Consider the following 57,671-nt stretch of genomic DNA (forward strand, 5'->3'; position numbering starts at 1 on the left):
CGACGGCACCCGCATGTACGCCAGCGCCAACGGCGAGGGCACCTTCGACGGCCGCCTGGCCTTCAACCCCGACAACGGCTCGCGGATCTGGATCAACAACTGCCTCGGCGCGACCCAGGCGATCTCGGTGATGGGCGGCGTCCTCTACAGCGGCAGCCACGCCCACCGCTGCAGCATGCAGTCCTACTACGGCGGCGACGGCTTCCCCGAGACCAAGCCCCACCGCCGTTACCTCGCCGAGCCGGCCGGCACGGCCCAGGGCGCCAAGCAGACGATCCTCCACTGGTTCCCCAACTCGGCCCCCGGCACCACCTACCCCTGGGTGCAGGGCCCGTGGGCGATGGCCAACGACGGCGTCTACCTGTGGGCCGGCGGTGACTTCACCGAGGTCAACGACGTCGCGCAGCAGGGTCTGACCCGCTGGACCTTCCACGAGACCAGCCCCGACGTCGGCGGCCCGATCCAGGCCGGGTTCGCCGCGCCGACCGCCCAGGCCGTCGGCGGCGGCAAGGTGACCGTGCGCTGGGGCGCCACGTGGGACCTCGACAACCGCAAGGTCCGCTACGAGGTGCTGCGCAACGACGGCCAGGTCGCCTGCACCGCCGAGGCCTTCTCGGTGTTCTGGAACCTGCCGAACCTGTCGTGCCAGGACACCGGCCGGACCCCGGGCGCCTCGCACACCTACCGGGTGCGCGCGATCGACCCGTACAACAACCGCGTCTCCAGCCCGACCGGCGCGGCGGTGATCGTTTCGTGAGACGGGGGCTCGCCGCCGCGGGGGCCGTCGCCCTCGCGGTGGCGGGCGTCCTGATCTGGGCCGCGCTGATACGGCCCGACACCGGCGGGCCGGCCCAGCCGTCGTGGCAGACGGCCGGGCCGGCCCCGCTGGGCACGGCCGACTATCCCGTCCCCGAGGGCGCCTTCTTCGTCGCCCCCGACGGCGACGACGACGCGCCCGGCGACGGAGCGAAACCCTGGCGGACCCTCGCCCACGCGGTGGAGACCGCCCCCGAGGGCTCGACGATCGTCCTGCGCGAAGGCGTCTACCACGAGAAGGTGGAGATCTTCCGCAAGCGCCTGGCCATCCAGAACCACCCCGGCGAGGTCGTGTGGTTCGACGGCAGCGAACCGGTCGGCGGCTGGGTCCGCGACGGTTCCCGATGGCGTCGCGACGGCTGGGACGTGCGGTTCGACAACACCGACTTCACCGCGGGCGGCGGCGAAGACTGGCACATGGTCGACCCCGGCCATCCGATGGCCAACTGGCCCGACCAGGTCTTCGTCGACGACCGGCCGCTCGCCCAGGTTCAGACCGCCGAGCAGGTCGGCCCCGGCGCCTTCTTCGTCGACTACCAGGCCGGCCGCCTGTTCATCGGCGACGACCCCACCGGCCGCGACGTGCGCGCCACCACCCTCGACGAGGCCCTCTACTTCGAGGGCGCCGACGGGTCGTCCCTCAGGGGCGTGGGGGTACGGCGCTACGCCACCTCCCTGGCCAGGATCGCCGCCGTCAAGGCCTTCGCCGACGACATGACGATCGAGAACAGCGTCTTCGCCCAGACCTCGGTCACCGGCCTGTCCCTCAAGGGCGCCCGGATCACCGTCAGGAACAACCTGTTCGAGGGCAACGGCCAGGTGGGCCTCGGCGGGCACAAGTCCGACGACGCCACGATCGTCGGCAACATCAGCCGGGGCAACAACGTGGAGCGTTTCATGATGACCCCGGTCTCCGGGGGCCTGAAGATCACCGAGTCGAGGCGCATGACGGTCGTCGGCAACCTCATGGAGGACAACCGGGGCCCCGGCATCTGGCTCGACGAATCGGTCGTCGGCGCCGTGGTCGCCCGCAACATGGTGCGGAACAACGCCCACCACGGCATCCATTTCGAGATCTCCGCCGACGCGCTCATCGCCGGAAACGTGGTGACCGGCAACGGCACTCACGGCATCTATGTGAACGAGTCGAGCGACGTACGGATCTGGAACAACACCGTGACCGACAACAAAGGCCGGCAGATCTATGCGATCGACGGGGCGCGGCAGCAACTCACGCCGGGGGTGACCTGGAATGTGAGTGGCGTCGAGGTGCGAAACAACGTGCTTTCCTCGGCCGGGCCCGAACCCCTCGTGGCGGTGCGCGACCTGACCCGCCGCAAGGGCGCCGCCGACATGGCCGACCTCGACCACAACGTCTATCACCGCCGCGGACCAGGGCCGCTCGCCGACTGGGCCGACTGGACGCGGGCGGACGCCGAGGTGGCCACCCTCGCCGATCTGCGCCGGATGACCGGTCAGGAAATCCACGGCAGTGAGCCGAAAAATGGTGATTTGCCCGATGGTGCGCCGTGGCCTTCCGACGTCGCGAAGGTGTTCGGCCGGGAAGCCGGGGCGGTGCTTAAATCCGGCGCTCCAGAAGGTGAACTTTAATCGTTACTTCACGCCCCAGGCGTTACTCCTTGCTTGATTAAACCGTTCCATTACGCTTGCAGCGATGTGAGAACGATCTCCTGAGATGTAGGTAACCGTGGTAATTCGATCATCGCGAGTGGCCGCCTTCCTGGCCGCGTCATTACTGGGGGCGTCGCTCGCGGCGATCCCCCTCCCCGCCCGGGCCGACATCGACCCGCCGCCGGGAGTCCCCGAGACCGTCACGGCCGACGCCCTGCCCACGTGGCAGATCAACGGCGTGGTCTGGAAGATGGCCACGGTCGGCAACACCGTCTACGCGGTCGGCAGCTTCACTCGCGCCCGCCCGCCGGGCACCGCCCCCGGGAACGCGGCCGAGGTGGTGCGGTCGAACATCCTGGCCTTCAACATCACCACGGGTAACGTCACCTCCTTCGCGCCGACGCTCAACGCCCAGGCCCGCACCATCGCCGTGTCGCCCGACCAGACGAAGATCTACATCGGCGGCGACTTCACGCAGGTCAACGGCCAGACCCGCAACCGGGTCGCGGCCTTCGACGTCGCCACGGGCAACCTTGAGTCGTGGGCGCCCTCGGTCGGCAACGTGGTCCGCGCGATCACGGTCTCCAACTCGACCGTCTTCCTCGGCGGCAACTTCTTCAACGTCAACGGCCAGAGCCGTAACCGCCTGGCCGCGGTCAACCGGAGCAACGGCGCCAACCAGCCGTGGGCCCCCGACACCGACGACGAGGTCTTCGCCCTGATCATGTCGCCCGACCAGAGCCGGGTCATCGTGGGCGGCAAGTTCCAGCAGCTCAACAACGCCACCCGGGTGGGCATCGGCGCCCTCGACCCGGTCACAGGGGACTCGCTGCCGTGGAGCAGCAACCCGATCCCGGCCCGGATCGGCAACGACTACTCGATGACCTACGACCTCACCACCGACGGCACCAACATCTACGCCGCGGCCGACGGCGAGGGCTGGCACTGGTTCGACGGCCGGTTCGCGGTCGAGCCCAACACGGGCGACCTGATCTGGCTCGACAACTGCTACGGCGCCAGCTACAGCGTCTTCCCGATCAACCAGGTGCTCTACAGCGTCGGCCACGCCCACGACTGCGAGTCGCTGCGCGGCTTCCCCGAGGTCTCGCCGACCCGCTGGCAACGCGCGCTGGCCACCACGACCGTCCCGACCGGCACCGACCCGATGCCGCCGTCGAACAACAGCCAGTACAGCGGTCAGCCGACGCCGACCCTGCTCCACTGGTTCCCGCAGGTCAACGCCGGTTCCTACACCGGCATGAACCAGGGTGGCTGGGCCCTGTCGGGCAACAGCAACTACCTGGTCATGGGTGGCGAGTTCACCACCGTCAACGGCAGCGCGCAGCAGGGCCTCACCCGGTTCGCGCTCAAGGCGAACGCACCGAAGACCTCCGGGCCGATCCCGACGGCCGACCTCACCCCGACCGCGGTCTCGCTCAACGCGGGCACCGCCCGGCTGAGCTGGAAGACCACCTGGGACCGCGACCACGCGAAGCTGAAATACCAGATCCTCCGCGACGGGGGCACGACCCCGATCGGCGAGGTCGAGGTCGACTCCAACTTCTGGACCCTCCCGTCGGCCGGCTTCATCGACGAGGGCCTCGCGCCCGGCTCCGTGCACACCTACCGGGTCCGCGCCGTCGACCCCCAGGGCAACGCCGTCGGCAGCGGCACCTCAGCCCCGGTGACGATCTCCTCGGCGGGTGCGCTCAGCGACTACGCCGAAGCCGTCATCGACGACGGCGCGAGCGCCTACTGGCGTCTCGGCGAGGCCTCCGGCACCACCGCCTTCGACTACGCCGCCTTCACCGACGCCACCCGTGACGCGGGCACCTCCCAGGCGAGCCCCGGCGCGATCAACGGCGACGCCGACGCCGCGGCGGCCTTCAACGGCACCGGCACCGGCCTGGTGAAGACCAACAGCACCGTCGCGACCACCCCGGCCTTCTCGATCGAGGCCTGGGTCAAGACCACGTCGAACCAGGGCGGCAAGATCGTCGGCTACGGCAACGCCGCGACCGGCGAGTCGGGCAGCTACGACCGCCACGTCTACATGGACAACGCCGGCCGCGTCTACTTCGGCGTCTACCCCAACGCGGTCCGCACGGTGAACAGCGCCCCCGGCTTCAACGACGGCCAGTGGCACCACATCGTGGCCACCCAGGGCAGCGGCGGCATCGCCCTGTACGTCGACGGCCGCCGCGTCGGCCAGGACCCGTCGGTCACCACCGCCCAGTCCTACTCCGGCTACTGGCGGATCGGCGGCGACAACCTCAACGGGTGGCCGAACCGCCCGACCAGCCTCTACCTGAACGGCCAGATCGACGACGTCGCGATCTACCCGACGGCCCTGCCGCTGTCGAAGGTCGACGCCCACTTCGTCGCCTCGGGCCGCACCAGCCCGATCCCGCCGCGCCCGGCCGACGACTACGGCCGCGTCGTCTACGACGACGAGCCGGTGACCTACTTCCGCTTCAACGAGGCCAACGGCCCGACGGCGATCGACGCCAGCACCAGCGGCGTCAACGGCACGTTCAGCAACACCGGCGTGACCTACGACCAGACGGGCGCGATCGTCGGCTCGACCAACCGGGCGGTCCGGGTGCAGAGCGGCGGCCGGGCCATCTCCGGCAACCTGACGAGCAACCCGACGACCTACTCGGCCGAGGCCTGGTTCCGCAGCTCGTCCAACCAGGGCGGCAAGATCGTCGGTTTCGGCAACACCGCGACCGGCACCAGCGGCAACTACGACCGCCACGTCTACATGCGCAACGACGGCCGCCTGGTCTTCGGCACCTACACCGGCGCCTTCAACCTGATCACCACCACGGCCGCGTACAACAACAACCAGTGGCACCACCTCGTGGCGACGCAGGGCGCCGACGGCATGAAGCTCTACGTCGACGGCGCGCTCGTCGGCACCCACGCGCAGACCGGCGCCGAGAGCTACTCGGGCTACTGGCGCTTCGGCGGCGACAACCTGAACTCCTGGCCCAACCGCCCGAGCTCCGACAACTTCAACGGGTTCATCGACGAGGGCGCGATCTACGCCAAGGTGCTCACCCCGGCCGAGGTCGCCCAGCACTACCAGGAGGGCAGCGGCACCGGCCCGGCCAACCAGCCGCCGACCGCGTCGTTCACCTCGACCTGCACCGATCTTTCGTGCTCGTTCGACGCTTCGGCGTCCGCCGACGCCGACGGCTCGATCGACGGCTACGCCTGGGACTTCGGCGACGGCCAGACCGGCACCGGCGCCACGCCGAGCCACATCTACCCGGCCGCCGGCGACTACCCGGTCACCCTGACGGTCACCGACAACGACGACGCCACCGCCAACAGCGGCGACGTGGTCGTGCCCCGTCCGGCCGCCAACCCCCCGTCGATCATCGCGGACGACACGTTCGGCCGGACCCTCAACGGTTCGCTGGGCACCGCCCAGACCGGCGGCCCGTGGACGCTCGTCGGCGGCGCCGGCAACTTCTCCGTCGACGGCAACGCGGCCAAGCTCGTCCTCCCGGCGACGACGGCCAACCCGCGCGCCTACCTCGACGGGGTGTCCAGCACCACCGCCGACCTGTCGTTCTCGATCGCGTCCGACAAGGTGGGCACCGGCAACGGCACCTACCTGTTCGCCACCGGCCGTCGCGTCGCGGGCGTCGGCGAGTACAAGGTCCGGGCGCGGCTGCTCCCGTCGGGCGTCGGCCTGTCGCTGATCCGCACCGCCGGGGCCAGCACCGACACCCTCATCACCGCCGAGACCACCATCCCCGGCCTGACCTACACGCCGGGCCTGGTGCTCAACATGCGGGTGCTGGTCACCGGCACCAACCCGACGACGATCTCCGGCAAGGTCTGGAACGCCGCCGGGACCGAACCCGCCGCCTGGCAGGCGACGACCACCGACGCCACCGCGAACATGCAGGTCGCGGGCGGCGTGGGCATCGGCGCCTACCTGTCGGGCACCGCGACGAACGCCCCGATCGTCCTGACGGTCGACGACCTCGCCGCGAGCAACCTGGCCGCCGCGCCGACGGCCGCGTTCACCCCGACCTGCACCAGCCTGACCTGCGACGTCGACGCCTCGGCCTCGACCGCCGGGTCGGCGGCGATCGCGAGCTACACGTGGAGCTACGGTGACGGCGGCGCCCCCAGCACCGGCCAGACCGCCTCGCACACGTTCACGACGCCGGGCACCTACCGGATCACCCTGACGGTGACGGGCACCGACGGACGGACCTCGGTCGCCGTCCAGACCGTGAACGTCGCCTGATGAACCACTGATGCCCCGCCGGTGCTGACCGGCGGGGCATCTGTCATGTAAGGAGTCCATATGGAAGAACTGTCGATCAAGGGCGCCTACCTCCACACCCCGAGGTTGTTCCACGACGACCGGGGCACGTTCATGGAGTCGTTCCGGGCCGCCGACCTCGCCGAGGCGACCGGCCACGGCCTGCGCCTGTCCCAGGCCAACACCTCGGTCTCCGCCCGGGGCGTGATCAGGGGCATCCACTACGCCGACGTGCCGCCGAGCCAGGCCAAGTATGTGACCTGCCTGTCCGGCCGCATCCTGGACGTGATCGTCGACCTCCGCGTGGGCTCACCCACGTTCGGCCGGCATGACTCGATCGTCCTCGACGCGGAGAGTTTCCAGAGCGTCTACATCTCCGAAGGCCTCGGCCACGGCTTCGCCGCGCTGACCGACAACGCCACCGTCTTCTACCTGTGCTCCGAGCCCTACGCCCCGACACGGGAGCGCGGCATCAACCCGCTCGACCCGGAGCTGGGGATCGACTGGCAGGTGGAGAACCCGGTGCTCTCGGAGAAGGACGTACAGGCGCCGTCAATGAAACAGGCCCTCGACGAGGGCCTGTTTCCTGACTTCGAGACGTGTACGGCCTTCTACGGAACCCTTAGTTGATCTTCCAGGTATCGCCGCCCTGGAGCAGCTCGTCGAGGTCGCCGGGGCCACGCTGGGCCACGGCCATCTCGAGCTGCTCGCTCATCAGGTGGTCGTAGGAGGGCCGGTCGACCGACCGGAAGATGCCGATCGGCACGTGCTGGAAGGCCGGCTCGTCGAGCCGGCTCAGCGCGAACGCGAGCGACGGGTCGGGGTTGTGCACGTCGTGGACGAGGATCTCCTCCGGGGAGATCGAGTCGCGCGCCACGACCTCGAGACCACCGGTCGGGGCGAGCCTGACCGCCTGGGTCGCGTTGGCGATCGGCTGGCCGTGCTCCAGGCGCAGGGTGATCACGTCGCGCTTCTCGGGGTCCTTCAGATCCTCGAACGCGTTGTCGTTGAAGATGTTGCAGTTCTGGTAGATCTCCACCAGCGAGGTGCCCCGGTGGGCGGCGGCCTCGCGCAGCACCGAGTGGAGGTGCTTGCGGTCGGAGTCGATGGTCCGGGCGACGAACCCGGCCTCGGCGCCGACGGCCAGCGAGATCGGGTTGAACGGCTTGTCGAGCGAGCCCATCGGGGTCGACTTGGTGATCTTGCCGACCTCGGAGGTGGGCGAGTACTGGCCCTTGGTCAGACCGTAGATCCGGTTGTTGAACAGCAGGATGTTCAGGTTGACGTTGCGGCGCAGCGCGTGGATCAGGTGGTTGCCGCCGATCGACAGGGCGTCGCCGTCACCGGTGATCACCCACACCGACAGGTCGGGGCGGGAGGCCGCCAGACCGGTCGCGATGGCCGGGGCGCGGCCGTGGATCGAGTGGAACCCGTAGGTGTTCATGTAGTAGGGGAACCGCGAGGAGCAGCCGATGCCCGACACGAACACCGTGTTCTCGCGCTTGATCCCCAGCTCGGGCATGAACGACTGCACGGCGGCCAGGATCGCGTAGTCACCGCACCCGGGGCACCAGCGCACCTCCTGGTCGGACTTGAAGTCCTTCAGGGTCTGCTTGCCCTCGGCCTTCGGCACCAGGGCCAGGCCCTTGCCGTTGAGAGACTCACTCACTGTCGATCACTTCCTGGATCACTCCGGCCAGCTCCTCGGCCTTGAACGGAAGCCCGCGCACGCGGTTGTAGCTGATGATGTCGACCAGGTACTTCGCCCGCAGCAGCAGCGCGAGCTGGCCCAGGTTGATCTCGGGCAGCAGGACCTTGTCGTAGGACTTCAGCACCTCGCCGATGTTCTTCGGGAACGGGTTGAGGTGACGCAGGTGAGCCTGCGCGACCTTGCCGCCGCCCCGGCGCACCCGGCGGGCCGCCGCGGCGATCGGGCCGTAGGTCGAACCCCAGCCGAGCACGAGCACCCGCGCGTCGCCGTCGGGGTCGTCGACCTCCAGATCGGGCACGTCGATGCCGTCGATCTTGGCCTGGCGCAGCCGGACCATCAGGTCGTGGTTGTTCGGGTCGTAGGAGATGTTGCCGGTGCCGTCGGCCTTCTCGATGCCGCCGATGCGGTGTTCGAGGCCGGGGGTGCCGGGGATCGCCCACGGGCGGGCCAGCGTCTCGGCGTCACGCTTGAACGGCAGGAAGGTGGTGCCGTCGTCGCCGTTGGGCTCGGTCGTGTAGGGCACCGAGATGTCGGGCAGCTCGGCCTGCGACGGGACCTTCCACGGCTCGGAGCCGTTGGCCAGGTAGCCGTCGGAGAGCAGCATCACCGGGGTGCGATATTTGATCGCGATCCGGGCGGCCTCGACGGCGGCGTCGAAACAGTCCGACGGCGTCGCCGGGGCGATCACCGGCACCGGCGACTCGCCGTTGCGGCCGAACAGCGCCATCAGCAGGTCGGTCTGCTCGGTCTTGGTCGGCATGCCGGTCGAGGGGCCGGCGCGCTGCACGTCGACCACGATCAGCGGCAGCTCGGTGGTGACCGCGAGGCCCACCGTCTCGGCCTTGAGCGCCACACCCGGGCCCGACGTGGTGGTCACGCCGAGCGCCCCGCCGAACGCCGCGCCCAGCGCCGCGCCGACGCCGGCGATCTCGTCTTCGGCCTGGAAGGTCCGGATGCCGAACCGCTTGTGCTTCGACAACTCGTGGAGGATGTCGGAGGCCGGGGTGATCGGGTAGGAGCCCAGGAACAGCGGCAGCTTCGACTGGACCGAGGCCGCGACCAGCCCGAGGGCCAGCGCCTGGTTGCCGGAGATGTTCCGGTAGACGCCGGCGCTCAGCGGGGCGGGCTTGATCTCGTAGGAGACCGAGAACGCCTCGGTCGTCTCGCCGTAGTTGTAGCCGGCGTTGAACGCGGCCACGTTGGACTTGGCGATCGCGGGCTTCTTGGCGAACTTGGTCTCGATGAACTTGATCGTCGCCTCGACCGGGCGGCCGTAGAGCCACGACAGCAGGCCGAGCGCGAACATGTTCTTCGCCCGCTCGGCGTCCTTCTTGGAGATGTCGAACTCTTCGAGCGCCTTGACCGTCAGCGAGGTCAGCGGCACCGAGTGGAGCCGCCACTCGGCCAGGCTCTCGTCTTCGAGCGGGTTGACGTCGTAGCCGACCTTCTGCAGGTTCCGCTTGGTGAACTCGTCGGCGTTGGCGATGATGTCGGCGCCGCGCGGGAGGTCGGACAGGTTCGCCTTGAGGGCGGCCGGGTTCATCGCGACGAGGACGTTGGGCGCGTCGCCCGGGGTGAGGATGTCGTGGTCGGCGAAGTGGAGCTGGAAGCTCGACACTCCGGGGAGGGTGCCTGCCGGGGCGCGGATCTCGGCCGGGAAGTTGGGCAGCGTCGACAGGTCGTTGCCGAACGACGCCGTCTCCGCGGTGAATCGATCGCCGGTGAGCTGCATGCCGTCGCCGGAGTCACCCGCGAACCGGATGATCACGCGGTCGAGTTGCTGCACCTGCTTGGTCACAGCGCTCAGTCCTCCTCGACAGACCAAGGCGCGGTCTGCTCGTGGCACGTGTGTGAATTCAATGCTAGATCCCTTTGCCGCGCTTATACGAATGCGCGTGGGTTGTGACCTTTGTCGCTCGTGTGGGGGGATGGGCGTCAGTCGGGCAGGCTTTGACACAGTCCCGACGCGATGCGGCACAGGTCGACGTGCCGGCGAGCGAAGAGGATGATTCGGGTCACGGTGCCTAACTATATGTCCCCGCTGGATTCACGGTAGCGGGCGCCCATAGCGCGAGACGGCGACGTCCGTGGCCGATTCGTAGGTTACGCCTGGCTGCATCGGGCGTGTTCCGTACAACTCGGGAACGGTGACAAAAGAGTATCCACGGTCCCTGAGTGTCTTGAGGATCAGCGGGATGGCTTCGGGGGTGGCGGGGGCCAGGTCGTGCAGGAGCACGATCGAACCGGGCTTCACGCCCGAGGTGACCCGTTTGCAGATCTCCTTCGCGGTGGCCTCGCGGCCGTCGCCGCCGTCGACGTCCCAGGTGACCACGCTGAGCTTCAGCTCGCCGGCGACCTTGGCGACGTCGGGGTTGGTCGCGCCGTAGGGGGGCCGCATCAGGGCCGGGAGGCTGCCGGTCGACTGGGCGATGACGTCCTGGGTGCGGGAGAGCTGTTCGTAGATGCGGTTGTCCGGGAGTGTCGTCAGGTCGCGGTGCGACCAGCCGTGGTTGCCGACCAGATGACCGTCGCCGGCCATCCGGCGCAGCAGGTCGGGGCGGGCCGCCGCGCTGGTGCCGGTGAGGAAGAAGGTGGCGCGGGTGGTGCCGAGGGCGGTCAGGATCCGGTCGGTGTACGGCCCCGGCCCCTCGTCGAACGTCAGGGCGACGCAGCGCGCGACCCGGCAGTCGACCTTCCCCGGCACCGCGGGCGCCGTGACCTCCGGCGGCTCGCGCAGCTCCGGCGGGGTGGTCGGCCGGGCCGACTCGACGGCCCGCTGGGCGGCCCGGCCGAAGTCCGACAGCAGCGGCGCCGCGTCCTGCTTGGGGATCGCCGTGGCCACCCGGCCCAGCGCGCCGGGCCCGATCTCGTAGTCGTCGAACTCCACCACCAGGTCGCCCCGAGAGTTGAAGTCGAGCGAGTCGAACAGCGCCGGGTCGGGCTTGATCGCCGCGTGGTCGACCTCGGCGTCGCCGGCCAGCCGGGCCCCGACCACTCGCGCGAGGGCGTCGAGGTTCTTGACCAGCAGATCGGAGGTGACGACGCGGGCGCCGTCGTACCAGAGGGTGCGGGTCGAGTTGACCCAGGACGCGCCGTCGTAGCGGCCCGTCCGGAGGCGGACCCCGCTGACCTTCGGCGACACGGCGGTGAGTTGCCATTCGACGTTGATCTCGGACTTGGGGAGCGTGGCCTTGCCCTTGGCCGTCTTCTCGTTGAAGGCCTTGGCCTCGGCGACGAGGTCGGCCCGGATCTGGTCGCTCAGCGGCGTCGCGCCCGGGATCTGGGGGTAGGTCAGGTGCACATTGGTCTTGCCCGTCTCTTTGTAGATGGTCTGCACCTGGAGGCCGGGCACGGCGGCGGGGTCGACGAAGGTCAGCACCGTCGGCTCCGACGACGGCGGCACCTTGTCTCCCGGGGAGTTGAAGCCAACGCCGCACGCGCAGCAGGCGGCGGCGAGCATCGCGATTCCTCCGGTGAATCGCAAAACGGGCATAAATGTCAGATTATTGGCGCTTGAGCGTGGTTTGCTGCGACTTGGCAGTCTCCGTGAGCTTCTTTGGTTCGGCGTTCAGGTGCGCGATTATCAGGGGGTGGACGGATACTTCGGGTCGTACGCGGTCGTGGCCGTGCTGCTGGCCATCGGGGCGGCGATCTTCGCCGGCGCCCTGCTGATCAACCGGCTGCTGCGCCCCGACCGGCCCACCGAGGCGAAGCTGACCTCCTACGAGTGCGGCGTCGACCCCGTCGGCGACGGCTGGGCCCAGTCGCAGGTCAGGTACTACGTCTTCACATATCTTTATGTCGTGTTCGCCGTCGACGCGGTGTTCCTCTTCCCCTGGGCGACGGTCTTCGCCGCGCCCGGCTTCGGCATGACCACCCTCGTCGAGATGTTCGTGTTCCTGGCGTTCATCGCGCTCGGCATCGTCTACGCGTGGCGCAAGCGCGTGCTCAGTTGGACTTGACATCCTCCCCTCCCGGAAGGAAGGGATTCCACCTCATCTCTCGCTGAAAGGAGGACGAGTTGGGGTTCGCGCTTCACCGGCCCGGTGACCCGGTCGCCTCCGCGCGCATTCACCGCATGCCCGGCGGCGATGTCTCGGATGTTTCTGGCTGCGTTCACGTCGGCGTTGCACTCAAGTCCGCAGGCTACGCACCGGAAGAGAGCTTGGCTCTCGCGGCTCTCCCGGGCGACATGCTTGCAGGCGTTGCAGGTCTGCGACGTGAATGCCGGACTGACTCTGACGACCCGGCCAGGCGCTTTGTGCTCCAGGCGGTCGAGCAGGTAACCCCAGCCGCTGGCGAGAATGCCGCGATTGAGCCCGGCTTTCTGCCTGACGTTCCTGCCGGGGGCCTCGATGCTGCCGCGGGCCGATCGGGTCATGGCGGAGACATGCAGATCTTCGACGGCGATCATGTCGTACCGGCGGGCGAGATCGGTGCTGGTCTTCTCGACCCAGTCTCTGCGGCGATCCTTCTCGCGCGCCTTCAGCTTCGCGACCGCTTTCTTGACTTTCCCGCGCCGGTTGGAGCCGTGCTTCGCCCGCGCGAGCATGCGCAGAAGCCGGAGCAGACGGAACTTCTCGGCCTCCCGAAAGACGGGCGCGTTGGTCATCTCGCCGTTCGAGAGCGCGACGCTGACCGCGACACCCCGATCCACGCCCACGGCCTCACCCGATCCAGGTGCGGAGATCGGCTCCGGGACAGCGGCGAACGCCACGAACCAGCGCCCGACCGCGTCGCAGGTGATCCTGAACGACTTGACATTCTCGGGAACGGCTCGGGACCAGCGGAATCGCACCCAGCCGACCTTGGGGACCCTGACTTCGCCGACGTGACGAGAGAGCCGGCGCAGGTCGTCGGCTTTCACGGCGACGATACGGAACCCTTCATGCCGTCCTCGCCGACGCCACGTCGGCCGCTTGTGCGTTCTTCCGAAGAAGTTCGTCACGGCTTGCGCGAAGTCCTTGATCGCCTGTTGCTGGACGACGATGGAACCCGCCCGCAGCCACGCGTATTCGGCGCGCGCCTCAGTCAACTGCCTGCACTGCTCGGCGAACCCGGGAGGGGATTTCCGGCCCGGCTTCCAGTGCGAGTACTGCTCGACAGCGAGGTTCCACACATATCGCGCGTGCCTGCAATGCTCCGCCAATGCCGCCTCCTGGACGGGCGTCGGGGCAAGCCGGTAGCGCGACATGACCGGAAGCTTACCGAAAGTCACCGACAAAAACGGGGTATCGAAATGCCGCGCCATTCCGGGCATCGACGCTGGAGGAATCTGGTGACCCATGGTTGACCTGCCCACCCCGACGTTCGGACCCGCCGCGAGGCTGGCCCCGAAGCCGATGAAGTTCGTGCTGAACTGGGGCCGCCGTTACTCGTTGTGGGTCTTCAACTTCGGCCTGGCCTGCTGCGCGATCGAGTTCATCGCCACTTCGATGAGCCGCCACGACTTCATCCGGTTCGGGGTCATCCCGTTCGCCAACGGCCCCCGCCAGGCCGACCTGATGATCGTCTCGGGCACGGTCACCGACAAGATGGCCCCCGCCGTGCTGCGCCTCTACGAGCAGATGCCCGACCCGAAGTACGTCATCTCGTTCGGGGCCTGCTCCAACACCGGCGGCCCCTACTGGGACTCCTACTGCGTCACCAAGGGCGTCGACCAGATCATCCCGGTCGACGTCTACGTGCCCGGTTGCCCGCCCCGCCCCGAGGCGCTGCTCCACGGGATCATGAAGCTCCAGGAGAAGATCGCGGGGGAGTCGCTGGCATGATCCTCGATGAGTTCGGCTCCGGGGTGGTGATCTCCGAGTCCTTCGGCGAGACGACCGCCGACGTCGGCCCGGCCGACTGGATCGAGGTGCTCACCTTCTGCCGCGACCGGGGATACTCCTTCTTCGACTGGCTCACCGCCGTCGACGACCCGCCCGAGGGCTTCGCCGTCGTCGCCCACCTCGCCGACCAGGAGAGACACCTTCGTCTGCTGGTACGCACCCACGTGCCGCACAGCGACCCGGTGCTGCCGTCGGCGGTGGGCGTGTTCCGGGGGGCCGACTGGCACGAGCGGGAGACCTTCGAGATGTTCGGCGTGGTCTTCGACGGCCACCCCGACCTCAGGCCCCTGCTGCTCCCCGACGGCTTCGAGGGCCACCCGCTGCGCAAGGACTTCGTGCTGGCCGCCCGGGTGGCCAAGACCTGGCCCGGCGCGAAGGAGCCGGGCGAGTCGAGCGCGCCGTCGAGACGGAAGATGTCGCCGCCCGGCGTGCCGGCCGACTGGGGGCGCAATGCCTGAGCTGCTGGAAGTCGCGATCAGGGTGATCGTGATCGTCGGGGCGTTCCTGCTGCTGCCGCTGATCGTCGGCCAGATGGAACACAAGGCCATGGCCCACATGCAGTCGCGCCTCGGCCCCATGTACGCCGGCGGTTTCCACGGCTGGGCCCAGCTCATCGCCGACGGCGTCAAGTTCATGCAGAAGGAGGACGTCATCCCGGCGGCGGCCGATCGGGCCGTCTTCAAGCTGGCCCCCGCGGTCGCGCTGGTGCCCTACCTGGTCGTCCTCGTCGTGATCCCGGTGGGACCCGGGCTGCTCGGGGTCGACCTCGACGCCGGGATCTTCTTCGTGCTGGCCGTGATGGGCGTCGGCGTGCTCGGGTCGATCATGGCCGGGTGGTCGTCCGGCAACAAGTACTCCGTGCTGGGCGGGATGCGGTCGGCGGCGCAGCTCATGTCGTACGAGCTGCCCCTGGTCCTGGCCGCATCCAGTGTGGCCATGGCGGCCGGGACCCTCTCGCTCCAGGGCATCGTCGAGGCCTGGGAGCCCTGGTGGCTGGCCTGGCAGGCGATCGGCGCGGTGGTGTTCTTCGTCGCCGGGCTGGCCGAGCTCCGCCGTCCGCCGTTCGACATGCCGATCGCCGAGTCGGAGATCATCATGGGCCCGATGACCGAATACACCGGCATCCGGTTCGCCCTGTTCATGCTGACGGAGTACGCCGGGATCGTGGTCCTGTCGGCGCTCACCACGGTCCTCTACCTGGGCGGCTGGCAGGGGCCGCTGCTGCCCGGCCCGGTCTGGACCCTCATCAAGATCTTCGCCCTGGCGTTCGTGGTCATCTGGGTCAGGGTCAGCTTCCCCCGCATGCGCGAAGACCAGCTCCAGCGGCTCGCCTGGGTCGGCCTGGTGCCGCTGGCGCTGGTGCAGCTCGCGCTGACCGGGGTCGTGAAGGTCCTCTAGTGCACGATCCGCAACATGATGTCGGAGGCGGTCGGCCGGTTCGCCGGGTCCTTGTCCAGGCACGACGCCGCCAGGGCCCGTAACGACACCGGCAGTTCGCTCAGGTCGGGCTGGTGGTTGATGATCCGGTTGAGGATCGCCGGGATCGTGTCCTGCCCGAAGGCGTTCTTGCCCGACGCCGCGAACACCATCGTGGCCGCCCACGCGAAGATGTCGGTCTCCGGCCCGACCGGCCGGCCCCCCACCTGCTCCGGCGACATGTAGGCCGGGGTGCCCATCACCTGGCTCGCGGTCGCGTTCACCTGGTCGAGCGCCTTGGCGATGCCGAAGTCGATCACGCGCGGGCCGTCGGAGCCGATCAGCACGTTGCTCGGCTTGAAGTCGCGGTGCACGATCCCCGCCTTGTGGATGGCGGCCAGCGCGCCGGCCGTCGCGAGGGCGAGCCGGGTCAGGCCGTCTTCGGTGCGGGGCCCCTTCTCCTTGACGAGCTGCTCCAGCGACACCCCGTCGACGTACTCGGACACGACGTAGGCCAGGTCGTCGGTGATGTTGACGTCGAGCACCCGGGCCGTGGAGAACGGCGCCACCCGGCGGGCCGCGTCGACCTCACGCAGGAACCGCGCCTGGGCCTCCCTGTCCTTGGCGATGTGGGCGTGCAGCACCTTGATGGCGACCTTCTGCCCGCGCTGGTCGACCCCCAGGTAGACGGCGCCCTGCCCGCCCTGCCCGAGATCCCCGATCACCCGGTAGGGCCCGAGCCACTGCGGCCCCTGGTGCCGCGGCTGCACCCCCATCGTCGAGGGATGGGTCGGCTGCGTGAACGGCCGGGGCGGCTGCGGTGGGGTGTTCAGGTGCGGCTGCGGGACATGGGCCGGGCGCGGGGGCTGCTGCGGCGGGTAGGCCGGCCGGGGCGGCATGGGCATCGGCCGCTGCGGCTGGTACTGCGGCGGCTGCTGGACGGTCTGCTGGACGGCCTGCGGCTGGACGGGCTGCCAGGCGTACCCCGGCTCGAACACCCCCCGGCGGATGATCAGAGTGTGCGCGAGCCCGCCGAACCAGTTCACGCACAGGCCGATCGTCGTCGTCGTGTCGAGCCAGGTCGGCCACAGTTTGGTGTCCTCGTAGCTGGCGATGGCGATGACGAAGATGACGAAGTTCAGGGCGTAGATCCCGGTGGCGACGATCAGCCAGGGGCTGCGCTTCTTCGCGGCCGCGTAGCCGATGGCGAACGGCGTGCCGAACCCGCAGGTGAAGAGCGGAACCATCGCCCACAACCAGGACAGCGCCACGTTCGAGGCGGGCTTCTGCGGTTGCTGCGGCGGTTGCCAGTACGGATGCACAGCGCGAACAATACGTACTTCCGACGCCAAGCGCCGCTATTACGGGAGATAGACGCCGTATTCGGAGAGCTCATCCCTGTTGGCGACCGGCAGGTCGAGCAGGTCCGACAGGTCCTCCGCCGAGGTGAAGGTGACCGTCCGGCTGCGTGCCTCCAGCACCCGTTCGACCAGGTCGGGCGTCATGCCGGGAACGGTCCGGAGCACGATCGCGGGCGCGTGGTTCATGTCGACCAGCCCCCCGTCGTCGAACCGCCGCCCCAGATCGGGCCGGCCCACGCCCAGCCGCCGCGCCCGGCCCGGGTTCCGGGTGGCGAGTGCGCGGGCCTCCTTCCGCAGTAGCCGCGCCCGCTCGAACGGGCAGGCCGGGCCGAAGACCTTCTTCCTGACCGCGAACGCGTGGAGCGTTCCGCCGAGCCACGACAGGAACAGGCCCAGCACCATCACCGCGGCCCAGATCCCGGAAGGGGTGCCCGTCACGTTGCCGATCAGGAGCCAGGCGGCCATCGAGAGGGCGTACAGGACCCCGGAGAGCGCCAGCCACCAGCTCCGCCGCCAGAAAGCCGCCCACCCGAACGTGAACGGCGTCGCGAAACCAATGGTGACCAGGGGCGCCACCGCCCACAGAAAGCCGCGAGCCGCCGACCGCGGCACCTGGTCCATATGCGAAGGATACGGACTTTCTGTCTCGACCTGGAGAAAACCGATAGGGCCGGGTCGTCACATTCACGAGTGGCCTGTTCTAGGGGATGATGATGGATCGTGGCGCGCATACCAGGAACAGGCCTGGCCAAGGGCTTGGCCGTGACGCTGCGACACATGCTCAGGCGCTCGGTGACGCAGCAGTATCCGGAGGTCAGACCCGACCTCCCGCCCCGATCGCGCGGCGTGATCGCGCTGGTCGAGGAGAACTGCACGTCGTGCATGCTCTGCGCGCGTGAGTGCCCCGACTGGTGCATCTACATCGACTCCCACAAGGAGACCCTGCCCGCGCCCGAGGGCGGCCGTCCCCGGCAACGCAACGTGCTCGACCGCTTCGCCATCGACTTCTCGTTGTGCATGTACTGCGGGATCTGCATCGAGGTGTGCCCGTTCGACGCCCTCTTCTGGGCGCCCGAGTTCGAATACGCCGAAGGCGACATCCGCAACCTCCTCCACGAGAAAGACCGGCTGGGCGAGTGGGTCTCCGGCGTCCCCGCGCCCCCCAGGCACGAGCCGAACGCCGAACCTCCGAAGGAGGTGACGGCCGGCCGCCGCCCGGCGAGGGGACCGGGCGGCACGGGGGCGGAGAAGCCGCCACCATCGACCGCCGAGACCGAGGGTCCCGGCGAGGCCAGGCCACGTCCGGCACGTGACGTCCGCGCGATCCGCCCGCCGGGCCGCCTCCCCGATCAGGGCGCCGGAGACACTGCGGAGACCGCCGGCGAGGCGAAGTCGCGTGCACCGCGCGATGTCCGCGCGATCCGGCCGCCGGGCCGCCTCCCCGATCAGGGCGCTGGAGACACTGCGGAGACCGCCGGCGAGCCGAAGGCGCGTGCACCGCGCGATGTCCGCTCCATCCGGCCGCCGGGCCGGCTTCCTGACCGGACGCCCGGTGAGACGCCTGCTGAGGCGCCCGATCAGGGCAAGTCGGCTCCGGGTGACGAGGCGCCTCCGGCTGGGCCGCCGCCGAAACCCCGGGTGCCGCGTGACGTGCGGTCGATTCGGCCGCCGGGGCGGCTGCCCGACCGATCTGCCGGCGGCGAGGGTGAGCGGCCGTCGCCGGAGGGTGGCGAGGGGCCCGACGAGGAGGGGCTGTGAGAGCCGTCGACTTCTGGCCGCCGTCCACGCTGGAGATCGTCTTCCTGCTGCTCGGGCTGGTCGCCGTCGGGTCGGCGCTGCTGGTGGTGACGACCAGGCAACTGGTGCACGCCGCGTTGTGGCTGGTGGTCTGCTTCGGGGCGCTCGCCGGGTGTTATCTCGTGCTGACCGCCGAGTTCGTCGCCTGGGTCCAGGTGCTGATCTACGTCGGCGCGGTCGTGGTGCTGCTGCTGTTCGGGATCATGCTGACCCGCGCGCCCATCGGCAGGAGCGACGACCTCGACTCCGGCAACCGGGTGGTCGCGGCCGTCGTCGCCGTCGCCACCGCCGGGGTGCTGGTCAGCGTCGTGGTGGGCGGGTTCCAGCACGCCTACGCGGACCTCCGGCCCGGCGCGGGCTCGGCCGAGGAACTGGGCGCGAGCATCTTCCGGAACTGGGTGCTGCCGTTCGAGGCGCTCTCGGTGCTGCTGCTGGCCGCGCTCATCGGCGCGATCGTGTTGTCCCGCACCGACATCAAGGGGCGGCGCTGATGCACGTCGTCTATCCCGCCGTCGTGGCCGCGCTGCTCTTCTCCATCGGCGTGTACGGCGTGCTCGCCCGGCGTAACACCATCCTCGTGCTGATGTCGGTCGAGCTCATGCTCAACGCCGTCAACCTGAACCTGGTCGCCTTCGACGTCTGGCTGCGCGACATGCTCCACTCCGGGCAGGTGCTGACCCTGTTCGTGATCGTCATCGCCGCCGCCGAGGTCGGGATCGGGCTGGCCATCGTGCTGGCCGTCTTCCGCACCCGCAAGGCCATCGAGTTCGACCGGCTGCGCGAACTGGGGGAGCCGTGATCGTTTCCCTCGTGGTCGTCCTGCCGTTGGCGGGAGCCGTGCTGGGCCTGCTGCTGTCCCGTCGTCCCCACGGCCGCGGCCCTGCGGAGAACCTGGCCGCCAACAAACGCGCGGCCTGGTTCGGGGTGCTGCCGACAGCCCTGTCGACGGCGCTCATCGGCTGGCTGGCCTGGGAGAACACGCCGTCGACGAGCGTGCTGACCGTGATCGACACCGGCGGGATCGCGATCACCGCCGGGCTGGAGGTCGCCGAACTGTCGGTGCTCACGGCGATGCTCGTCGGCGTGGTGGCGCTGGCGGTGCAGGTCTACTCGGTGGGATACATGCGGGGCGAGTCCCGCTATCCCTCCTTCAGCGCCTTCATCAGCCTGTTCACCAGCGCGATGTTGCTGGTCGTGTTCGCGGCCGACCTCCTGGTCCTCTACGTCGGCTGGGAGATCATGGGCCTGTGCTCCTACCTCCTGGTGGGCCACTGGTGGGAGGAGAGGGCCAACTCGCGGGCCGCGATCAAGGCGTTCCTGGTGACCCGCCTGGGTGACGTCGGCTTCCTGTTCGGCATCTTCGTCCTGGGCTTCGCGGCCGGCTCGTTCCGCGTCGCCGACATCCTGGTCGCCGACATCCCCGAGTCCACGCTGGTCCTGGCCACGCTGCTATTGCTCGCCGGGGTGGCCGGCAAGAGCGCCCAGGTCCCGCTGCACACGTGGCTGCCCGACGCGATGGCCGGCCCGACCCCGATCAGCGCCCTGATCCACGCCGCGACGATGGTGGCGGCGGGCATCTTCGTGGTGGCCCGCCTCTACGTGCTGTTCCCGCAGCCGACGCTCGACGTGCTCGGCGTCGCCGCCGCGATCGGCATGCTCGGCGCGGCCCTGGCCGCCTTCGCGCAGACCGACCTGAAACGTGTGCTGGCCTATTCGACGATCAGCCAGCTCGCCTACATGGCCGCCGCCCTCGCCGGAGGCGCCCGCGACGCGGCCGTCTTCCACCTGGTCACCCACGGCGCCTTCAAGGCCCTGCTGTTCCTCTGCGCCGGCGCGGTCATCCACCACGTGGGCTCCAACCTGCTCGGCCACATGGGCGGGCTGCGCCGGCCGATGCCGATGACGTTCTGGGCCATGACCGTCGGCTACGCCGCCCTGATCGGCCTGCCCCCGGCGAGCGGCTTCTTCAGCAAAGACGCCATCCTCTACGGCCTGGAGCGCTCGTCGAGCCCGATCCAGCTCCTCCTCTACGGTTCGGCGCTGCTGACCGTCGGCGTGACCGGCGCCTACGCGACCCGGGCGTGGCTGATGACCTTCTTCGGCACCGGCAAGATCCAGGCCCTCCCCGAGCCCGCGCCCGGCACCGCCCACGTCTTCGACGGCCGGGAGGCCCCGCTGTCGATGTTGTGGCCGATGGGCGTCCTGGCGATTCCGGCCCTGCTCCTCGGCTTCACCGACGCAGGCGAGTTCCACCTCGCCCCCGCTTTGACCGCGCTGGTCGTGGCGCTGCTGGGAGCGGCGTTCGTCTACGTCGTCTGGCGCGGCGCGCCCGAACGCGACCCGGCCCGGCTGCTGGGGGCCTTCCGCGATCCGTGCGAGCAGGCGTTCTACGTCGACCGGCTCTACGCGGTCGTGTTCGTCCGGCCGGTGCTCGCGCTGGCGCGGGGGGTGGTGCGAACCGACGACCACGTGGTCGACGGCGCGGTGCGGGGAACCGGCCGGGCCGCCGTCGGGTTGTCGGGGCTGACCCGCCACCTCCAGAACGGCAACGCCCAGCTCTACGTGACGGGCCTGCTCGCCGGGGTGCTGCTGATCGCGGTCGGGGCGGTGGTGCTGGGATGAGCCGCACCGTGGCCGCCCTCGTGACGGTGCCGGGGTCACCTGTGGTCTTTCGGGATGCTGCTGGGCTGAAGAGGTCTGCGAACGTCCCGCCGCTCGGCTCGGGTGACGGGGTGGTGTGGCCATGAGTGTTCTGCTGGTCGCGCTGCTGCTCCTTCCGCTGCTGGGGGCCGCCGCGCTGCTCGTTCCCGGGCCGCTCGGCATCGTGGCCGTGCGGTTCGGGCTGGCGGTCTCCGGGGTGGTCTTCGTGGTCGCCGTCGCGGTGGCGTCCCTGTTCGACTACTCCGCGGCCGGGCGGGTCCAGGGGACCGTCGACCTCCCCTGGATCCCCTGGCTCGGGGTGCGGTTCCACCTCGGGATCGACGGGATCTCGCTGCCGCTCGTCGTGCTGACCGCGCTGCTGACCCTCCTGTGCCTCGTCTACCTGGCCGGACACCGGCCGACACGGGCCAGGGAGCTCGTCTTCGCGCTGCTGGTGCTCGAACTCGGCATGATCGGCACCTTCCTCTCGCTCGACCTGCTGCTGTTCTTCGTGTTCTTCGAGGTCGTGCTGATCCCCATGTACTTCGTCATCGCCGTCTGGGGTGGCGAGGGGCGGCGGCGGGCGGCGTACAAGTTCATCCTCTACACGCTGCTCGGGTCGGCGGTGCTGCTGGTCGGGCTGCTCTACGTCTGGGCGCAGACCGGCACCCTCGACATGGTCCGGCTGGCGGCAGGACATCCGATGGGACGCACGCCGCAGATCCTCGCGTTCGTGGCCATCGGGCTCGGGCTGGCCGTCAAGACGCCGATGTGGCCGCTGCACACCTGGTTGCCCGACGCCCACACCGAGGCCCCGACCGTGGGGTCGGTGCTGCTCGCCGGGGTGCTGCTCAAGATGGGCACCTACGGTTTCGCGCGGGTGGCCATCCCGATCCTGCCTGAGGGGGCCGCGGCCGTCGCGCCGTGGCTGGGGGCGCTGGCCGTCGTCGGCATCGTCTACGGCGCGCTGGCCTGCCTGGCGCAGCGCGACCTGAAGCGGCTGATCGCCTATTCGTCCGTGGGGCACATGGGGTTCGTGCTGCTCGGGTTCGCGACGCTCACGCCGGTCGGGATCAACGCCGCCCTCTACGGCAACGTCGCCCACGGCCTGATCACCGGGTTGCTGTTCTTCCTGGTCGGCGCGCTGAAGGAGCGCTACGGCACGTCCGACCTCGACCGGCTCGGGTCGGGGCTGCTCGGGCGGCTGCCTCACGTCGCGTCGCTGCTGACCTTCGCCGCCGTCGCGTCGCTCGGGCTGCCCGGGCTGGCGGGGTTCTGGGGCGAGATGCTCGCCCTCCAGGGCGCCTATGCACCGGCCGCCGGGTTGCCCCGGGGGTTGTTCCTCACGTTCATGGTGATCGGCGGGCTCGGGGCGGTGCTGACGGCGGCCTACTTCCTGGTCATGTTGTCGCGGCTCACCCACGGGCCGTGGGGCGGGCCGGGGCCGACCATCCACGACGCCACCCCGATCGAGCTCACCGCCTGGGTGCCGCTGGTCGTGCTCATCCTGGTGTTCGGGGTGTGGCCGTCGGCGCTGCTCGGGCTGACCACACCCGCCGTACAGGCGTTTCTGGGGGTGCCGTGATCCAGTCGATCGACTACTGGGCGATCGCCGCGCCCCTGATCCTGGCGCTGGCCGCCGGGCTCGTCCTGCTGCTCGACGCCTTCCTGCCCGCCCGGCCCGGCGTCCGCGCCGCTCTGGGCTGCGTCACCCTGGCGGCGCTGGTGGCGGCGTTCGTCGTGGTGGTGGCCCAGCGGGGCGTCCGGGAGACGTTCTGCGTGCCGTCCATCGGCTGCTCCTACGTCGTCGACGCGACCACGATCGTGTTCGCCGGGCTGGCCCTCGGGGCCGGCGCGGTCGTGGTCCTGTTGTCGATGGCGCAGCTCGCCGAAGGCGACATCCCGGTCGGGGAGTGGTATTTCCTGCTGCTCGCGGCCCTGGCCGGAGCGGTCACCCTGCCCGCCTCACGCGACCTGATCATGCTGGTCGTCGCGCTCGAACTCGTCTCGCTGCCGGTCGTCGCGCTCACCGCGCTGCGCCGCTACGACGGGCGCGGCGCCGAGGCGGCCCTCAAGCTGTTCGTCGTCTCCGTCGTCTCCACGGCCGTGATGTTGTTCGGGGTCAGCCTCCTCTACGGCGTCACCGGCGCCGTCCACCTCGACGCCATCGCGGCGGCGCTGGCGCAGCCCGAACGCCCGGGAGCCGGGCCCGTCGTGGCGGTCGGGGCCGTCATGGTCGTCGCCGGGTTCGGGTTCAAGATCGCCGCGGTGCCGTTCCACTTCTGGGCCGCCGACGTCTACCAGGGCGCGCCCATCCCGGTCGCGGCCCTGCTGTCGGTCGTGTCGAAGGCGGCCGGGTTCGCCGGGCTCATCCTCCTCCTCACCCAGGCACTGCCGAGCGAGTCGGCCACCTGGACGCCGATCGTGGCGGTGCTGGCCGCGCTGACCATGACCGTCGGCAACGTGCTGGCCCTCCGGCAGATCCACCCCGTCAGGCTGCTGGCCTGGTCGTCGGTGGCGCAGTCGGGATACATCCTCGCGCCCGTCGCCACCACCGACGCCCAGGCCGCCACCGCCTACCTGGTCTTCTACGCCGCCATGAACCTGACCGCCTTCGCCGTCGTCATGGCCGTGCCCCACGACACGCTCGACGGCTACCGGGGCCTGGTCTCCGCCCGTCCGGTCGCGGGGCTGGCGCTGGCGTTCGCGCTCATCTGCCTGGCCGGGCTGCCTCCCGGTCTCGCCGGGCTGTTCGCCAAGGTCGTCGTCTTCCGCGAGGTCGTCGCGGGCGGGCTCGGCTGGCTCGCGGTGGTGATGGCCGTCAACACGGTGATCGGCCTCTACTACTACATCGCCTGGACGGCCCGTCTGTTCACCCCCGCCGACGCCACCCGGCCCGCCGCCTCCGGTCCCGCCTGGATCGCGGTCGGGGTGGCCACGGCGGTCGCGGTCGGCTTCTCGGCCGCCCCTCAGTTCGTCCTCGCCACGCTGGGCTGACGTTCGGGACGGGAACGCCCAAACGTCTCCTCACGTTGGAGGGGAGGAGCGTGCGGAGGTGGACGATGCGGAGAAACGGGACGCGTACGGCGGGGATGCTGGGCGGGTCCGCCGTGCTGATCGTCGTCGTCGCGGGGCTGCTCGGGGGAGTCACCGGCCTGGTGGCCGGGGTGCCGCTGGCCGCGGTCACCGTGTGGGTGGCCTACTTCTTCTCCGACCGGTTCGCCCTCGCGGCGCTCCGCGCCCGGCCCGTCGGAGAGGTCGAGCACGCCGCCCTCTACGAGATCGTGCGGGAGCTCTGCACGCAGGCCCGCCGCCCCATGCCCCGCCTCTACGTCTCCCCGCTGGCCCAGCCCAACGCCTACGCCACCGGCCGCACACCGCGCAAATCCGCCGTCATCGTCACGCAGGGGTTGCTGACGCTGCTCGACGAGCGGGAACTGCGCGGGGTGATCGGGCACGAACTGGCCCACGTACACAACCACGACACCCTGCTCGCCTCGGTGGCCGGGGCGCTGGCCACCATGTTCACCACGTCGGGCTACCTCGGCCCGGTCTTCGGGGTGCGCCGCGCCGACGACGAGACCCCGGCCCCGCTGACCCGGTTCGTCGCCGCGCTGCTCGCGCCGATCGCGACCGGCCTGGTCAGGCTCGCGTTGCCACCCGACCGCGAGTTCGCCGCCGACGAGGCGTCGGCGCGCATGACGGGTGACCCGCTCGCGCTCGCGTCCGCGCTGCGGCGCATCGACGCCAGCAACCGGGCCCGGCCGCTGCCGCGCAACGGCCGGATCGCCAGCGCCAGCCACATGTTGTTCGCGGGGCCGTTCGCGACCCGTCCGACCACCGCCGAGCGGGTCGCCAACCTGGAGCGGCTGCGCTAGCTGCGCCGGTTCGCCGGGTCGGTCTCCCCGGGGTGCAGCCCGAACAGGCCGTCGATGCTCTCCCGGAGGGCGCTCGACCGCTGCGTCTGGCGCTTCTTCGAGCTGTCGAGCTCGTGGTGCTCGTCGAGGAGGGTGCGATCCTGCTCGAAGGCCATGAACGGCACCGAGTAGCCGCAGGAGTCGGAGATGCGGTCGCAGCTCACCACGATCACCGACCTGACGGCGGGATGGGGCCCGAAGTTCTTCAGCAGTTCCTCGAAGCGGGTGTCGGCCGGGGTGACGACCTCGCCGGTGCCGTACAGGCGGACGATCTTCGGCGGCCCGGAGAACGCCGCGAACATGAGGGTGACGCGGCCGTTGTCCCGCAGGTGGGAGATGGTCTCGACGCCGCTGCCGTCGAGGTCGAGATAGGCGACGGTGGTGTCGTCGAGGACGGCGAAGGTGTCGGCGTAGCCCTTGGGAGACACGTTGACATGGCCGCCGCTCTCGGGGGCGGTGGCGACGAAGTAGACCGGCTGTGAGGTCACGAATTCCCGCAGCCGGTCGTTGATCACGTCATATTGTTTGCCCATGACCGGACGATAACTCCGATCATTCGCCCGGCAGCCACCATATCCACAGGTTGGACCGCAGGCTCCAGGTGTCGACCTTCTTCATCTCGCCGGTGTCGACGTCGATCGTCCGCAGCCCGCCGCCGATGACGTCGCCGCTCGGGCTGTTCCGGTACGTCCAGAGCAGCAGCCGGTCAGAGGTCTGCCAGACCAGCTTGTTCGCCCGCTCGCCCTTCGGCATCGTCAGCTTCACCGGCGCCCCGACCGAGTCGGACGACAGGTCGTAGACCCGCAACGCGGCCTGCCGGCCCTCGATGAACACCGCGATCGACCGCCCGTCGTCGGCCAGGGCCAGCGGATAGTTGTCGTCGACGACCTGCGGCACCTCCTGGCTGTTCACCTCGCCGCCGGCGTCGTACGACGAGAAGATCGTCGTGTTCTGGTCGGAGGTGCCGGTCACCATCACCTTCGAGCCGTCACCGCTGAACCCCTGAAGGGTGGCGTCGGCGGGCAGCGTGTAATAGCTCCCCGACGCCACGTCGACCACCTTCGTCGGCTGCTTCCCCTGGACGTAGTCGATGGCGATCTGCTTCCCGTCGTACGACAGCAGCGTGTCGACGTCGTTGATGAGGAGCCCCTTGGGCGGCTTCGCCGCCGCTCCCCGCATCGGATAGACCCTGCCGGTGACGAGATCGCGCACCACCAGCTTCTTCGTCTTGGCCGTGAAATAGGCGATGCGCCTGCCGTCGCCGCTCAGCGCCGGCTGCAGCGAACTCTCCCGGTCGACGCCCCCCGACGCCGTGACCTGGTGCACCTGCGCGTCCGGGAGCGGCGTCGTGCTGCCGTCCCGGCGGTAGACCATCCACTCCCCGCACGGCACCGTGTAAGTGGCCTTGGGGCACGCTTTCAGCCAGACGTACCGCGCGGGCGAGGAGGCGGCTCCCGTCGACGCCTCCGCGACCGCCGCCGGCGACACGACCGCGAGCGCCGTCACCACGGCGGCCACGTATGCACGCTTCTGCATGTGCGTTCCTTTCGTCACCGGAGTAGATGCCGGAACCGGCGCGGAAGTTGGCAGCGAATCGGTATCCGGCATGAGGATGACCCGGTTGTGATGGAATCTGGCGAATGGAACGCGCACGCCAGTTATTGGGCGATGTCCTGATCGGCATCACACTGGTGGTCATGGCGGGCGGCGCCTATCTCGGCGGTCACTACACGATCAGCGACGAGACGGTGCCCTATTCCGGGACGTATGAGCCCCTCCGAGGCGTCGAGATGCCCGCCGCCTACGAGTCGGTCCTGACGATCAGCTACGAGGTGCCCGGCGGGCTGCTGCTGCGCCAGGTCCACAACCAGTATGGGACGGTGCTGCTGGTCGGGCTGGTGATCTGGGCGGTGCTCGGCCGTTTCCGCTACGCGCTGCCGGCCTTCGCGCTGGCGCTGGTGGCGTCCTTCTCCGGTGCGCAGATGGCGGAGGGCAACGCTCCCGTTCCGCTCTGGTTCGCCGCCCACATCGCCGCAACCCTCGCCATGGCCGCGATCCTGGTCGTTTCCTCGCGGCGCGAGGCCAAGGAGAGGCCTATTTCGGTCGGGTATGTGGCCGGAGTTCTCGGCCTGCTGGTGGCTTTGGCCCTTTTCTGATGCATTTCCGCCGTTCGGCGGAGACCGGGTCGTATACGCCGCCTGTGCGACCCCGGAAAGGACTCAGGGCACATGGCCGCTTCGGCGACCGTGTGCCCTGAATGTGCCCTCTGATCTTCGGCCGGACGCGAAGACGCAGGTGTCAGCGATAGTTCTTGAACTGCGTGTGGGTCGCTGTTGCCTGGAGTGATCGCGGCGTCTGGGCGACGACCTGGGAGATGTCTGCCGGTGGTTGTCGTTCCCTGCGGGCAGTACTCGGTCTCGTGTGCCCTCGTTGTGCCCTGCGGTGATCAACCCGACGTACCCGATGGCAAGCCGACCCGGAGCGCAGGGCCGCCAGGCCCGAGCACCGGAAGCGGTGCGGCAGCCGATCTTCCGTCCTTCATCCAGGATTTTCGAAGCGCTCAGTCCGGCCAGCTTTTGCCGCCGGACCGGAGTAAGCGTGTGGCCTTGCGGAAACCCAACGCCTACGCATTACGAGTCAGGCGCACCCTGTCCACATGGGTCCGGGCATGTCTGCTGACCAGCGCCGGAGCCCCTTGAGTGCTCAGCGCGTCCGTACATATGCAAGCTCGTCGTTAGCAACAGCGTTAGCAAGGTCATCGCTCCGCACGGACGCTCCGAGGTGCTCGTCCACGCGGACGGTGAGACGGTGTGGATCGCGTGGACGAGTGTTCCGGCACACGGGGGGCAGGGGGCTGGGAAGCCCCCGCTTCGAGCCCGTTGGGTCGGGGTCTGGATACCTGTGAACCTCGGGACCGCTTGGTGAGAGCCCAAGCAAGTTGCTCTATCTAGCCTGGAGGAGGCGCTGAGAATGGCGGCGGATCTCGCCCGAACTCAAGTCGTGGGAAGAGCCAGAATGTCTGCTCGGAGAGCGTCCCATTCACGGAAAAGAGCGTTCCGCGCCGGCAGCAGCGCCTCCATGTTCCGGCTACCAGTGTCGAGGGAGCGTACCCCCTGCCGGATCGCGATGGCGGCCTGCCACCGATGCCACTCTGGTGACGCCTTTTCTACCGGTCCGAACCAGTGCTCCTGCGCGAGGTCCAGCGACTCATCGTGGCTCACCGGCATGTCGATCTCATAGCGGCTCGCCAGCATGTCGATCAGGCGGCGAAGAAAGACCTGCCGGGCATCGGGCGTCACGTTCCGGAGATGTTCGGCGAGCTCGGGATCCAAGGATGCGAACGCACTCGGCGGCGTAGCACCGGCCGGTATCGGATGGTCGACGACAACGACCGTCTGCGGAGTGTCCAGCCAGTCGAGCCCGAGCCGCATTCCACCGTGCATCTCCATGACAGCCAGGGCGTCGGCCTTGCCCTCGGTAATATCCGTCTGACGCATCATGTCCAGCTCGCGCTGGAACTCGGCCAGATCGCTGCCGAACGCCTCATCGATATCGAAATACTCCCCGATTCCGAACAGGACCTCATCGTCTTCGACACAGACGATTGTCTCTCCCCCTAACGTGTGCCAGGACGTCGACCACAGCCGACACCCGTAACTCAGCCAACGACGGAATTCAGCGGTGTTCGTGTGGACCGTGCCGAGTTCGACGATATTCACTCCGAGTTCCGTCTCGGTGAGGATGAAATGGTTGACGGGTGTAATTCTGTCGGCAACCATTCGTGGACGCTCTTCATACACCTCCGGCGGGGCGCCTCCCGACAGCGTAGTCGCGATCGTCTGCAGGTCGGCGGGACCGCCGTCAGAGAGCATCACAGACCAGGCCATGCTCTCCGCGAGGGGGGTCCGCCGGAACATGTCCAGATAATGAAGCACTGCGGCATCCTGACGCATACGTAAACCTTCCCTGACACTGTGGGGCCGGATACCGGAATCATTTCCGCGATCCGACCCCACAGTGACCCTAATTATGGATTAGAAATTGGCAGGATACATTTCTGAAGATTTTCTGGCTCCGACTCGAATCGAACATAGAAGGGGTCTCCGACAAGGAGGCGATTTCTGCTGTAGAACCGACCTACGACACCTCCCGCCAATTCGTTCTCCGTAGCCGGGATAGGACAGAGTGAGAACCCAGCATTGGTGATAAGCGCTCCGGGATACGATGCGTTCCACCTCTCCCATGTCGCGGCGTAGGGGAATTCGTCGCACTGATTCCCGGAGGTCCCGCCCGTGTTACTCCCCCACATCCGGTTGCATCTGGGCCTGGTGATGCTTCGACGGTTGGCGTCCCCCACCGCCCGATCGATGCGGTGCAGGAGATTGTATTTCATCGTCTTGTTCTCATCCCAACAACCAGGGATGTTCTTTTCTTCGAGTGCGATGAATCCGGCGTTCGGGTTGAAGGACGGATAGGTGTCGTCTGGCTCGTAACACGCGTTCCACTGGTGATGATAGGCAGCATCGTATCCCTGGCCAAGCTGATTCAGCACCGAGGGCACAGCGTTCGCGAACGTACAACCGCCGCTTCCCCAGTTATAGGTGGCGGAGTCGCACTGAACGAAGGCAGTGCGATTCGCCTGACCGGTGTTTCCCATGTAGCGGGCGCCGTTGGCCAGAATCAGTGTCTGATCCGGGAAAAATCCATACGTCATGAGCGTTTCCACTGTCGCGTCCTCATCGTTGGGTAGGGAGACGGTGTATCCGTCGTCCTGATCCCACACGATGCTTCGCAGGTTTTTCGCCTTCGACTCGGGGCACCGTAGATAGAATCTGTGCGCGTCACCCTCCGCCCAGTCAAGGAGGGACTTCTCCTGATTGTTGTGATGTACCTCTCCGTTCCACTGGGTGACGTGATCGCATTCTCGAGCGTTCACGACTTCCGAATCGCCTGACATCACCCCGAGCTTCATCCGATGGGCGGCTACCAGCGGCGTCCTGTCCATGATCTCTCGTACATGAAGATCAATGAAGATGTCACGGGTCGTCGCGCTCGGGAAGGTGCGCCTGCTCGCCTCGCCGTTGAACGTGTAGCCGATGAACATCACTTTCGCCTTGAAATGGGTCTTGGTCTTGGACCCCCGGAGTTCCACGATCTTGATCGTGGCAATCGAACACCACGAGAAGCGATTCATGGCCCAGCCCGACCGGCGTCGCGCAGGGCCCTCGTTTTCCTCACACTTCTCCGGGGTGATTCGAGGACGCTCGTTCGTCGCCGGAGGAGGTGTGAGCGATGAGGTGGTCCGGGCCTCTGCCGCCTGTGAGGTCTTACGAGATGGGGACGGGGACTCCGCTGTTCGCAGAGACCGCCAAGCAGACCAGGCCCCGGACACTCCGTTGGCGGTCACCTTCGCCCGCCACAGCGCCGGCTCTCCCGCCTTCAGCTTTCCCTGCGGAACACGAATGGTGACGCGAGAATCCTGGGATCCGGCCGAAGCCCGGCCTGTCCAGATTCGCTGTGGCCCGGCGACCTTCTTCTTCGCGCTGAAGTCATTCTTGGGCTCACGCACGACTTCCACGTCGACCACGGCGTCGGCGTTGCCCGGCCGAGCGATCCATGTGGTCAGTTCGGCCGCACCATCGGATTCGGCGAGCTTGAGGACCTCGGGCGCGGAGCGCACCCTCAACTGATCATCCCCGCGGGTCGTCGCCACAGCCATGGGCGCGCTGCCGATGGGGGTGTTCATGTCGGTCACGATTTCGGCCGGGGACTGGGCCCTGTTGTAGACGCGGACCTCGTCGATCCGGCCCTCGAAGAACTCACCCCACACATCGTTGCCACCGATACGAAGAGCGCCACCGTCGTCGATCAACGTCCCGGTCACCGGTTCACTGACGACTTCCTGGCCACCTATGTAGAAGCGGGCGAAGCTGCCGTCGTAAGTAACCGCCAGATGACTCCAGGTATTGAGGGGCAACGGCGTGGGGATCCCCACGGGACTCGCATTGAACATGCCGAACTGCAGCCACGCGGACGGACCCGTCTCGTCGGAGGCGTACAGGCCGTAGGAGGCCCCCTCCATGCCGATCAGTTCCTTCATGACGACGGTGCTCCAGTCGGTGACCGAGCTCGGCCTCACCCAGGCCGACAACGTCATCCCTGTCGTCAGCCGCAGAGAACTCGCATGGTTGACCGTCACCCAACTGGGCTCGCCATCAGTCAAGCCGTCGAAGGACAACCCCTGACCGTACTTGCCCGTGACCCACCCGGTATCCCGGGCCACACCCGCGTTCCCACGGCCCGAGGAGTCGGCCACTACCGTTCCCGACGACGCGTTCATGCCATAAGCCGCCACCAGCCCCGACGCTGGCGGCGGGGAAGGGCTGGGCGAAGGAGAAGGAGAGGGAGAGGGAGTGGGCGAAGGGGGCGGCACGGTCGTGGTGAATTCCCAGAGGAACGGGGCCGGCATTTCATTTCCGGCAGAATCTTTCGCGCCACTAACTTCCGCCCGGTAATACGTCCCAGTCAATTGCTGCGAAGGCGTGAACGTCCAGGTGATGTTGTCCGCGGAAGCTGCGACGGCGCCCGCGACTGTTCCTGACCCTGCCTGGTCCCGCAGACCGATCTGAACATCACTGACCGGCTCGGAGAACGTGACGGCCACCTGGGTGCCGACCGGCACACCGATCGCCCCGAGGTCCGGCGTCGCCGTGACGACATCTGGAGGCGTCACGTCCCCGCCTGGATCGGGCGTCGGAGTGGGGAATTCTTCCGGCCCGGGCTCCGGCTCGCTGAGAAGTTCCTCGGCCTTCGTGATCATAGAGTCGGTCGAGCTGGTGCTCGAATCGTAGGCCTCTTCCCACGTCATGTTGGCGTCGGCGTTGAGTGACGCGGCCGTGTTCACCAGGCTCGGGTCATTCAGCGCCGCCACCGCCTCTTCGTAGGTGTCGATCTCCTCCTCGTCCGAATAGGTCCATGAGGCGATCAGATAACTTGGCGGAGCCTCGTATTCAATCATCAGCGCGGGTGCGTGACGATATCCCGGATAGGGATCGCCGCCGTACTCGCTGGAGTAGTACTGGCGCCAGTTGATCGCGGCCGTCTCGCTGTACGCCTTCAGCACCAGACCGTGGTTGGGGGCGCCCTGCTGGATCCAGGCGCGGGTCATAGTCGTCACGTCGTGCCAGAGCGGCTCTTCCTTCGCGCACCACATTCCGGGTGAGGCATCGTAGTTGTACCCGGCCTGGTTCCGGCCCTCGGTACCGCCCACGGTCGAAGGCTGCGCGTACCAGTTGAGGCCGGTGGTCGTCCATGACGAGGCGAGGCGCGCCGCGACGATCCCCGAACCCAGCGGGTCTCCGCACAACGCGTTACCGGGCCCGCCGGACTTGTAGTTCCAGACGATCAGATCCGCGTCGTGGACCGTGGCGTCCTCGAGTTCCGGCGCGTCCAGGTCGAACTTGAGATAAACGCGGGCGATGTCCGCGCTGCTCGAGGTAGTGCCCGCGCGTAACCAGCCGGCCGCCGCGTTGTTGTTGTACGGGTCGTTCTTGCTGACCCACGCGTCGGTGGGTTCGGCGCCGCCGAACCACTCCGAGGCGGCGGCAATCGTCACGGGGAACGTCACACCCGGGTCGGAGAGGAACGCCGTGTCCGGTGAGAAGACGAGTTCCTGGCCGGAACCGGTGGTTTCCACGCGGGCCGCAACCGACGAGGTCCTGCCCTTCTCCGGCGAATCCTCCGCCCTGGCGTCCACAGCGGTCAGCACCACAGGAGCCGCCGCCGGATCTCCCTTGGCGTCCTTCAGCTGGGGCAGCCCCTGAGGGGTCTTGCCGAAGGTGGAGCCCTCAGGAAGGGTGAGCGGCAGGCGGACAGTCACAGGGGCCGACGGCTTGCGCCGGAACACCACCTGGGAGATGTAACCATCGGCTTGGGCCAGCACTACCAGGTCCGCGCCGGGCGCGACGGCGTCGGGATAAGTGACCGCGTTGCCCGAGATCTTCGGTTCAGGCAGCGCCCGGGTCACGCGCAGACCGCTGGTGCCGTCCTCTCCAGCGGCCGAGACCAGGTTCTTACCGCCGGACCGCCCGAAAACCAATGGGGTCTTCACCCTAGCAGCCTGAAGTTTCCCGTCCTTGTGCCGAATGCTGGTGTCGATCGGCTGCCAGGCCTGATTGGCCGGGTTCTGCAATTGAATCGGACGGGTATGCAGCTCAGCTTGTAAACGATTTGTTTCAGGGCTCGCATACACCTTCATTTTTTTCGGTGAATCGCGATGGAACCTCGACTCGTTTCCCTGTCTTCCTGGCCTCTTCGAACGCCGCAGCCAGCGCCGAGTCGGTGTGTGGCTTCAGCACGGCGGGATTCGATGAAGTTGACGTGGGTTTCGGCGTGGGAACCTGGGCTGCCGCAGGCAGATTGACGACCGACAGGGGTAGGACAAGGGCAGCGGCCAGCGCCACCCGTCCACTTCGTCGACCCAACCGTGCCGAGCGTGATGATGATGTGTTCACTCAAGCCTTTCGACCTAAATGCGGGGAAGGCTGGACACCACAATGATCACACGTGTCACGGCAACGGTAAAGATCAATTTTGTATCGGGAAATGCGTGTTCCGTGATCCCTCAGGAAGGCATACGTCAACCGCGGAAATATGAACGGAAGGGCAACATCCGGCCTCGTGCAGATGAGATTTCACGGCAACACGCATTCGTCGTGGCGGCCAGGCTGCAGACCGCTCCGTCCACTGCTTCCGGTGAGCAGCCGGCGACCACCCGTACTCCTCGAGAAACACCTGCGAGGAGGGCAGACACGACCGGAACTCTCACCGCTGCGCGATCACTCCCAATGGGCACCCACCGCCATCTGCGGCGTCACTGACTCTCCGCCTGCCGAAATATCACTACGCAGTTAAAAGTCATATTCAATACTCGCGAAGGACTCCGCCGAGTGAAGCTAAAGAGACATGAGTGTTTGCCGCTTCTCGCCGGACGGATGGACATAGAGAATCACGCCTGGCCGCGCGACGAGGGTCACAATGTCTTGGTTTATTGACAGACGCACCCAGTTCTCATGTGATACCAGCACACGCAAAGGCGTTCTCCTGACTCCTGGCATGGAGGTCCAGCCCTCACGACCAGCAGCTCAGACGCTTTGATTTAGGACGTACGCCAAGTATGCACAATCATGTTTGAATACACCCGACGGGATAACTACTGGTTGCTCGGGCGGTTGCTCGGCAGTACGCGTTACTGGACGGCATTGCGCACTACAAGTGGGGACTTTGACCGCGGCAAATCCGGGCGGTCTAATGGAAATGGATAGCCCGCGGCATTGGCAGACACTAAGTCCGCATATTTTAATCTTGAGGTTCAGGGGTTTGGATATTTGGCGTCCCACTTCCGGAACAGCCAGTGGCCGCCAACCCTTCGGGCAGCTTTCGACTGCCGTTCACTTGGCCATACGAGGGTGAGGACTATTCGCGAACTCTCGATGCTGCATAGAGCCACTATGAGATCTTCTCCGTTGAAGCACGTAACTAACCTCGATGTTTCACGATCTTCGTCGGGTTGCCTGAGCGGTTCGGCTGGGAGTTGATTTCGCTCTACTGGTCAGCCTGGCGGCCCGGCTGTCGCGCCGGGTGGGCGGGGTTCCACGGGCCCGCAGAGGGTGTTCTTTCTCGTCGTTGGGGCGGATTCGTCCTGGTCAGGTCGGGGCCGGGAGGGCTTGCAGCCGGGTGATGGCGGCGGCCAGGTGGCTGGCCCAGGGCCAGTGTGCGGCGATGCGCAGGCGGAGGCGTCGGCCGCCGCGGACCAGGCGGGCGGCGACGGCGAACAGTCTCAGCCGCAGTCGTTTGGGTTCGTAACGGCGGGCCGGTCCGTCCAGGGCGAGCATCTGTGTCCATGCCATCAGTTCGCAGGCCAGCGCGACGATCTCGCACCAGATCTGGTTCTGGGTGAAGTCGTGCAGCGGCAGGTTGCGCAGACCGGTGTCCTTGGCGGCGCGGATGCGGTCCTCGCAGCGGGCGCGGCGGCGGTGGCGTAGTTCCAGGTCGGCGAGCTGGCCGGCCCGGGTGTTGGTGACGAAGCAGGTGAAGCGGTGGCCGTCGATGTCGGTGAAGCGGAGTTGTGCTCCGGGGTGCGGGCGTTCTTTGCGGACGATCAGGCGCATGCCCTTGGGCCAGGTGGTCAGGTCGAGCATGCCGGTCAGTTCGGCCACCCAGGCGCCGGGCCGCGCCTGCCGGTCGGCGTCGTAGGCGGGCGTCCACACCTCGGGGGGCAGGGCCAGGATCGCGGCGCCGATGTCGTCGGTGAGGGTGAACCCGATCGAGTAGGCGAGCCGGCGGCCGGGTGTGGTCAGCCAGGACAGGAACTCGTGGGTGCCGCCGCCGGAGTCGGTGCGGATCAGCACCTGTCTCCGGCGCGGCTGGGGGAGTTGGGCCAGGGCCAGGCGGGTGACCTCGATGTGGTCGGCGGCGGTGTTGGACCCGGCGTTGCCGGGCCGGAGCATGATGGCCAGTGGCTCACCCGCGCCGCCCGCGCCGCCCGCGCCGTGGTCGGCGAAGGCCGTCAGCGGGTGGAAGCCGTAGGTCTTCTTCCAGGTCGGCGTGGCGTGTTGTTTGTCGGAGTGGGCGATGACGATGGTGGCGTCGATGTCGAGGGGATCAGCTCGCCGTCGGCTCCGGGCGCGTCTTGCCCGGCCAGTGACCAGGCCCGTTGCCGGGCGGCGGCCCGGGCGGCGCGGATCGCCCGGAGCGCGCGGGCGGGGTCGGCGGCCAGGCGGTCGATCAGCCGGGACACCGTCGGATCGGATGCCACGGGTCCGAACAGGCCGGGCTGGGTGCGCAGCATCGCGATGTCGGCCAGGCAGTCCCCGCCCAGTGCCAGGGTGAGGGCCAGGTCGGCGATGACTTTGCCGGGGTCGTGGACCGCTCGCGGTGGCCGCCACCGCTCCAGCTGCGCCGACAGCGCATTGCCCAGGCCGGTGACTCGCAGCGTCTGTGTCAGCAGCAGCCCGCCGGCCTGCGAGATGAGCCCCGAGCCGTCGGCGGACGCCACGATCTTGTGCTGGGAGACGATAGTCTTCACGTGAAAAGTGCCTTCTGAACTGGCGCGGATTGGACTCTAGACAAGCCCTATCCTCCCAGCTCAAAGGCACTTTTCTCATGTAAACGATCAAGTTGGCTCAAACTCGCCGTGAAAGCCGCAGGCTAACGGTAGTTCTTGAACTGCAGCGCGATGTCCAGGTCCTTGCCCTTCAGCAGGGTGATGACCTCCTGCAGGTCGTCCTTCTTCTTGGAGCTCACCCGCAGCTCCTCGCCCTGGATCTGGGCCTTCACGCCCTTGGGCCCCTCGTCGCGGATCATCTTGGAGATCTTCTTGGCGTTCTCCTGGTCGATGCCCTCCTTGAGGGCGACCATCAGCCGATATTCCTTGCCGGAAAGCTTCGGCTCACCCGCGTCGAGGACCTTCAGGGACAGCCCGCGCTTGATCAGCTTCTCGCGGAACACGTCGAGGACCGCGTTGGCCCGCTCCTCGCTGTTCGCCTTGATCTCGATGTCCTTCTGCCCGGACCAGGAGATCTCCGCGCCGGTGCCCTTGAAGTCGAAGCGGTGCCCGACCTCTTTGACCGTCTGGTTCAGCGCGTTGTCGACCTCCTGCCGGTCGATCTCAGAGACAACGTCGAAACTGCTATCGGCCATCGGTGTCCGTGTCCTCTCTACGTTCCTACCGACCTTAGCCGCCTCATGACCACTCGCGGCGCCACCTCGATCCCGAGCTCCCGTTCGTGTGCTACGAGGGCTTCGAGTCCGGGGCCCCACTCGGCGGAGTCGAGCACGTGGAAGCCGCGCCTGGCGTACCAGGGGGCGTTCCACGGCACGTCCCTGAACGTCGTCAGGGTGACGTCGCCCAGGGCACAGACGGCTTCCAGGAGGGCCGTCCCCAGGCCTTTTCCCTCGTGTACGGGATGTACCGCCAACTGGTCGAGATGCACGTTGCCGTCGAGGCCGCTCACGAGGGCGAAGCCCACCGGGGGCCGGCCGGTCACGTAGACACGCCCGGGGTCGGAGACTTCTTCGATCATGGTGGTGCCGGGTGGGAAGACGATGCCCAGCGTGGCGAACCGGGCGTCGGCGGCCAGCTCGACGGCGGCCAGGCCGGGCAGTTCGGCGGGGGTGGGGTGGCGGATCACACTGGCCATCCTGGGCGATGGACGTCTGGGACAAACCGATGTCACGTGTACGGCGTGAGTCCGCTATTCTCTTACCTGTCGCCGCCGAGAGGCGGATGACAAGGCAGGTTGCCCGAGTGGCCAAAGGGAGCGGACTGTAAATCCGTCGGCTAAGCCTACCCAGGTTCGAACCCTGGACCTGCCACCAGCAGAAAGAACGGCCCCCGACCAGACACTGGTCAGGGGCCGTTTTCGTGTTCCTACGAGAACCACGCCTGCACGGCGACGCCCGTCAGGTCGCCGGGACCGGTGACCATCTGTGCGACGACCGTCGCCGTGCGGCCGTCCGACAGGACTATCTCCACCATCGCCTCCCGGCCCTGCGCCACCAGCTTCACGGCGGCGTCCTCCAGGGCGAGCCGATCGCCGAGACCCAGGTCCGGGGGCATCGAGGCCGGGACGACGGTCGCGGCTCTCGAGTCGAGGAACCTTCTGAACAGGGCCTGCTCGCGGCTGGTGCTCAGGTCGAGCAGGCTCTGCTCGACCTCGTAGGCCGTCCGCCGGATCATGGCCCGGACCCGCGCGTCCATCCGTTCACCCAGAGACGCGATGCACACGACCCCTTCCACGCGCCCGGTGAGGGGATTGATCACGGGGCTTCCCACGGCGGCGAATCTCTGCAGTGCTTCCCACAGGTGCTCGCTTCCCGACACCTGGTAGGTCCGCCGCTCCAGCAGCGCGGAGCCGACGGCGTTGGTGCCGATGTCCGACTCGGCGTAGCTGAAGCCGGGAATGACGCCGAGGGCGTCGGCCGCCGACCGTATCGAGTTGTCGCCCAGGACGCGCTGGGCCAGCACTCCGGACGCGTCGCTCAGGAACACGCCTGACGGGGTGTCGGCGATGTCCGTCTGCAACCGGTCGAGCACGGGCTTGGCCGCGCGTACCAGCATGCTGTCGAAATCCAGGTCGTCGAGCACGCGGACCTTGAAGGCGCCGGGGTTCAACCCGGCGTCGTGACAACGCCGCCACGAATTCAGGATCGGCTCGCGTACCGCCCGCTCCGCGGAATCTATGCTCAAAACCAACTCCATGATCTCGTTTGTGAGTCATGTCGACGCCCACGCCAACATTTCACGATAACGAGATTGGATGTATATCCCGAGTAAATGTTCTTACTAAACGGGCAAAGAACGACCGGTCGCGGCCGGGAGGCGGAGGACGAAGCGTGCCCCCTTGGGGATCGTGTCCTCGACGTGGAGGGTGCCGTGATGGGCGCGGGCGATGTCGCGGGCGATGGCCAGGCCGAGCCCGGTGCCGCCGACGTCGCGGCTGCGGGCGCTGTCCAACCGGGTGAAGGGCTGGAAGATGTGCTCGCGTTCGGCCGGGCGCACTCCCGGGCCGTCGTCGGTGACGCTGAGCTCCGCGATGTCGCCGGTGCGGCGTACCCCGACCGTGACGTCGTGGGCGGCGTGCCGTTGCGCGTTGTTCAGCAGGTTGCTCAGCACCCGGCATATCTGGATGGGGACGGCCTCGACCAGCACTCCGGGGGCGAGGTCGAGCCGTGTCGGGTGGGGATCGCCGATCCGGCGCGCCATTTCCTCTTCGACGAGTTCGGCCAGGTCCACGGGCTCCAGGGCGGTGAGCGGGGTGGACTCGCTCCGGGCTAGCGAGAGCAGGTCGGTGAGGATGGCCTGCAGCCGGTCCACGTCGGTCAGCGCGTGGCGGAGCAGGTCGGCGAGGTCGGTCTCGTCGGGGTGGAGCTGGGCCTCCTCCAGTTGCACCCGCAGCCCTGCCAGCGGAGTGCGCAGCTCGTGGGAGGCGTCGGCGGTGAATCGCCGCTGGTGGTCGAGCGAGTGCCGCAGTGACGTGGTGGCGTCTTCCAGCTTCGCGGCGATCATGCGTTCATGGGTGTAGCGGCGGGCGTTGTCGACGCACACCGCCGCGCGGTTGACCAGCTCCTCCGCCAGGGCGAGGTCGTCCTCCTCGAAGGTGTTCCTGGCCTTCGAGCGGTAGAAGCTCACCACCCCGAGGGTGCTGCCGCGGGCCCGCATCGGCACCGCGATGAGGCTGTGGATGCCGTGCTCGCAGACCTTGCGGCCGCGTTCGGGGTCCTGCGCCATCCAGCCGAGGTCGGTGGACAACACCGGTTCCAGTACGGGTTGCCCGGTGGCCGCGCTACGAGCCTGCGGCGTGGTGGGAAGCAACTGGATCAGCGCACCGACCGGATAGAGACCCGAGTCCTCCCGGGCGCCCGAGAAGGCGACCCGGCGGAGCCCCTCGTCGGGGGACGTGGGTTCCTGTCCCCGCAACACCCGGTCGCACAGATCGACGCCGGCGTAGTCGGCGAATCGCGGGACGGCGATCTCGGCCAGTTCCTCGGCGGTCCGGGTCACGTCCAGTGAGCTGCCGATGCTGGAGCCGGCGGCGCACAGCAGGTTGAGCCGTTCGCGGGCCTGCAGGGCGAGCCGGCCGATTCCCGGCTCGCTCACCGCGAGCAGCCACCGGCCGGTGTTCGGCCGCGTCGCGGCGGTCGGGTGATCGTCTCGGTCGTACTTCAACTCGGCACCTGCGCGATCTCCGTCCTCTGGGCCCGGTCGACGTCGGCGCGCATTCGTGGATCAGAAAATTACACGAATAGCGACACAATCAAATGTATCAGCCACCTCCTTTTCTTCTTTTTATATCTACTCAACCTTGACGAATTGGAGAATCAGCCGATTCTCGACGTGTGTCGTCCCGGCGGTCGCCGGGCTCTGCGCTCGGCCCGCCGAACACCGGCCACGTGTCACCTGATGTACTTGTGCACCTCGACCCGGAGTGGTCCGCCAACACGCGGGTCGGGGGTCCCCTTGTGAATGCGGGCTTGAAAGGCTAGGAACCCCGTGAAGCTCATCCACTCCGGAAAAGTTCGGGACGTCTATGAAGATCGCGGCGACATCGTCCTGGTCGCGTCCGACCGGGTTTCCGTCTACGACGCCATCCTGCCGACGCCGATCCCCGACAAGGGCAAGGTCCTGACGCAGTTGTCGTTGTGGTGGTTCGAGCAGCTCAAGGACATCGTGCCCAACCACGTCATCTCCGCCACCGACGTCCCGGCCGAGTTCGAAGGCAGGGCGGTCCGCTGCAAGGCGCTGAAGATGGTCCAGGTCGAGTGCATCGCGCGGGGCTACCTGGCCGGTCTGGGCCTCAAGGAGTACGAGCGCGACCAGGCCGTCTCCGGCATCGCGCTCCCCGAGGGCCTGGTCGAAGGCTCCCGGCTGCCGGAGCCCATCTTCACGCCCACGACGAAGGCCGAGCTCGGCGCCCACGACGAGTTCATCACCTTCGCCGACGTCGTGAACCAGGAAGGCGAGGACGTCGCCGAGAACCTCAAGAAGATCACTCTGGACGTCTACAAGAGGGGCGCGGAGATCGCCCGCGAGCGTGGCGTGGTCATCGCCGACACCAAGCTGGAGTTCGGCTGGGACGCCGACGGCGTGCTGACCCTGGGCGACGAGGTGCTGACCTCCGACTCGTCCCGTTTCTGGCCGCTGGACGAATGGCAGCCGGGCCGGCCGCAGTTCGCGTTCGACAAGCAGTTCGTCCGCGACTGGGCGGCCGGGACGGGCTGGGACAAGAAGGCCCCGGCGCCGGAGGTGCCGCAGGAGGTCGTGGAGGTGACCCGGGCGCGCTACATCGAGGCGTACGAGCGGATCACCGGCCGTAGCTGGTAGGCCTCACTCGCTCTCGACCAGCTGAGCCGGTACGGGCGCCCCAAGGAAGTCCAGGAGCGCGGCGACCTTGCGGTCGAGTTCGACGCCGACCTCGGTGATGGCGGGGTTGCCGAAGGCGGCGAACTGCCGGCTGGGCTGGTCGATGGCGAAGCGGGCGACCCCCGCTTCGTCCTCGAAGATGGTCGTGCGGAGCGGTGCGTACTCCATGACGGCCGGGTCGTGGTGGAACATGCGCTGCGCGATGGTGTGGTTGCCCATCAGATATTGCACGCTCCGCCACGAGTCGCCCGAGAGAGCCATGATCTCGGAGTTGTCCAGCGACCAGAAGATGACGAAACCGTGTGGGGCGTTGCGGTCGGCGGCGCCCAGAACCGTCGCCCAGTCGGCCGATTCCTGGATGAGCCGGTCGAACACCACGCGGTCGAGCGCCGGGACGGCGTCCTCGTAGCGCCGCCGGAACTCGTCGAACGAGAGGCCGGTGTCGACGGTCAGCCGGTGGGCCTCGTACACGACGTCGAACACACGATCCTGCTGAACGGTCATGGCTACCCCCTTTCAAGGGGGAACGCCGGGTTCCGGGCGGGCAGTCCCGAACCGGTCAGGATCGGAGAAGCGCGATCATCGTGGGCGCCGATAGCGTGAGCTGCGTAAACATCCCCTGCATCAAGGAACTGACCATGACCACGCTGGGCATCAAGACCGTTCTGCACCCCGTCACCGACCTCGCCGCCGCCAAGGCCGTCTACACCGCCCTCCTCGGCGCCGAGCCGACGAACGACTCGCCCTACTACGTCGGTTACGAGAGCGAGGGCCAGCAGATCGGCCTCGTCCCCAACAGCGACATGACCTCGCCGCTCGCCCACTGGCACGTGTCGGACATCGAGGCCAAGATCGCCGAAGTCACCGCCGCCGGGGCCACGCTCCGCACCGCCCCCAAGGACGTCGGCGGCGGCCGGCTCGTCGCCACCGTCGTCGACCCCGACGGCAACGTCCTCGGGCTGATCCAGGACCGATGAGAAAACGTCGGTCGCGGCACGTACCCTCGAAGCGGTCGAGAGCCAGGGAGACATCATGAGCCGACACACCGCCGACAGTCACGACCTGATCCGGGTCCACGGCGCGCGGGTGAACAACCTCAAAGACGTCAGCGTGGAGCTGCCGAAGCGCCGGCTCACGGTGTTCACCGGCGTCTCCGGCTCGGGAAAGAGCTCTCTGGTCTTCGGCACGGTCGCCGCGGAGTCCCAGCGGCTGATCAACGAGACCTACAGCGCCTTCGTGCAGGGGTTCATGCCCTCCCTGGCGCGGCCCGAGGTCGACGTGCTCGAAGGGCTGACCACCGCGATCATCGTCGACCAGCAGCGGATGGGGGCCGATCCCCGCTCGACCGTGGGCACGGCCACTGACGCCAACGCGATGTTGCGCATCCTGTTCAGCCGCCTCGGGCAGCCCCACGTCGGGTCGCCCAACGCGTTCTCCTTCAACGTCCCCTCGGTCACCTCGGCCGGGTCGATCACGGTCGGGCGCGGCTCCGGCAAGACCGAGAAGCGCACGTTCAACATGGTCGGCGGCATGTGCCCGCGCTGCGAGGGGCGGGGTTCGGTCTCCGACATCGACCTCACGGAGATCTACGACGAGACCAAGTCGATCTCCGAGGGCGCGATCACCGTGCCCGGCTACAAGGTCGACAACATCTGGACGGTCAAGATCTTCGCCGAGTCGGGTTTCCTCGACCCCGACAAGCCGATCGGCAAGTACACGGAGAAGGAGCTCCACGACTTCCTCTACAAGGAGCCGACCAAGGTCAAGGTCGAAGGCATCAACCTCACCTACGAGGGCCTGATCCCCAAGATCCAGAAGTCGATGTTGTCGAAAGACAAGGAGGCGATGCAGCCGCACATCCGCGCTTTCGTGGAGCGGGCGGTGACCTTCACCTCCTGTCCCGAGTGCGGCGGCACCCGGCTCGCCGAGCAGGCCAGGTCGTCCAAGATCAAGGGGATCAACATCGCCGACGCGTGCGCGATGGAGATCCGCGACCTGGCCGCCTGGGTGAAGAACCTCGACGAGCCGTCGGTCGCGCCGCTGCTCGAGAAGTTGTCCCACACGCTCGACTCGTTCACCGAGATCGGCCTCGGCTACTTGTCGCTCGACCGGCCCTCGGGCACCCTGTCGGGCGGCGAGGCCCAGCGCGTCAAGATGGTCCGCCACCTCGGCTCCGCGCTGACCGACACGACCTACGTCTTCGACGAGCCGACCACCGGCCTCCACCCCCACGACATCCAGCGCATGAACGACCTGCTGCTGCGCCTGCGCGACAAGGGCAACACCGTTCTGGTCGTGGAGCACAAGCCGGAGACGATCACGATCGCCGACCACGTCGTCGACCTCGGCCCCGGCGCCGGGTCGGCGGGCGGCACCGTCTGCTTCGAGGGCACCGTCGAGGCCCTGCGCTCCAGCGGCACGATCACCGGCCGCCACTTCGACGACCGGGCCTCTCTCAAGGATTCGGTCCGCCGCCCGACCGGCCATCTGGAGATCCGGGGAGCCGACGCCCACAACCTGAAGAAGGTCGACGTCGACATCCCGCTCGGCGTGCTCGTCGTGGTGACCGGCGTGGCCGGGTCGGGCAAGAGCTCGCTCGTGCACGGCTCGATCCCCCGGGGCGCGGGCGTGGTCTCCATCGACCAGAGCGCGATCAAGGGCTCGCGGCGGAGCAACCCGGCCACCTACACGGGCCTGCTCGAACCCACCCGCAAGGTCTTCGCCAAGGCCAACGGGGTCAAGCCCGCACTGTTCTCCGCCAACTCCGAGGGCGCCTGCCCCGCCTGCAACGGGGCCGGGGTCATCTACACCGACCTCGGGATGATGGCCGGCGTGGCCACCACGTGCGACGAGTGCGAGGGCAAGCGGTTCGACGCGTCGGTGCTCGACTACAAGTTCGGCGGAAAAGACATCAGCGAGGTCCTGGCGATGTCGGTCACCGAGGCCGAGGCGTTCTTCCGCGAGGGCGAGGCCAAGATCCCGGCCGCCCACGCCATCCTCCGGCGCCTGGTCGACGTGGGCCTGGGCTACCTGGGCATCGGCCAGACGCTCACCAGCCTCTCGGGTGGCGAACGCCAGCGCCTCAAGCTGGCGACCCACATGGCCGAGAAGGGCGGCACCTACGTCCTCGACGAGCCCACGGCCGGGCTTCACCTGGCCGACGTCGAGCAGTTGCTGGGCCTGCTCGACCGGCTGGTCGACTCGGGCAAGTCGGTCATCGTGGTCGAGCACCACCAGGCCGTCATGGCCCACGCCGACTGGATCATCGACCTCGGTCCGGGGGCCGGTCACGACGGCGGGCGCATCGTGTTCGAGGGCACTCCCGCCGAATTGGTGGCGAAGCGGTCGACGCTCACGGGAGAACATCTGGCGGCTTACGTGGGCGCGTGAACCGGGCGCGATCAAGAATGGCCGCCAGGTGTGCACAAATGGCGTTCTGCTCGTGTCGCCAACCAATTTCTCGAGTCCGACGTCATTGTCTATATGACGCTGTGGAGAAAAGGCTCGGCCGCGGGTGTCGCCCTCGCGGCCGCGATCGCCCTGACGGCCGCCCCCGCCGACGCCGCCCCCAAGAAGCGCCCCGCCCTGCCGGGTGACGTCAACGGCGACGGCCGGGCCGACGTCATCGCGGGCGCCCACCTGCTCAAGGCCGGTGGGAAGGCCGACGCCGGCGCCGTCGTCGTCTGGTTCGGCGGCGCCAAGGTGGCGGCCAAGGCCCGGATCGCCACCTCGTCCAAGCCGGTCGCCAAGGAGAATCTCGGCCGGGTGCTGGCGACCGCCGATTTCGACCGTGACGGCTATTCCGACGTCATCGCGTCGGCCCGGAAGAAAGTCGTGGTCTTCCGCGGATCGTCCACGGGGCTGAAATTCGCCAAGTCGTTCGCCTGGCCGATCACCAACGCACCGATGAAGGCCGCCGATTTCGACGGCGACGGTTACGGTGACGCGGTCGTCCGGGGAAATGGGGAAATCGTTGTCTTCAAGGGCGGCAGCAAGGGGTTGACGAAATCCGGCACGCTGAAGAACGGCGCGGCCGGATTCGGCGCCGTGCTCGCGGTCGGCGACGTCACCGGCGACAAACGGCCCGATCTCGTGGCCGCGAACTTCCGGCCCGCCTATCCCGAGCCGGCCGGGCCGCAGCGGGTCACGGTCATCCCCGGGTCGGCGAGCGGCCTGTCGACGGCGCGTGCCTGGTCGTTCGAGCCGGCCCGGCGCGACGTCTTCGACCTCGCCGCGGGCGACCTGAGCGGCGACGGCAGGGCCGACATCGTGCTGGCGACCGGCGAGCAGGTGCTCGTCCACCGGAGCCTGGGCACCGGCGTGAGCACGCCGCAGACCCTGTCCTTCTCCAACTTCCCGGGCAACCTCGCCGTCGGCGACCTGCTCGGAGACGGCCGCGCCGAGCTGGCCGTCCACGTCGCGGCGGACGACCACGACTGGGTCGAGATCTACAAGGGAACCGCCGGGGGAGTGACGGCCGAGCCGACCCGGACCCTCCAGAAGGAGAACTACGAGACCGGGTTCGGCGCGTCGTTGCACATCTCCGACGTCGTGGGTGACAAGAAGCCCGATTTGGTCGCCGGGGCCCCGGGCGTCTACGCGGTCGGGCGGGTCCACGTGCTCCCGAAGGGGAACTACACCGGCCTCCAGCGGCGTGAACTGAGCACGACCGGCGCCCACGGCCTGGGCTTCTCCCTCCCGTAACCGGTCGTGCTCCAGGAGGGCGATGCGGCCACGACGCGACATGCCGGGCAGATGAGGACATGGGCTCCCACGAGCCATGGGCCTTTCTAGGGTCCGGGTATGCACGACGGACTCATCCGGTGGTCGACAAGGTGACGTTCGGGCTGGTCGTCTGGGCCGGCGTGGTCGTCGAGGCGGCCCCGTGCGCACGTCGCCGGGCCCGCGGTCGCACGGCCGACGAACTGCCGAGTGGACGGCGCGATGCCGACGAGGACACCGTGCTCGACGGGCTGGAGCTCCGCCCGGGCCAGGTCAGTTCGCCCCACGTGCTGGTCAGGAGCCGCTCTACGAGGACATCCCCCGGCCGCGCCGCATCCGGCTGCACGGCAAGGTCGTCGACACGCTGGAGGCGACACGCCCGGGAAGATCTGGCGTTCCTCCTCTTCGATGTGCTCGTCGAGGAGCTCCGAGAGGCGCTTCAGGGCCAGGTGGAGGGGTCCGGCGTCGCCCCCCGGCGGCGAAGGCGTTCGCGGCGGCCCGGCCTCGTTCGGCAGCGGGTCGAGCAGCGAGTGGTCCTCGGTCAGGTCGGCGGCCACACGATCTCGTTCTCGCGCGTGTGGTGCCACGGCTTACGAAGCGGGCGAGGGCCCTGGTCCCGGGTGGGCGTGGTGGCCGTCAGGTGTCCGGTGAGGGCGACCAGGCGGTGCGGGTCGCCGCGCATGGCCCCGGGATGATCCGGATGCCGGTGCCTGGCGGAGACCTGGGGTCTACTTGGTGTGACCTATGGGGCGAAACTGACGGTGGGGGACGCTAGTTTGTCGGGCTATGAGGAGTCGATGGGTGGGGCCCGACGGCTACGCGATCGTGCCCGGGCTGTTCGGTGACCGTCAAGTGCTCCGCGTCGAACGGCATGGCCGCCACCTCGCCTACTGCTTCTCCGTCGACGAGGTCGCCCGCTTCGTCGACCTGGCCGACCTCTGCGAAGTCGTCTCCCTGCGGCCATAACAAACACCCCAAGGTAACGGTGATTTCCCTGCCTGGCCGTTTACCGTCGAGACATGCGCCTGGTCACTGTGCTCGCCTTCTGCGTCGCGCTCGTCGCCTGCGGCTCCGCGCCCGACGGGATCCCGAGCCCGACGCCCCCTCCCGCGTCCACGTCGTCGGCACAGGACGTCTACGTGCTGAACTTCTTCGGCGACGAACAGGGCTCACCCGCCCAGAGGCCGGCCGACCTGGTGATCTCCGAGTTCTCCACCATGAACAAGCTCATGTGGGACAAGTGGGGCCCCGACACCGCGGTGGGCCGCGGCAAGCTGACCGGAAGCTGGTGCCTGCCCGACTGCCTCGAACGGCCCTACGAAGCCCAGATCACCCTCGCGACGCCCGTCGGCAAGGCCGGCCGCACCTACTTCACCAGCTACTCCATCGAGCCCGACGACATGCAGTCGGCCCAGGAACAGGGCGCCGACCTGGCCGGGACACTCCAGACGCCGTAGCCCTCCGATTGGATTTCGCATCCACTGCGGGGGACGTGTATGGTTTACCTGTCCGGGAACGCGAGAGCGAACACCGGGCCCGCCCCTATAGCTCAGTCGGCAGAGCGTCTCCATGGTAAGGAGAAGGTCAACGGTTCGATTCCGTTTGGGGGCTCTGAGTCAACAGGTCCTATCCGATGAATTCGGGTGGGGCTTTTGGCTTGGCGGGTGAAAACCAATCCCCGCGAAAGTGATTTGAGGATTCACCCGTGAATTCTCAAACCCGTTCCCCGGCGAAATACCGCGTGTGTGGCACTCGCATGGGTCGGGTATCCTTGCGTGGCCGGTCAGTTTTGGTCGGCCTCCAGGCGGAGTAGCTCAGTCAGGCAGAGCAAACGGCTCATAATCGTTGTGTCGCCGGTTCAAGTCCGGCCTCCGCTACTACCCTTCCGGGCACCCTTCACAGGGACCGGTTCGGGTTGTCCAGTAGTCCCAGACGTAGAAAGGCACTCCCACGTGGCTGCCACCGACGTTAGGCCGAAGATCACGCTGGCCTGCCAGGAGTGCAAGCACCGCAACTACATCACGCGGAAGAACCGGCGCAACGACCCGGATCGGCTTGAGCTGAAGAAGTACTGCCCCAACTGCAAGACTCACCAGGCTCACCGCGAGACCCGCTAGTTCACGATGCCCGGCGGCCCCCCAGCCGCAGGCACGGTGCATGTCCTCACGCGAAAACCGGCGACGCCAATTAGGGCCGCCGGTTAGTCGCGTTTCCATCGGCGACACCTCCTCGGTTATCAGAGCGTTCGGCCGTACGGTAGAACTGGTCGTCCAGCAGCACTGATCAACCACGAGGAGCGCCCCGATGGCGTTGAATCGCGACTTCATTGGGCGGGCGTACTCGTCGCCCACGCCCTACGAGGTCAGCCGCCTGAAGATCAAGGAGTTCGCCGCCGCGATCGGCGACGCGAACCCGATCTACCGCGACGCCGAGGCCGCCAAGGCCGCCGGGCATCCCGACGTGGTCGCCCCGCCCACCTTCCCGATCGTCTTCGCGCTGGCGGGCGCGGGCGAGGGCCTCAACGACCCCGAGTTCGGGCTCGACTGGTCGATGGTCGTCCACGGCGAGCAGCGGTTCACCTACGACCGGCCGATCTACGCCGGCGACCAGCTGTTGTGCACCTCGACGATCTCCGAGATCCGCTCGGTGGGCCGCAACGAGTTCGTGACCGTGCGCGGCGACGTCACCACGGTCGACGGCGAACCCGTCTGCACCAGCTTCAACGTCATCGTCGAGCGCGGAGGGGCGAAGTAACCATGGGCGCCACCATCAAGTGGGACGAGGTCGAGCAGGGCCAGGAGCTGCCCGCCGCCGAATACCAGGTCCAGCGCGTCAACCTGGTCATGTACGCCGGCGCCTCCGGCGACTTCAACCCCATCCACTGGAACGAGCGGTTCGCCAAGTCCGTGGGGCTGCCCGACGTGATCGCCCACGGCATGTACACGATGGCCCAGGGCGGCCGCTACGTCACCGACTGGGCCGGCGACCCGGCCGCGGTCGTCGACTACGGCGTGCGGTTCTCGTCGATGGTGGTCGTGCCCGACGACGACAACGGCGCCACGATCAGCGTCTCCGGCATCATCGAGGAGAAGCTGCCCGACAAGCGGGTGATCGTCGTGCTGACCGCCAGGTCGGGCGACGCGCGGGTGCTCTCCAAGGCCAGGGCCGTAGTTCAGCTCGCTTGAGCGTGGGTAGCGCTCCTCATGTGAGCAAACCACCGCCGAACGTCATCGAAATCGCCGAACGCCGCGCCGCCGCCCGAGCCGACAACGACTTCGAGGCGGCCGACCGGCTGCGCCACGACCTCGCCGACGCCGGCTGGGACGTCTACGACACGCCCGCCGGCGGCTTCGAGCTGACCGAACGCCCCCACTTCGAGATCTGGCCGAGCGTCCGGTCGATCCCGGTTTCGTCGATCATCGAGGGCCGCCCGCCCGGCGAGCGCGACGTGAAGTCGACCGTGCCCTATCCGGGCTCGATCACCGAGACCGCCCTCAACGACGCGGGCACCCCGTCGATGGCCGCCTCGCAGGCCCTCTGGGACGGCGCGCTGGCCACCTCCCGGGTCGACCGGCAGATCGACATCCCGAAGCTGACCGCGTCGGTGGCGCTGCTGGTCGACGGGTGGCCCGACGACGTGCGGGCCTGTGTCGCGGCGGTGCTCGCGCACAGCCACGCCGGGATCATCGCGCTCGACCTCGGCAACGTCGACGGCGCGGGAGACGTCCTGCACGAACTGGCCGAGGCCCACCCCGACCGGATCCGGGTCTGGCACGTCGCCGAGAAGCCCCACTGGCGCGGGGGCACCGCCGAGTGGGGCCCGGCGCGGACCAAGCTGCTCCAGCTCGACACCGCCGACGTCCACGTGGTCATGGAGACCTCGACGATCCTCGAAGACGACGCGATCAGGCCGCTGCTGCGGGCGCTGGAGGTGCCCGACGTGGTCGGGGCCGGGTGGAAGGGCGTCGAACCCGAGCCGGGCGGCACCGCGTGGCACGACGCGGGGGCCGGCGAGGTCACGGCGCTGCTCGGCTACCTGTTCGCGGTGAACCGGGCCAAGGCCCTGCGCGTCGGCGGATTCCCGGAGAAGGCCCGCTTCTACCGCAACGCCGACCTGGAGTTCTCCCTCATGCTGCCGGGACGTCTGGTCGTGCCGGAGAAGGACCTGCCGGTGCGGCAGGCCCGCCATCGGGGCTATTTCGACACCGAGGCCGGATATCGCGACGAGGAGTCGAAGCGGACCTACGACAGAGTGCTCGATCTGCTCCGCCGTTAGGCTGGCGCCCATGGAAGAGGGGGTGCGGCTGGCGCCGTACACGACGTTGCGGCTGGGCGGGAACGCGCGGGCCTTTGTCACCGCCGACACCGAGGAGCGGCTCGTCGAGCTGGTCTCCGAGGCCGACCGGCGGGGCGAGCCCGTGCTGATCCTCGGCGGGGGGAGCAATCTGGTGCTCTCCGATACCGGGTTCGACGGCCTGGTGGTCAAGGTCGGCACACGCGGGATCGTGACCTACGGCGGCCTGGTGACGGCCGCCGCCGGGGAGGACTGGGATCCGCTCGTCGAGCGCTGCGTGGCCGAGGGGCTGTCCGGGATCGAGTGCCTGTCGGGCATCCCCGGCCTGGTCGGGTCGACCCCGATCCAGAACGTGGGCGCCTACGGCCAGGACGTCTCGCAGACGATCGTCGCCGTACGCGTCTTCGACCGCCGCCGCCGGGAGATCCTCGACCTGGAGGCCGCGGAGTGCGGGTTCGCCTACCGCGACAGCGCCTTCAAGGGCGCCCTCGACCGGTTCGTGGTGTTGTCGGTGACGTACCACCTCGAAAGCGACGAGCTCTCGCAGCCGCTGGCGTACGCGGAACTGGCCAGGAGCCTCGGCGTCGCGCCCGGCGAGCGGGTGCCGCTGGCCCGGGCCCGCGCGAGGGTGCTGGAGCTGCGCCGGGGCAAGGGCATGGTGCTCGACCCCGATGACCCCGACACGGTCAGCGCCGGGTCGTTCTTCACCAACCCGATCCTGGGCCGGGCCCAGGCCGACGAACTGGAGAAGCTCGCCCCCGGCTATCCGCGCTGGCCCGCCGGCGACGACGCGGTGAAGGTCCCGGCGGCGTGGCTGATCGAGAACGCCGGGTTCCACAAGGGCTACGCGAAGGGCCGGGTCAGGGTGTCGACCAAGCACACCCTCGCCCTCACGAACCCCACCGGCGAGGCCACGGCCGACGAGCTTCTGGAGCTTGCCCGAGAAGTCCGAGACGGGGTCAAAGCGAAGTTCGGCGTGACCCTGGTGAATGAACCCGTGATGATAGGCGTTAGTCTGTGAGACAACCCGAAGGGGAGTAGTCCACAACACCGCCGGTCGACACACTGACGCACGCGTTTGATGAAAAACGTGCGTCCGGCCGCGGAGGCCCGTGTGGCGGACGAGACCTTCGGCCCGACAGTGTTCCATCGCTGCCGGGCCGAAGTGATGCTCCCCGGCAGAACTCGGCCCGGTCGCGCAGATGCGAAAGGCGACCCCGAGTGGAAGCGTTCTGGATCTCCCTCGCCGTGATCTTCGTGGCGGAGCTGGGCGACAAGAGTCAGCTCATGGCCATGACCTTCGCCACCAGGTTCCGGCCTCTTCCGGTCCTGGCCGGCATCACGATCGCGACGACCGTCGTCCACCTGTTCTCCGTCGCGCTCGGCGGTCTCATCGGCGACAACCTCCCGACCACCGCGATCTCCATCGCGGCCGGCATCGCGTTCCTCGGCTTCGCCGCGTGGACGCTGCGCGGCGACTCCCTGAGCGACGAGGAGGCCGAGAAGGCCAAACGGGCCACCAAGTCGGTGCTGCTGGCCGTGACGGTCGCGTTCTTCCTGAGCGAGCTCGGCGACAAGACCATGCTCGCCACGATCACCCTGGCCACCCAGTACGGCTGGGTCGGCACCTGGATCGGCTCGACGGTCGGCATGGTGGCCGCCGACGCCCTGGCCATCCTGGTCGGCGGGCTCCTGGGCAAGCACCTGCCGGAGAAGTGGATCAAGTATGGCGCCGCCGCGGCCTTCGCGGTCTTCGGGGTGCTCCTGCTGCTGGAGCCGCTGTGGGCTAGTTGAGCAGGGACATCCGGTGGGCCGCCGCGGCGGCCTCCCCCCGGGTCGAGACGCTCAGCTTGGCCAGGATGTTCGAGACGTGGACGCTGGCGGTCTTGGCGGAGATCGTCAGCGTCTGCGCGATGTCGCGGTTCGACCGGCCCTCGGTGAGCAGCCGCAGCACCTCGACCTCGCGCGGGGTCAGCAGGGCGGCCGTCTCTGCCGGGGTGTCGGTGAGCGCGATGCCGGACCGGCGGGCCAGCACCTCGATCTGGTCTCTCATGGGGGCGGCGCACAGGTCGGTCGCGATGGTGTGGGCCTCCCGCAGGCGCGGGGCGACGGCGTCGCGGTCGAGTCCGTGCGCGGCCATGATCAGGTTGCGGGCCCGCTGGTAGGGACGCCTCAGGACGGCCCAGCAGGTCGCGGCGCCGTCGAAGTCCCCCCGGCACTCCCGCTCGTAGGCCTCGCTGACCGGGCCCTTGGCGACCATGGCGGTCCGGAACTCCTCGGCCCGCTCGCGCAGCGCCCTGGCCCGGTTGGGGCTGACGGGCAACGCGGCGTCGCTCACCCGGTAGATCATCGCCAGCAGGCGCCAGCCCAGCATCGGCTTGCGCGACAGCGGCGTCGGGCCGAGTGCTGCCTCGGCCCTCGTCAGGGCCGCCTCCGGGTCGCCGGTCAGCAGATGCCACTGCAGGGCCAGCCGGGTGTTGAGGGTGCGCTCCTGGGTCCAGTCTTCTGGACGGCCGGTCAGCGCGCCCACCTCGGTCAGGTCGGCGAGGGCCTGTTCCAGCTCGCCTCTGGCCATGACGATCTGGGCGCGGACGCGCAGCAGGTGCCAGCGGTTGAGCGGGGACGGGTCGAACATCAGCGACCGGGTGATGACGTCGAGCGCCTCGTTCCAGCGGCCCAGCGATTCGAGCGCCTCGGTCCGGTTGTTGGCGATGAAGACGCCCTGGTTGCGGTAGCGGCCGTACTTCCTGGCCAGTTTCTCGCCCTCGACGGCCAGTGCGACGGCCTCTTCCGAACGGCCCAGGTTCTCGAGCGCGTCGACGTTGTTGGCCAGCGCCCGCAGCACCACCTGACCCGACTTCACGCGGGTGCCGATGGCCTGGGCGCGGGAGTTGGCGGCCAGCACCGCCTCCAGGTCGTCGCTGATGGAGTGGCCGAGCGCGAGGTTCATCAGGAGGTCGGCCTCCTGGCGTTCGTCACCCATCTCGCGGGCGTTCCTGAGCGCCTCCTGGGTCAGCGCGGTGCCCTCGACGATCTCGTCGGCCATGATCAGCAGCGTGCCGAGGCGCGTCAGGACCAGGGTCCGGGTCTCGCTGGGCAGCGGCACCAGCCGTTCGGCCCGCCGCAGGTCGTTTATCGCGCCCGGCCGGCCCCGGTGCTTCTTGCAGTTGGCCATCCGGACCAGCAGTTCGGCGACCCGCTCCGGCGCGGTGTGGTCGTCGAGCTCGGAGAGCGCGGCCTTCACGTACTTGAGCGCCCGGTCGATGTCGCCGGCCGCGAAGGCGCCCTCGGAGGCCCGCTCCAGCACGGTGGCGTGGTCGGCCCCGATGCGCTGGGCGGCGTCGGGGACCTTGTCCCAGAGCATGAGCACCCGTTCGAGGAGCTGCACCTTCTCGGTGTACGCGAACGCCATGTGCGCCTTCGCGGAGGCCTCCCACGCCGAGATGAGCGCCCACAGGTCGTTCCTGGCCGAATGCCAGTGGTGGGCGATCTCGATGGCCGCCCGTCCCTGCGGGACCAGGGTGCGGTCGCGGTCGATCTCCTCGGCGAAGCGGGCGTGGAGCCGGGTGTGCTCCCCGGGCAGCAGTTCGTCGTGGACGGCCTCGCGGATCAGCGCGTGCCGGAAGGTGTAGGCGCGGCCGTCGCTGATCTGGATGACGTTGCCCGCCACGGCGGGCCTGATCGCGTCCTCCAGGTCGGCCTCTGACAGGCCGCTGACCGCGCAGAGCAGGTCGTGGCCGACCCGGTTGCCCCCGGCCGCGGCGATCCGCAGCACCCGCTGGGTCTCCTCGGGCAGCCGCTCCACCTGGCCGATGATCAGATCGTGCAGGGACTCGGGGAGGGTCTCGCCGCCGAGGCAGTCGAGCAGCGCCTCGACGAACAGCGGGATGCCCGCGCTGCGGTCGAAGACGGTCGAGACCCGGCTGTAGGTGGGCGTGGTGCCGAGGATGCCGGCCATCTGGCGGGCCACCTCGTCTTCGGTGAAGCGGGGCACCTCGATCTTGACGACCCCGCCGACGCGGGTCAGTTCGGCGAGCACCGGCCGGAGCGGATGGGTGCGGTGGAGTTCGTCCGACCGGTACGTCAGCACCATGAGCATCGGAATCGCCGACACGTTCCGGCTCAGGAAGGCGATGAGGTCACGGCTCGACCGGTCGGCCCAGTGGACGTCCTCGATGACCAGGACCATCGGGCGGCGCTCGGCGAGCCGTTCCAGCAACGTCAGTATCTGTTCGAACAGGCGGGCCCTGGCCGTGTCGGTCTCGATGTCGCCGCTCGGCTCACCGAACTCCGGCAGCAGCCGGGCCAGGTCCCGGGCCGCGCCCTCGGGCAGCAGCGCCGCGACGTCCGCGGCCCCCATGTCGCGGACGAGCTGGCGCAACACCGCCGTGAAGGGCGCGTACGCGAGGCCTTCTGTGGACAACTCGACACAACCGCCGGCGAAGACCTGCGCTCCGTCGGCGGCGGCCTGCTCGGCGAACCGCGTGACCAGCCGGGTCTTGCCGACCCCCGCCTCACCGCCCACGAGCACCGCGGCGGCGGCCTGCTCACGGGCCTGGTCGAAGATCTCGCCGAGCGACTTCAGCTCGGTCTCCCGTCCGACGAAGACGGGGCTAACGGCCCGACCCATCATGTCGTCCAGCATGTCACGCCTACTCGGTGGGTTTCGCGCCTATTTATGGGGGTTGAGATGCCAGGCCGGGAGGGAGGTTCCGGCCTGGCATCTTGACGCGCGTCACTGGGAGCGGAACTTGCCGAGGCTCGCCCGGAGCCGGTGATGCCCGCCCCGCTCGCGCGCCTTCTCCGCCTCGCGGACGCGGCGGTAGGTGGTCGCCTCGTTCTGGAGCTCGGCGACCCGGTTGAGGATGATCTGGTAGTGCAGTTCGGGAGCCATCTGGCCTCTCCTTGTTCTGTCCGTCTTCCTTACACACTCAAGAATCCGGCTAAGACCCCCTCCGCCACATCGGGCGGATGCCTTATCTCCCGTGGGCAGGGTGTGGATTAGTACCTAAGACCCTTCTTAGGGCGGTTGTGAGATGTGCCAAAAACGGACCGGCAGTGTGGTGAGCACCCGGTTTGGCATCGTTCAGCCAGGTCGGCGATGCTGGGGAGGTGTCAATTCCGACTGCCTCGTCCAACGCCTCGCTCCGGGCGTCCCTGCACGGACTGCCCGGTGTCGACCGGGTCGGCGCCGACGCCAGGGCCGCCGGGCTGGGCACCCGATCGATCAAGACCAGCGCCAAACGCCAGGCCATCGACATGGCCATCTCCATGGTCGACCTCACGACCCTGGAGGGGGCCGACACCCGGGGCAAGGTCCGGGCGATGTGCGCCAAGGCCGTCCACCCCGACCCGACCGACCCCACGGTGCCGAAGGTCGCGGCGGTCTGCGTCTACCCCGACCTGGTGGCCGAGGCCCGTGACGTCGTCGGCTCGTCGGGGGTGAAGGTGGCCTCCGTCGCCACCGCGTTCCCCAGCGGGCGCTCCTCCCTTGAGGTGAAGGTGGCCGACACGGCCATGGCGGTCGCCGCCGGGGCCGACGAGATCGACATGGTCATCGACCGGGGCGCGTTCCTGTCGGGTGACTACCTGAAGGTCTTCGAGGAGATCCAGGCGATCAAGGAGGCCTGTGGCGAGGCCCACCTGAAGGTCATCCTGGAGACCGGCGAACTGGCCACCTACGACAACGTGCGACGGGCGTCGTGGCTGGCCATGATGGCCGGGGGAGACTTCATCAAGACGTCCACCGGAAAGGTGCAGCCGGCCGCCACGCTGCCGGTGACGCTGGTCATGCTGGAGGCGGTGCGCGACTTCCGCGACCGTGAGGGCCGCATGGTGGGGGTGAAGCCGGCCGGCGGCATCCGGACGACCAAAGACGCGATCAAGATGCTCGTGCTGGTCAACGAGACCGCCGGGCCCGACTGGCTCGACCCCGACTGGTTCCGGCTCGGCGCGTCGTCGGTCCTCAACGACCTGCTGATGCAGCGTCAGAAGCTCACCACCGGCCGTTACGCCGGCCCCGACTACTTCACCCTGGACTGAGATGATCTTCGAGTACGCACCGGCGCCCGAGTCGCGCGATGTCGTCGACATCAGACCGTCGTACGGGCTGTTCATCAACGGCGAGTTCGTGGACGGGTCCGGAACTCCCTTCAAGACCGTCAACCCCGCCTCCGAGGAGACCCTCGCTGAGGTCGCCGCGGCCACCGAGGCCGACGTCGACCGGGCCGTGCAGGCCGCCAGGAAGGCCTTCGGCGTCTGGTCGGCGCTGCCCGGCTCCGAGCGGGCCAAATATCTGTTCCGGATCGCCCGGATCATCCAGGAACGCGCCCGCGAGCTGGCCGTGCTGGAGTCGCTCGACAACGGCAAGCCGATCAAGGAGTCGCGCGACGTCGACCTCCCCCTGGTCGCCGCCCACTTCTTCTACTACGCCGGATGGGCCGACAAGCTCCAATACGCCGGCTACGGCACCACCCCGCTCGGCGTCGCCGGGCAGGTCATCCCGTGGAACTTCCCGCTGCTGATGCTGGCCTGGAAGATCGCGCCCGCGCTGGCCTGCGGCAACACCGTCGTGCTGAAGCCCGCGGAGACCACGCCGCTGACCGCGCTGCTGTTCGCCGAGATCTGCCAGCAGGCCGACCTGCCACCGGGCGTGGTCAACATCGTGACCGGCGCGGGCGACACCGGCGCCGCCGTCGTCGGCCACCCGGACGTCGACAAGGTCGCCTTCACCGGCTCGACCGAGGTCGGCCGCCTGATCGCGAAGTCGGTCGCCGGCACGAACAAGAAGGTGACCCTCGAACTCGGCGGCAAGGCCGCCAACATCGTCTTCGACGACGCCGCCATCGACCAGGCCGTCGAGGGCATCGTCACCGGCATCTTCTTCAACCAGGGGCACGTCTGCTGCGCCGGGTCGCGCCTGCTCGTCCAGGAGTCGATAGCCGAGGAGCTGCTGTCGTCGCTGAAGCGCCGCCTGTCGACGCTGCGGCTCGGCGACCCGCTCGACAAGAACACCGACATCGGGGCCATCAACTCGGCCGCCCAGCTCGCCAAGATCCGCGAACTGTCGGAGGCCGGCGAGGCCGAGGGCGCCTCCCGCTGGTCACCGGCCTGCCCGCTGCCCGACAAGGGCTTCTGGTTCCCGCCGACCGTGTTCACCGGCGTCTCCCAGTCCCACCGGATCGCCCGCGAGGAGATCTTCGGCCCCGTCCTGTCGGTCCTCACCTTCCGCACCCCCGCCGAGGCGGTGGAGAAGGCGAACAACACGCCCTACGGCCTGTCGGCCGGCGTCTGGACCGAGAAGGCGTCGCGGATGTTGTGGATG

General features: G+C 68.4%; 49 protein-coding genes, 3 tRNA genes and 1 pseudogene (2 of these 53 cut by a window edge). 33 read left to right on the plus strand and 20 right to left on the minus strand.

Going from position 1 to position 57,671, the window contains the following annotated elements:
- The 4 genes from AW273_RS26960 to rfbC all read left to right on the plus strand — a co-directional run.
- Window positions 1-757 carry the final stretch of a hypothetical protein gene (locus AW273_RS26960; RefSeq protein WP_062353830.1) on the plus strand. The gene continues 875 nt to the left of window position 1, outside the view, so the window shows 757 of its 1,632 coding nt (coding positions 876-1,632); its start codon lies beyond the left edge, outside the window; the stop codon is at window positions 755-757.
- Window positions 754-2,427, plus strand: a complete 1,674-nt coding sequence (locus AW273_RS26965) for a right-handed parallel beta-helix repeat-containing protein (protein WP_062353834.1) — start codon at window positions 754-756, stop codon at window positions 2,425-2,427. Before AW273_RS26960 ends, AW273_RS26965 begins: the two co-directional genes overlap by 4 nt.
- Before the next feature lie 118 nt (window positions 2,428-2,545).
- Entirely contained in the window at window positions 2,546-6,718 is a 4,173-nt protein-coding gene (locus AW273_RS26970) for a LamG-like jellyroll fold domain-containing protein (protein ID WP_062353837.1), read from the plus strand.
- A 60-nt stretch (window positions 6,719-6,778) separates the two neighbouring features.
- Complete coding sequence (gene rfbC, locus AW273_RS26975) at window positions 6,779-7,366, plus strand: dTDP-4-dehydrorhamnose 3,5-epimerase (protein WP_062353840.1); 588 nt, start codon at window positions 6,779-6,781, stop codon at window positions 7,364-7,366.
- Here rfbC and AW273_RS26980 read toward each other — a convergent pair.
- The 4 genes from AW273_RS26980 to AW273_RS26990 all read right to left on the minus strand — a co-directional run bounded on the left by AW273_RS26980 (window position 7,359) and on the right by AW273_RS26990 (window position 11,940).
- Entirely contained in the window at window positions 7,359-8,405 is a 1,047-nt protein-coding gene (locus AW273_RS26980; RefSeq protein WP_062353843.1) for a 2-oxoacid:ferredoxin oxidoreductase subunit beta, read from the minus strand. The genes rfbC and AW273_RS26980 overlap by 8 nt on opposite strands.
- Window positions 8,398-10,245: a 2-oxoacid:acceptor oxidoreductase subunit alpha gene (locus tag AW273_RS26985; RefSeq protein ID WP_062353846.1), complete on the minus strand. Its 1,848-nt coding sequence runs from the start codon at window positions 10,243-10,245 to the stop codon at window positions 8,398-8,400. Before AW273_RS26985 ends, AW273_RS26980 begins: the two co-directional genes overlap by 8 nt.
- Before the next feature lie 137 nt (window positions 10,246-10,382).
- On the minus strand, window positions 10,383-10,466 hold the full coding sequence (locus AW273_RS39400) for a putative leader peptide (protein WP_369409209.1): 84 nt from the start codon (window positions 10,464-10,466) through the stop codon (window positions 10,383-10,385).
- Between the two features lie 28 nt (window positions 10,467-10,494).
- Complete coding sequence (locus AW273_RS26990) at window positions 10,495-11,940, minus strand: polysaccharide deacetylase family protein (protein ID WP_083950084.1); 1,446 nt, start codon at window positions 11,938-11,940, stop codon at window positions 10,495-10,497.
- Between the two features lie 97 nt (window positions 11,941-12,037).
- Between AW273_RS26990 and AW273_RS26995 the strand changes: the two genes are divergently transcribed.
- Window positions 12,038-12,409 carry an NADH-quinone oxidoreductase subunit A gene (locus AW273_RS26995; RefSeq protein ID WP_062353852.1) on the plus strand — a complete coding sequence of 124 codons (372 nt, stop codon included), beginning with the start codon at window positions 12,038-12,040 and terminating at the stop codon, window positions 12,407-12,409.
- Here AW273_RS26995 and AW273_RS27000 read toward each other — a convergent pair.
- Window positions 12,373-13,641 (minus strand): RNA-guided endonuclease InsQ/TnpB family protein, encoded by a 1,269-nt coding sequence (locus tag AW273_RS27000; RefSeq protein WP_083950088.1) that lies wholly within the window; start codon window positions 13,639-13,641, stop codon window positions 12,373-12,375. The two genes, AW273_RS26995 and AW273_RS27000, sit on opposite strands and share 37 nt — an antisense overlap.
- Before the next feature lie 91 nt (window positions 13,642-13,732).
- On the opposite strand from AW273_RS27000, the gene AW273_RS27005 reads away from it, so the two are divergent.
- From AW273_RS27005 to nuoH, 3 genes are read left to right on the plus strand one after another with little or no spacing between them, the layout of a single operon-like run.
- Window positions 13,733-14,218, plus strand: coding sequence for an NADH-quinone oxidoreductase subunit B (locus tag AW273_RS27005; RefSeq protein ID WP_030457030.1), 486 nt, complete (start codon window positions 13,733-13,735; stop codon window positions 14,216-14,218).
- Window positions 14,215-14,736, plus strand: a complete 522-nt coding sequence (locus AW273_RS27010) for an NADH-quinone oxidoreductase subunit C (protein WP_062353856.1) — start codon at window positions 14,215-14,217, stop codon at window positions 14,734-14,736. The genes AW273_RS27005 and AW273_RS27010 overlap by 4 nt, the downstream gene beginning before the upstream one ends.
- Window positions 14,729-15,676, plus strand: a complete 948-nt coding sequence (nuoH, locus tag AW273_RS27015; RefSeq protein WP_062353858.1) for an NADH-quinone oxidoreductase subunit NuoH — start codon at window positions 14,729-14,731, stop codon at window positions 15,674-15,676. Before AW273_RS27010 ends, nuoH begins: the two co-directional genes overlap by 8 nt.
- Here nuoH and AW273_RS27020 read toward each other — a convergent pair.
- Together AW273_RS27020 and AW273_RS27025 are read right to left on the minus strand one after the other, a co-directional pair.
- Window positions 15,673-17,016, minus strand: a complete 1,344-nt coding sequence (locus tag AW273_RS27020) for a serine/threonine-protein kinase (RefSeq protein WP_062353861.1) — start codon at window positions 17,014-17,016, stop codon at window positions 15,673-15,675. The two genes, nuoH and AW273_RS27020, sit on opposite strands and share 4 nt — an antisense overlap.
- Before the next feature lie 39 nt (window positions 17,017-17,055).
- Window positions 17,056-17,676: a ComEA family DNA-binding protein gene (locus AW273_RS27025; RefSeq protein ID WP_062353863.1), complete on the minus strand. Its 621-nt coding sequence runs from the start codon at window positions 17,674-17,676 to the stop codon at window positions 17,056-17,058.
- A gap of 141 nt (window positions 17,677-17,817) precedes the next feature.
- On the opposite strand from AW273_RS27025, the gene AW273_RS36615 reads away from it, so the two are divergent.
- The 7 genes from AW273_RS36615 (at window position 17,818) to AW273_RS27060 (ending at window position 25,370) form a co-directional block, all read left to right on the plus strand.
- A complete protein-coding gene (locus AW273_RS36615; protein ID WP_232327616.1) occupies window positions 17,818-18,813 on the plus strand; it encodes a 4Fe-4S binding protein in 996 nt (331 codons plus the stop codon).
- Window positions 18,810-19,343 (plus strand): NADH-quinone oxidoreductase subunit J family protein, encoded by a 534-nt coding sequence (locus AW273_RS27035; protein WP_062353866.1) that lies wholly within the window; start codon window positions 18,810-18,812, stop codon window positions 19,341-19,343. The genes AW273_RS36615 and AW273_RS27035 overlap by 4 nt, the downstream gene beginning before the upstream one ends.
- Window positions 19,343-19,651, plus strand: coding sequence for an NADH-quinone oxidoreductase subunit NuoK (gene nuoK / locus AW273_RS27040; RefSeq protein ID WP_062353869.1), 309 nt, complete (start codon window positions 19,343-19,345; stop codon window positions 19,649-19,651). The genes AW273_RS27035 and nuoK overlap by 1 nt, the downstream gene beginning before the upstream one ends.
- The gene (locus AW273_RS27045; RefSeq protein ID WP_063910119.1) at window positions 19,648-21,474 is read left to right on the plus strand and encodes an NADH-quinone oxidoreductase subunit 5 family protein; all 1,827 of its coding nucleotides are present in this window, start codon (window positions 19,648-19,650) and stop codon (window positions 21,472-21,474) included. The genes nuoK and AW273_RS27045 overlap by 4 nt, the downstream gene beginning before the upstream one ends.
- Window positions 21,475-21,595: 121 nt before the next feature.
- Window positions 21,596-23,077 carry a complex I subunit 4 family protein gene (locus AW273_RS27050; protein ID WP_062354057.1) on the plus strand — a complete coding sequence of 494 codons (1,482 nt, stop codon included), beginning with the start codon at window positions 21,596-21,598 and terminating at the stop codon, window positions 23,075-23,077.
- On the plus strand, window positions 23,074-24,489 hold the full coding sequence (locus AW273_RS27055; RefSeq protein WP_062353871.1) for an NADH-quinone oxidoreductase subunit N: 1,416 nt from the start codon (window positions 23,074-23,076) through the stop codon (window positions 24,487-24,489). The genes AW273_RS27050 and AW273_RS27055 overlap by 4 nt, the downstream gene beginning before the upstream one ends.
- 65 nt (window positions 24,490-24,554) lie before the next feature.
- A complete protein-coding gene (locus AW273_RS27060; protein ID WP_062353874.1) occupies window positions 24,555-25,370 on the plus strand; it encodes a M48 family metalloprotease in 816 nt (271 codons plus the stop codon).
- On the opposite strand, the gene AW273_RS27065 is transcribed toward AW273_RS27060, so the two are convergent.
- Window positions 25,367-25,942, minus strand: coding sequence for a pyridoxamine 5'-phosphate oxidase family protein (locus tag AW273_RS27065; protein ID WP_062353877.1), 576 nt, complete (start codon window positions 25,940-25,942; stop codon window positions 25,367-25,369). The genes AW273_RS27060 and AW273_RS27065 overlap by 4 nt on opposite strands.
- Window positions 25,943-25,961: 19 nt before the next feature.
- Window positions 25,962-26,945, minus strand: coding sequence for a TolB-like translocation protein (locus tag AW273_RS27070; protein WP_062353880.1), 984 nt, complete (start codon window positions 26,943-26,945; stop codon window positions 25,962-25,964).
- Window positions 26,946-27,049: 104 nt separating this feature from the next.
- On the opposite strand from AW273_RS27070, the gene AW273_RS27075 reads away from it, so the two are divergent.
- On the plus strand, window positions 27,050-27,565 hold the full coding sequence (locus tag AW273_RS27075) for a hypothetical protein (protein ID WP_157556194.1): 516 nt from the start codon (window positions 27,050-27,052) through the stop codon (window positions 27,563-27,565).
- 837 nt (window positions 27,566-28,402) lie between these two features.
- Here the strand turns inward: AW273_RS27075 and AW273_RS27080 are convergent.
- From AW273_RS27080 to AW273_RS27100, 5 genes and pseudogenes are all read right to left on the minus strand, one after another.
- Window positions 28,403-29,362, minus strand: a complete 960-nt coding sequence (locus AW273_RS27080; RefSeq protein WP_157556196.1) for a hypothetical protein — start codon at window positions 29,360-29,362, stop codon at window positions 28,403-28,405.
- A 74-nt stretch (window positions 29,363-29,436) separates the two neighbouring features.
- Window positions 29,437-33,666, minus strand: coding sequence for a LamG-like jellyroll fold domain-containing protein (locus AW273_RS27085; RefSeq protein ID WP_083950085.1), 4,230 nt, complete (start codon window positions 33,664-33,666; stop codon window positions 29,437-29,439).
- 1,447 nt (window positions 33,667-35,113) lie between these two features.
- A pseudogene (locus tag AW273_RS27090) lies at window positions 35,114-36,495 on the minus strand (IS1380 family transposase).
- Between the two features lie 122 nt (window positions 36,496-36,617).
- Window positions 36,618-37,109, minus strand: coding sequence for a YajQ family cyclic di-GMP-binding protein (locus tag AW273_RS27095; RefSeq protein WP_062338397.1), 492 nt, complete (start codon window positions 37,107-37,109; stop codon window positions 36,618-36,620).
- Window positions 37,110-37,126: 17 nt separating this feature from the next.
- Window positions 37,127-37,609 carry a GNAT family N-acetyltransferase gene (locus AW273_RS27100; protein WP_062353889.1) on the minus strand — a complete coding sequence of 161 codons (483 nt, stop codon included), beginning with the start codon at window positions 37,607-37,609 and terminating at the stop codon, window positions 37,127-37,129.
- 93 nt (window positions 37,610-37,702) lie between these two features.
- On the opposite strand from AW273_RS27100, the gene AW273_RS27105 reads away from it, so the two are divergent.
- A tRNA-Tyr gene (locus AW273_RS27105) sits at window positions 37,703-37,787 on the plus strand.
- Window positions 37,788-37,839: 52 nt separating this feature from the next.
- On the opposite strand, the gene AW273_RS27110 is transcribed toward AW273_RS27105, so the two are convergent.
- The gene (locus AW273_RS27110) at window positions 37,840-38,658 is read right to left on the minus strand and encodes a GAF domain-containing protein (protein ID WP_157556198.1); all 819 of its coding nucleotides are present in this window, start codon (window positions 38,656-38,658) and stop codon (window positions 37,840-37,842) included.
- Window positions 38,659-38,754: 96 nt separating this feature from the next.
- Window positions 38,755-40,137 (minus strand): sensor histidine kinase, encoded by a 1,383-nt coding sequence (locus tag AW273_RS27115; protein ID WP_062353895.1) that lies wholly within the window; start codon window positions 40,135-40,137, stop codon window positions 38,755-38,757.
- Window positions 40,138-40,461: 324 nt separating this feature from the next.
- On the opposite strand from AW273_RS27115, the gene AW273_RS27120 reads away from it, so the two are divergent.
- Window positions 40,462-41,292 carry a phosphoribosylaminoimidazolesuccinocarboxamide synthase gene (locus tag AW273_RS27120; RefSeq protein ID WP_062353897.1) on the plus strand — a complete coding sequence of 277 codons (831 nt, stop codon included), beginning with the start codon at window positions 40,462-40,464 and terminating at the stop codon, window positions 41,290-41,292.
- Between the two features lie 3 nt (window positions 41,293-41,295).
- Here AW273_RS27120 and AW273_RS27125 read toward each other — a convergent pair whose 3' ends face one another.
- A complete protein-coding gene (locus AW273_RS27125) occupies window positions 41,296-41,835 on the minus strand; it encodes a DUF302 domain-containing protein (RefSeq protein WP_157556200.1) in 540 nt (179 codons plus the stop codon).
- Between the two features lie 134 nt (window positions 41,836-41,969).
- Here AW273_RS27125 and AW273_RS27130 point away from each other — a divergent pair, with 134 nt between their 5' ends.
- From AW273_RS27130 to AW273_RS27140, 3 genes are all read left to right on the plus strand, one after another.
- Window positions 41,970-42,308 (plus strand): VOC family protein, encoded by a 339-nt coding sequence (locus AW273_RS27130; protein ID WP_062353899.1) that lies wholly within the window; start codon window positions 41,970-41,972, stop codon window positions 42,306-42,308.
- Between the two features lie 55 nt (window positions 42,309-42,363).
- On the plus strand, window positions 42,364-44,721 hold the full coding sequence (locus tag AW273_RS27135) for an ATP-binding cassette domain-containing protein (protein WP_062353900.1): 2,358 nt from the start codon (window positions 42,364-42,366) through the stop codon (window positions 44,719-44,721).
- A 93-nt stretch (window positions 44,722-44,814) separates the two neighbouring features.
- Entirely contained in the window at window positions 44,815-46,035 is a 1,221-nt protein-coding gene (locus AW273_RS27140; protein WP_062353901.1) for an FG-GAP repeat domain-containing protein, read from the plus strand.
- A gap of 559 nt (window positions 46,036-46,594) precedes the next feature.
- Here the strand turns inward: AW273_RS27140 and AW273_RS37500 are convergent.
- Window positions 46,595-46,735: a hypothetical protein gene (locus tag AW273_RS37500; protein ID WP_157556202.1), complete on the minus strand. Its 141-nt coding sequence runs from the start codon at window positions 46,733-46,735 to the stop codon at window positions 46,595-46,597.
- 104 nt (window positions 46,736-46,839) lie between these two features.
- Here AW273_RS37500 and AW273_RS27150 point away from each other — a divergent pair, with 104 nt between their 5' ends.
- From AW273_RS27150 to AW273_RS27190, 10 genes are all read left to right on the plus strand, one after another.
- The gene (locus tag AW273_RS27150; RefSeq protein ID WP_062353903.1) at window positions 46,840-47,019 is read left to right on the plus strand and encodes a hypothetical protein; all 180 of its coding nucleotides are present in this window, start codon (window positions 46,840-46,842) and stop codon (window positions 47,017-47,019) included.
- Window positions 47,020-47,072: 53 nt separating this feature from the next.
- Window positions 47,073-47,510, plus strand: coding sequence for a hypothetical protein (locus AW273_RS27155; protein WP_062353905.1), 438 nt, complete (start codon window positions 47,073-47,075; stop codon window positions 47,508-47,510).
- Window positions 47,511-47,591: 81 nt separating this feature from the next.
- Window positions 47,592-47,664 (plus strand) — tRNA-Thr (locus AW273_RS27160).
- A 192-nt stretch (window positions 47,665-47,856) separates the two neighbouring features.
- Window positions 47,857-47,930: transfer RNA gene (locus AW273_RS27165), tRNA-Met, on the plus strand.
- 75 nt (window positions 47,931-48,005) lie between these two features.
- Window positions 48,006-48,170, plus strand: a complete 165-nt coding sequence (rpmG, locus tag AW273_RS36620; RefSeq protein ID WP_030921771.1) for a 50S ribosomal protein L33 — start codon at window positions 48,006-48,008, stop codon at window positions 48,168-48,170.
- 187 nt (window positions 48,171-48,357) lie between these two features.
- Window positions 48,358-48,807 carry a MaoC family dehydratase N-terminal domain-containing protein gene (locus tag AW273_RS27170; RefSeq protein ID WP_062353907.1) on the plus strand — a complete coding sequence of 150 codons (450 nt, stop codon included), beginning with the start codon at window positions 48,358-48,360 and terminating at the stop codon, window positions 48,805-48,807.
- A gap of 2 nt (window positions 48,808-48,809) precedes the next feature.
- Window positions 48,810-49,238 carry a MaoC family dehydratase gene (locus AW273_RS27175; RefSeq protein ID WP_062353910.1) on the plus strand — a complete coding sequence of 143 codons (429 nt, stop codon included), beginning with the start codon at window positions 48,810-48,812 and terminating at the stop codon, window positions 49,236-49,238.
- A 20-nt stretch (window positions 49,239-49,258) separates the two neighbouring features.
- Window positions 49,259-50,329 (plus strand): glycosyltransferase family 2 protein, encoded by a 1,071-nt coding sequence (locus AW273_RS27180; RefSeq protein ID WP_062353913.1) that lies wholly within the window; start codon window positions 49,259-49,261, stop codon window positions 50,327-50,329.
- 10 nt (window positions 50,330-50,339) lie between these two features.
- Window positions 50,340-51,368 (plus strand): UDP-N-acetylmuramate dehydrogenase, encoded by a 1,029-nt coding sequence (locus AW273_RS27185; RefSeq protein WP_062353916.1) that lies wholly within the window; start codon window positions 50,340-50,342, stop codon window positions 51,366-51,368.
- Between the two features lie 200 nt (window positions 51,369-51,568).
- Complete coding sequence (locus AW273_RS27190) at window positions 51,569-52,141, plus strand: TMEM165/GDT1 family protein (RefSeq protein WP_062353919.1); 573 nt, start codon at window positions 51,569-51,571, stop codon at window positions 52,139-52,141.
- Here AW273_RS27190 and AW273_RS27195 read toward each other — a convergent pair.
- Entirely contained in the window at window positions 52,134-54,980 is a 2,847-nt protein-coding gene (locus AW273_RS27195; RefSeq protein ID WP_232327617.1) for an ATP-binding protein, read from the minus strand. The genes AW273_RS27190 and AW273_RS27195 overlap by 8 nt on opposite strands.
- Window positions 54,981-55,082: 102 nt before the next feature.
- The gene (locus AW273_RS37505) at window positions 55,083-55,241 is read right to left on the minus strand and encodes a hypothetical protein (protein WP_157556204.1); all 159 of its coding nucleotides are present in this window, start codon (window positions 55,239-55,241) and stop codon (window positions 55,083-55,085) included.
- Between the two features lie 218 nt (window positions 55,242-55,459).
- Between AW273_RS37505 and deoC the strand changes: the two genes are divergently transcribed.
- A complete protein-coding gene (gene deoC / locus AW273_RS27200; protein ID WP_062353926.1) occupies window positions 55,460-56,389 on the plus strand; it encodes a deoxyribose-phosphate aldolase in 930 nt (309 codons plus the stop codon).
- Between the two features lies 1 nt (window position 56,390).
- Window positions 56,391-57,671, plus strand: partial view of an aldehyde dehydrogenase family protein gene (locus tag AW273_RS27205; protein WP_198168380.1) — the 5' portion only. It continues 147 nt past the right edge of the window; only the first 1,281 of its 1,428 coding nucleotides appear in the window; it begins with the start codon at window positions 56,391-56,393; its stop codon lies beyond the right edge, outside the window.

The organism is Herbidospora yilanensis (assembly GCF_001570565.1).
In the GTDB taxonomy this organism is placed as follows: Bacteria; Actinomycetota; Actinomycetes; order Streptosporangiales; family Streptosporangiaceae; genus Herbidospora; species Herbidospora yilanensis.

Excerpts from the sequence above, each read along its gene's own strand:
- rfbC (WP_062353840.1), top strand. The coding sequence starts at position 6,779 with ATGGAAGAACTGTCGATCAAGGGCGCCTACCTCCACACCCCGAGGTTG.
- AW273_RS26990 (WP_083950084.1), bottom strand. The coding sequence starts at position 11,940 with ATGCCCGTTTTGCGATTCACCGGAGGAATCGCGATGCTCGCCGCCGCC.
- AW273_RS27000 (WP_083950088.1), bottom strand. The coding sequence starts at position 13,641 with ATGTCGCGCTACCGGCTTGCCCCGACGCCCGTCCAGGAGGCGGCATTG.
- AW273_RS27005 (WP_030457030.1), top strand. The coding sequence starts at position 13,733 with ATGGTTGACCTGCCCACCCCGACGTTCGGACCCGCCGCGAGGCTGGCC.
- AW273_RS27010 (WP_062353856.1), top strand. The coding sequence starts at position 14,215 with ATGATCCTCGATGAGTTCGGCTCCGGGGTGGTGATCTCCGAGTCCTTC.
- nuoH (WP_062353858.1), top strand. The coding sequence starts at position 14,729 with ATGCCTGAGCTGCTGGAAGTCGCGATCAGGGTGATCGTGATCGTCGGG.
- AW273_RS27025 (WP_062353863.1), bottom strand. The coding sequence starts at position 17,676 with ATGGACCAGGTGCCGCGGTCGGCGGCTCGCGGCTTTCTGTGGGCGGTG.
- nuoK (WP_062353869.1), top strand. The coding sequence starts at position 19,343 with ATGCACGTCGTCTATCCCGCCGTCGTGGCCGCGCTGCTCTTCTCCATC.
- AW273_RS27050 (WP_062354057.1), top strand. The coding sequence starts at position 21,596 with ATGAGTGTTCTGCTGGTCGCGCTGCTGCTCCTTCCGCTGCTGGGGGCC.
- AW273_RS27060 (WP_062353874.1), top strand. The coding sequence starts at position 24,555 with ATGCGGAGAAACGGGACGCGTACGGCGGGGATGCTGGGCGGGTCCGCC.
- AW273_RS27065 (WP_062353877.1), bottom strand. The coding sequence starts at position 25,942 with ATGGGCAAACAATATGACGTGATCAACGACCGGCTGCGGGAATTCGTG.
- AW273_RS27070 (WP_062353880.1), bottom strand. The coding sequence starts at position 26,945 with ATGCAGAAGCGTGCATACGTGGCCGCCGTGGTGACGGCGCTCGCGGTC.
- AW273_RS27075 (WP_157556194.1), top strand. The coding sequence starts at position 27,050 with ATGGAACGCGCACGCCAGTTATTGGGCGATGTCCTGATCGGCATCACA.
- AW273_RS27080 (WP_157556196.1), bottom strand. The coding sequence starts at position 29,362 with ATGCGTCAGGATGCCGCAGTGCTTCATTATCTGGACATGTTCCGGCGG.
- AW273_RS27085 (WP_083950085.1), bottom strand. The coding sequence starts at position 33,666 with ATGAAGGTGTATGCGAGCCCTGAAACAAATCGTTTACAAGCTGAGCTG.
- AW273_RS27095 (WP_062338397.1), bottom strand. The coding sequence starts at position 37,109 with ATGGCCGATAGCAGTTTCGACGTTGTCTCTGAGATCGACCGGCAGGAG.
- AW273_RS27100 (WP_062353889.1), bottom strand. The coding sequence starts at position 37,609 with ATGGCCAGTGTGATCCGCCACCCCACCCCCGCCGAACTGCCCGGCCTG.
- AW273_RS27125 (WP_157556200.1), bottom strand. The coding sequence starts at position 41,835 with ATGACCGTTCAGCAGGATCGTGTGTTCGACGTCGTGTACGAGGCCCAC.
- AW273_RS27130 (WP_062353899.1), top strand. The coding sequence starts at position 41,970 with ATGACCACGCTGGGCATCAAGACCGTTCTGCACCCCGTCACCGACCTC.
- AW273_RS27135 (WP_062353900.1), top strand. The coding sequence starts at position 42,364 with ATGAGCCGACACACCGCCGACAGTCACGACCTGATCCGGGTCCACGGC.
- AW273_RS27140 (WP_062353901.1), top strand. The coding sequence starts at position 44,815 with ATGACGCTGTGGAGAAAAGGCTCGGCCGCGGGTGTCGCCCTCGCGGCC.
- AW273_RS37500 (WP_157556202.1), bottom strand. The coding sequence starts at position 46,735 with ATGCGCGGCGACCCGCACCGCCTGGTCGCCCTCACCGGACACCTGACG.
- AW273_RS27150 (WP_062353903.1), top strand. The coding sequence starts at position 46,840 with ATGAGGAGTCGATGGGTGGGGCCCGACGGCTACGCGATCGTGCCCGGG.
- AW273_RS27155 (WP_062353905.1), top strand. The coding sequence starts at position 47,073 with ATGCGCCTGGTCACTGTGCTCGCCTTCTGCGTCGCGCTCGTCGCCTGC.
- AW273_RS27170 (WP_062353907.1), top strand. The coding sequence starts at position 48,358 with ATGGCGTTGAATCGCGACTTCATTGGGCGGGCGTACTCGTCGCCCACG.
- AW273_RS27175 (WP_062353910.1), top strand. The coding sequence starts at position 48,810 with ATGGGCGCCACCATCAAGTGGGACGAGGTCGAGCAGGGCCAGGAGCTG.
- AW273_RS27185 (WP_062353916.1), top strand. The coding sequence starts at position 50,340 with ATGGAAGAGGGGGTGCGGCTGGCGCCGTACACGACGTTGCGGCTGGGC.
- AW273_RS27195 (WP_232327617.1), bottom strand. The coding sequence starts at position 54,980 with ATGATGGGTCGGGCCGTTAGCCCCGTCTTCGTCGGACGGGAGACCGAG.
- AW273_RS37505 (WP_157556204.1), bottom strand. The coding sequence starts at position 55,241 with ATGGCTCCCGAACTGCACTACCAGATCATCCTCAACCGGGTCGCCGAG.